Origin of the sequence: Kitasatospora sp. NPDC058190, assembly GCF_042883685.1 — a bacterium.
GTDB lineage: Bacteria > Actinomycetota > Actinomycetes > Streptomycetales > Streptomycetaceae > Kitasatospora.
Genome location: NZ_JBHVVI010000004.1, coordinates 1 through 54375, shown reverse-complemented (window position 1 = coordinate 54375; position 54375 = coordinate 1). Strand labels below are relative to the sequence as shown.

Below are 54375 nucleotides of genomic sequence, written 5' to 3'. Positions count from 1 at the left end.
TCATGCCACACGGCCCCGCTCCTCCCACCGCGACTGTCCGGAACGGGGCCGACGCTACGCCACGCGCCCGCGCCGGGCGCCGCTGCGGCCTTACGAGCGCCGCTTCGGCTTGCCGCGCCGGGCCGCCGCCGCACCGCCCCGGGCCCCGGGCTTCTGGCCGCCCGCCTTCTGCCCGCCGGCCCGCTGCTGCCCGCCCGCCTTCTGCTGCTGCGGCTTCCGCGGCGCCACCGCCTTCTTCGGCTGAGCGGCCGGGGCGGCCGAGGCCTGCCCGGCGCCCCGCCCGCGCGAGCTGTTGACCGTCCGCCCCCGGACGATCCCGATGAACTCCTCCACCAGGTCCGTCGTCCGCTCCTGCGGCCAGGACAGCGCGACCTGCGACTGCGGCGCCTCCACCACCGGCCGGTAGGTGAGGTCCCGCCGGTGGTGCAGCCGGGCCAGCGACTGCGGCACCAGCAGCACGCCGACGTTGGCCGCCACCAGCTCGATGGCGTCCGCCGTGGTCGCCGGGCGCTCGATGGCCGGGCGGCCGGGCAGGGCGTCGGCGGCCCAGCCGAGGGTGTCGTCGAGCGGGTGGAAGACCACGTCCTCGGCGAGGTCGTCGAGGGTGACCTCCTCGGCGGCGGCGAGCCAGTGGTCCTTGGGGAAGACCACGACGGTGGTCTCGGTGTACAGCGGGATCGCGCTGAGCACGTCCTTGTCGACCGGCAGACGGATCAGCCCGGCGTCCGCCGAGCCCTCCCGCACGGTCCGCTCACCCTCCTCGGAGGGGACCGCGACGAGGTCGAGCGGGACGTCCGGGAGCCGCTCGACCCAGACCCGGGCCCATTTGCCGGGGGTCACGCCCGGGACGTACGCGAGCCGGAAGGACGGGTTCACCTGCATGTCTGTCACAGGGCAAGGCTACCGACCGTGACCGGAAGCGCCCGCGCACTCCCTTACCCTTGTCCTCATGACATCGCTCAAGCAGAAGACCAGCCAGACCATGAAGCCGGAGACGGCGGCCAAGAAGCTGGGGATCTACCTCGCCGCGGCGCCGACCGACTTCCAGGAGGGCGTGGTCTCCCGCGAGGAGCTGAACGCGCTGCAGGCCCAGCCGCCGCAGTGGCTCCAGGAGCTGCGCAAGAACGGCCCGCACCCGCGCCCGGTGATCGCCGCCAAGCTCGGCATCTCGATCTCCGGCCTGGCCCGCGGCGGCGTGACCGAGGCGCTCACCACCGAGCAGATCGAGGCGGTCAAGGCCGAGAACCCGCTCTGGCTCCAGCACGAGCGCGCCAACCAGGTGGACGTCCGCAAGGAGAACGCCCGGATCAAGGCGAAGCACGAGAAGGAGGCCGCCGAGGCCGCCGCGAAGGCCGCCAAGGAGTCCCAGGCCCGCTGATCCGCTGACGCGCGCCCCGGCGCCGTTTGTCAGACCCCCGCGCTTGGATGGTGCCGGCGTTCGTCCACGGACGAGCGTCGGCACGGCCATGAGTTCATCCACTCGGGAGGGCAGGCAGATGGCGGCGACACTGGACGGTCGGATCGCCCTGGTCGCGGGAGCGACGCGGGGCGCCGGGCGGGGCATCGCGGTGGAGCTCGGCGCGGCGGGCGCGACGGTGTACGTGACCGGGCGCACCACCCGGGAGCAGCGCTCGGAGTACGACCGGCCCGAGACGATCGAGGACACCGCCGAGCTGGTCACCGCGGCGGGCGGCCGGGGCATCGCGGTTCCGACGGACCACCTGGTCCCGGCCGAGGTGGCCGCCCTGGTGGAGCGGATCGAGGCCGAGCAGGGCCGGCTGGACGTCCTGGTGAACGACATCTGGGGCGGCGAGAAGCTGTTCGGCTGGAACACCCCGGTCTGGGAGCACAGCCTGGACGACGGCCTGCGGCTGCTGCGCCTGGCGGTGGAGACCCACGCGATCACCAGCCACCACGCCCTGCCGCTGCTGCTGAAGAGCCCGGGCGGCCTGCTGGTGGAGATGACGGACGGCACGGAGGAGTACAACCGCGCCACCTACCGCAACTCCTTCTTCTACGACCTGGCCAAGGCCTCCGTCCTGCGGATGGCCTTCTCCCTGGGTCACGAGCTCGGCTCGCGCGGCGCCACCGCCGTGGCCCTGACCCCGGGGTGGATGCGCTCCGAGATCATGCTGGAGCACTTCGGCGTGACCGAGGAGAACTGGCGCGAGGCCGTGGCCCGGGAGCCGCACTTCGGCATCTCGGAGACCCCGTACTACGTCGGCCGGGCGGTCGCCGCGCTGGCCGCCGACCCGGAGGTCGCCCGCTGGAACGGCCGGTCCCTCTCCAGCGGACAGCTGGCCCGGGAGTACGGCTTCACCGACCGGGACGGCAGCCGCCCGGACTGCTGGCGCTACCTGGTCGAGGTGCAGGACGCGGGCCGGCCGGCCGCGCCGGAGTCCTACCGCTGAGTGTCCGTAACCCTGACTGAATCCTGAATTCCGCTTCGGCGGCGGCGCGTTCACCACGCGCGGACGGAACTCCTCTCCCTCCGCCGCGTATTGACCGCGCCGTCGCCGACTCCGAATAATCGCCCAATGACCGACCAGTCGAGCGCCCAGCCGAGCAGCCCGTCCCACCCGGCCGAACTCGCCGCCCTCGCGGAGGACTTCTCCGCGGCCGAGAACGCCCACGACCCCTTCGAGGCCACCCTCAGCGGCGTCGAGGGCTACGCCCACGAGGTGCCCGACCCGTCCCGGGCCGCCGCGCTGCACCACCGCGAGGTGCTCCAGGGCCTCGGCGCCCGACTGGCCGCGATCCCGCTGGACACGCTCACCGGCGAGGACCGGACCACCCACCGGCTGCTCGCCCGGCTGATCGACAACGGCATCGGCCGGATCACTCACGGGCTGGCCGACTTCAGCGTCTCGGCGACCATCGCCGCGCCGCACAACACGGTCTTCACCACCCTGGCCATGACCGCCGTCGACCAGGAGGGCGCCGACGCCTACCTGGAGCGGCTGGCCGGCCTGCCCGGCTACTTCGACGCCGCCCTGCAGCTCGCCGTGGACGCCGCCGCCGAGGGCCGCCACCCGCTGCGCAGCGGGGTGGACGCCGCCGTCGCCCAGCTGGACGCCTACCTGGCCGCCGACCCGACCGCGGACCAGCTGCTGCGCCCGCTCCAGGGCCGCCGGGAGTACGAGCGGGCCCGGGTGATCGCGCGCGACGACGTGCGTCCGGCGGTGGCCCGCTACCGGGCCGGACTGGCCCAGCGCCTCGCCCCCGACGCCCGCCCGGACGACCGGGCCGGCGTCTGCCACGTGCCCGGCGGCGCCGAGGGCTACGCCGACGCCGTCTCCCGCTACACCCGGCCCGGGCTGGCCCCGGAGGAGGTGCACCGGATCGGCCTGGAGGCCGTGGCGGCGCTGCGCGAGGAGTTCGCCGAGCTGGGTGCCAAGGTGCTCGGCGTCCACGGCACCGACGCCGTGCTGACCGCGCTGCGCGAGGACCGGTCGCTGCGCTTCGGCAGCGCGGCCGAGATCACGGCCCTGGTGGACGACGCCCTGGAGCGCGCCCGCCGTGCCTCCGCCGACTGGTTCCGCCCGTACCCGATCGCCGACTGTGTGACCAAGGAGATCGACCCGATCGAGGCGGAGACGGCACCGCTGGCCTACTACCAGCCGCCGGGCCCGAACGGGCTGCCCGGCACCCACTGGATCAACACCCTGCACCCGGAGAGCCGGTTCAGTTACGAGTACGAGGCCATCGCCTTCCACGAGAGCGTGCCCGGTCACCACCTGCAGATCGCGGTCGCCCAGACCCTGCACCACCTGCCGCGGTTCCGGCAGCGGCCGAGCGGCCAGCTGACCGCCCACGTCGAGGGCTGGGGCCTGTACACCGAGCGGCTGGCGGACGAGATGGGCCTCTACAGCTCGGACCTGTCCCGCTTCGGCATGCTCTCGATGGACGCGCTGCGCGCGGTGCGGCTGGTGGTGGACACCGGGATGCACCACTACGGCTGGTCCCGGCAGCGGGCGATGGACTTCATGCGGGACAACACCGCCACCCAGGAGGCCAACGTCCGCAACGAGATCGACCGCTACCTCGCCTGGCCGGGCCAGGCCACCGCGTACCTGATCGGCCGTCGGGAGATCGTCCGGCACCGCGAGCGGGCCCGGGCCGCGCTCGGCGGGCGCTTCGACATCCGCGAGTTCCACCACCAGCTGATCGGGCACGGCAGCCTGCCGCTCGGGGTGTTGGAGGACCTGATCACCGAGTGGATCGCCGCGCACTAGCCGTGGACTGGCCACGCACCAGCCGCGGACTGGCCACGCACCAGCCGCGCACTGGCCGCGCACTGGCCGCGACGGTGTCGCGTCAGGAATGCGGAAACGATTCCGCGCGCCCGCGACACTCCTCCCGCGCCCGGACGTGGCGTCACCCGTTCGGCCCCCTCCACACGGTAGTGTCCGCTGGCGCGGCCATCGGCACATCGCCGACCGGCCGCACGCGCACCCGCAACGACCTGGAGGAACTCCGTGCCGGCTCCCGCCCGAGGCGCCCTCGCCATAGCCGCGGCCGTCCTGCTCGCAGCAGCCGCAGGCTGCTCGTCCAGCGGCGGCCACACCGCCAAGGACACCGGTCACGGCAAGGCGAGCGCCCACAGCTCCGCCCCGGCGGCCGGCGGCGACGCCGCCCAGCCCGCCCCGGCCGCGATCGTGACCGGGCCCGGCCCGAAGCCCTCGTACGACGTCCAGCCGCAGCCCGCGGCGGGCAGCTGCCACTTCCGCTACACCGCGGACAAGCAGCCGCTGCCCGACCCGAACTGCACCCCGGGCGCGATCAGCCCGGCGGTCAACCAGGGCAACATCAACGACACCATCTGCAAGCCGGGCGGCTACACCTCGACCATCCGCCCGCCGGCGAACATCACCGGCAAGGAGAAGGCCGAGAACGCCAAGTCCTACGGCTACACCGGCCCGATGGGCGACGCCGAGTACGACCACCTGATCAGCCTGCAGCTCGGCGGCGACCCCAACGACCCGCGCAACCTGTGGATCCAGCCGCCCTCCCCCGGCCACGTCCCGGGCAAGGGCCCGAACAACCCCAAGGACTCGGTGGAGACCCACCTGCACACCGCGATCTGCAAGGGGCAGGTCACCCTGGCCGCGGCCCAGAGCGCGATCGCCACCGACTGGACCACGGCCGAGGCCAAGGTCGGCCTCAAGCCCGCCGCCGCGCCCACCCCGGAGGCGGACGCGGACGGCGACTGACGGATCGTTTCCCCGGCGACGTTCGGGGCCGCAGCGCCTCTCAAGGCCACGGCGCCTCTCGGGGCCGCAGAGCCGCTCGGGGCCACAGCTCCGCTCGGGGCTACAGCGACTCCACCAGCCCGGCGATGGTGTCGAACGGCCGGTACTCCGCGAACTCCGCGCCCAGCGCGCGCGCCCGCTCGCGGAACCGGCCCTCGCCGAGCAGCCGGTCCACCGCCCGGCCGACCGCCTCCGGTGCCGGGCGGCCGGTCCGCAGGTCGAGCCCCACGCCCGCCCACTCCACCCGGGCCGCCACCTCCGGCTTGTCCTCGCTCGCCCCGGCCACCACCAGCGGCACCCCGTACCGCAGCGCCGTCTGCACCCCGCCGTAGCCGGCGTTGCTCACCAGCACGTCGGTGTGCGGCAGCAACCGGTCGAACGGGACGTACCCGGCGGCGCGGACATTGCCCGGCAGGCTGCCGCCGAGCAGCTCGGCCAGCCGCTGCGGCCCGTCCGGGCGGCCGGTGGCGGCCACCACCAGCAGGTCGTCCCGGTCCGCCAGGGCGCGGACGGTCGGGGCGACCAGCTCGCCGAGGTCGGTGTTGGCCAGCGTGCCCTGGGTGACCACCACGACCGACCGCTCGCCGGTCACCTCGTCCCACCATCCGGGCAGCGGCTGCTCGTTGCCGACGATGCCCGGCAGCGCGCCGATCAGCCGGTACGAGGCCGGCGCGTCGCTGCGCGGGTACTCGAAGCCCGGCACGGTCAGCTGCAGGAACTCGTCCGGCACCGTCACCTGCGCCTGTCCGCGCGGGCCCTGCGGCAACCGGGCGCCCACCCCCGCGAACACCTTCTCCGCGTAGCGCTGCAGCGGCTCGCCGCGCCGGTCCGTCTCCTCCTGCAAGGCCCGGTTGCGGGCCCGGCCCTCCTCCCCCGGCAGCGGCGGCAGCGCCAGCCCGAACGGCGCGGTGTCCACGCTCGGCAGCATCGACGGGGTGAGGCCGATGCCGATCACCGCCGGACGCTCCGCCCTCGGCCGGCTCAGCGCCAGAGGCAGCGCGCCCTGGAAGAAGGCGTCCGCGATCACGGCCCGGGCCGGGAACTCCTCCAGCAGCGCGAGCAGCGCCCGGTACTGGTGCGGGATCGGGTCGAGGAACACGTTCTGGACGTCGAAGGCGATCCGCTCCAAGCCGGGCGGCAGGCTCGCCCGGCCCGGGAAGGACGCGTCCAGGTCCCGGTCGTCGAAGTCGGCCTCGGTGGGCAGCGCGACGAACCGCGCGCCCGCCCGCTCGGCCGCCCCGGCGAACCGCGCGCCGCCGAGGAACACCACCTCGTGCCCGCGGGCGGCGAGGTCGGCGGAGATCGCCAGCAGCGGGCTGACGTGCCCGTGGGCGGGGATGGCGGTGGTGATGATCCTGGACAGCGGAAACTCCTGTGGTCGGGCCCGGCGCGTTCTGCTCGTTCTGCGACTCACCGTAGGCAGGGCCGGTAGACGACCGATGAACAGCTCATCTGCCCAGTACCGCACCGCCGTTCAGACCGATCACCTGCCCGGTGAGGTAGCCGGCCGCCGGGGAGGCGATGTAGGCGACCGCCTCGGCCACGTCCTCGGGGGTGCCGGCCCGGCCGACCAGGGTGTCGGCGATCTTCCGGGCGTGGAACTCCTCGTCCCGGTCGGCTCCGAAGATCTCGGTGTCCTCGACGTAGCCGGGCGCCAGCACGTTCACCGTGATCCCGTCCGACCCCAACTGCCGCGCCAGGCCGAAGGCCCAGCCGTGCAGGGCGGCCTTCGCGGCGGCGTACGAACCGGCCGAGTGCGGGCCCGCACCGCCGCGTTGGGCGGCCGCCGAGCTGATCACCACCAGCCGGCCGCCGGGGCGGCGCAGCGCGCCCTGGAGGGCGGTGGTCAGCAGCACGGCGGTGAGCAGGTTGGTGTCCAGGTCCCGCCGCCAGGACGCGGCCAGGGCGGCCAGGCTGTCGTCCTCGGGCGGGGTGATGATCGCGCCCGCGTTGTTCACCAGCACGTCCACCGGCCCGAGTCCGGCGATCCGGGCGGCCACCGCCCCGACCGCGGCCGGGTCGGTCAGGTCGCCCGCCAGCGGCACGACCGTGCCCGCTCCGGCGCCCCGCTCGATCTCCTCCCGGGCCTGCTCCAGCACGGCCGCCCGGCGGCCGAGGATCACCACCCGGTTCCCGTCCCCGGCCAGCCGGGCGGCGATCGCCCGCCCGATCCCGGTCCCGCCGCCGGACACCACCGCGAGTCGCTCCTGGGCCACCGGTCAGGCCTCGCCGTCGTAGTAGGCGCGCATCAGCTCCGTCGACCACGCGGGCTGACGGACCTCCCCGCGTGGGCCGAACTCGCCCATGTACGGCTTGATGTCGAGCACCGGCGTACCGGCCACCGCGTCCAAGCCGGTGACGTGCAGCTCCAGTCCGTCCACCCGGACCAGCGCGCAGCGGGAGACCCCGAGCCGGTTGGGACGGTTCTTGCCGCGCTGGGCGAAGATGCCGACCAGCGGCCAGTCGGTGTTGCCGCGCGGGTGGCGGGCGCCGGTCTCGACCTTCCCGGCCGGGACGCGGTCGAAGTGGTACACCACCTCCAGGTGCGAGAAGTCCGCCAGCCCGTACAGCGCCTCCTCCCCGAACTGCCCGCCGTCCAGCCGGATCACCGCCCCGACGCTCCCCCAGCCGCCGTCCCGGACGTCCTCCCGTCCGCCGACCACCCGCCCCACCGGACGCACCGTCACTTCGTCCACGCCGATTCCCCCTTCGAGCTGACGATCGTTCACCCGGTACCGTAACCGGGCTCACGCCCCGACGATCAAGGGGGTCACCGGCCCGCCGGCCGCCGCACCGGGTCCGGCGGTTCGGGCGCCCGCGGCACCCGGCCGGACCGAACCCACGGGGGCGCCGGGGGCCTCGTCCGCCGCCGCTCCGAGGACGGCCCCGGCCGCGCGGGCCGCGCGGTCGGTCAGGCCTGGCCCGGGGTGATCGGCAGGCCGCGCTTGTGCTCGGTGCGGCGGTAGTGGCCGAGGACGGTGTCGAACACCTCCTCGCTGACCGGCAGGCCCTCCAGGAAGTCGTCCAGGGCGTCGTACTCGACGCCGAGGGCCTCCTCGTCGGGGCGGCCGGGGGCGAGGTTCTCCAGGTCCGCGGTGGGGATCTTGCCGACCAGTTCGGCGGGCGCGCCCAGCACCGCGGCGATCGAGCGCACCTGGCGCTTGGTCAGCCCGGAGAGCGGCATGACGTCGGCCGCGCCGTCGCCGTACTTGGTGAAGAAGCCGACGGCGGCCTCGGCCGCGTGGTCGGTACCGACGACCAGGCCGCCGGAGGCGCCGGCGGCCGCGTACTGGACCACCATCCGCTGACGGGCCTTGACGTTGCCGCGCACGAAGTCCTCGTGGGCGTGGTCGGTGAAGGTCAGCCCGGCCGCCAGCAGCGCGTCCAGGGCGGCGTCGGTCGCGGGCTTGATGTCGACGGTCAGCACCTCGTCGGCACGGATGAAGTCGAGCGCGCGCTGGGCGTCCGCCTCGTCCGCCTGGACGCCGTAGGGCAGCCGCATCGCGGTGAAGCCGACCCGGTGCCCCTCGGCCCGCAGCCGCTCGACGGCGAGCTGGCAGAGCCGCCCGGTGGTGGTGGAGTCGACGCCGCCGCTGATGCCCAGCACCAGGGTGCGCGCACCCGAGGCCCGCAGCTGCTCGGCCAGGAAGGCCACCCGCCGCTCGGCCTCCTTCGCGGGGTCGGGGACGGGCGCCACTCCGAGGGCGAGGGCGATCTGCCGCTGGAGGTCCGCGGGCGGGGTCTCGGTCATGCCGACTCCTTGGGGAAGGTCACACGGTGGGTGCCCGTCATCGTCGTCACCAGCGAGTACAGCGAGGTGGTGGCGGTGATGAACAGGCGGTTGTTCTTCGGGCCGCCGAAGGTGATGTTGGAGACGGGCTCGGGGACGAGGATACGGCCGATGAGGGTGCCGTCGGGCGCGTAGCAGTGGACGCCGTCCTCGAAGGCGGCCGCCCAGAGCCGGCCGTCGAGGTCGAAGCGGATGTTGTCGAACCGGCGGCCGTCGCCGCTGACGAAGATCCGGTCGCCGCCGAGGGTGCCGTCCGCGCCGATGTCGAAGACCCGGATGTGCCCGGCCCGGCTGTCGTTGACGTAGAGCCGCCGTTCGTCGTGGGAGAGGACCAGTCCGTTCGGCCCCTCGAAGCCGTCGGCGGCGAGCCGGACCTCGCCGCTGCGCGGGTCGATCCGGTAGACGTTGCGGGCGCCGATCTCGGGCTCGGCGCGGTGGCCCTCGTAGTCGCTGGTGATGCCGAAGTCCGGGTCGGAGAACCAGATCGCGCCGTCGGAGCCGACGACGGCGTCGTTGGGCGAGTTGAGCCGCTTGCCCCGGTAGCGATCGGCGAGGACGGTGACCCTGCCGTCGTGTTCGGTGCGGGTGACCCGGCGGTTGCCCTGTTCGCAGCTGATCAGACGGCCCTCGCGGTCGAGGGTGTTGCCGTTGGGGTGGCCGGCCGGGGAGCGGAAGACGCCGACGGTGCCGGTGGCCTCGTCCCAGCGCAGCAGGCGGTCGTTGGGGATGTCGCTCCAGATCACCTGCCGCCAGGCCGGCAGGTAGAGCGGCCCCTCGGCCCAGCGGCAGTCGCCGTAGAGCTTCTCCAGCCGGGTGTCGCCGTTGGCGCACCGCCGGAACCGTTCGTCCAGAATCTCGTACAGTCCGAAGCTGATCTGACCAGACACAATCCACTCCCTGATGCCATCTGCCGAATGAGGTTCTGACACTCGGGAGTATGGCAGAACGGGATATGGTTCCACCGTGGTGATCGAAAACCTGGACGAGACCGACCGCGCCCTGCTCGCCCTGCTCCAGCAGGACGCCGGCCAGCCGTACGCGGCCCTCGGGCGGGCCGTGGGGCTCTCCGCCGCGGCCGCGCACGAGCGGGTGCGCAAGCTGCGCGAGCGCGGGGTGCTCCGCCGCACCACGGTGGAGGTGGACCCGCGGAGCCTGGGGCTCGGGGTGCTCTCCTTCGTGCTGGTGGACTCCTCCGCCTGGATGGGCGATTCGGCCGCCGCCTTCGCCGCCGTACCGGAGATCGAGGAGGCGCACATCATCGCGGGCAGCGCCTCGGTGCTGGTCAAGGTACGCACGGCCACCACCGAGCAGCTCCAGGACGTGCTGCGCCGCCTCTACGCGATCGAGGGCGTGAACGGCACCCAGGCCACGGTGGTGCTGGAGACCTTCTTCGAGCGCCCGCCCAAGCCTTAGACCTCGGCCTCGGCCTCGCTCGCGGCCTCGGCCTCGCTCGCGGTCTCGGCCCCAGCCCCAGCCCCGGGCGCGGGGTGCCGAAGGATGTCCAGCACCACGCGGCCGTCCACGGTCTCCTGGGCGACCAGCAGCTCCGCCAACTCGTCCAGGTGGTGCCGGTGTGCGCGCAGCAGCTCGACGGCCCGGCGCTCGGCACCGCGCAGCAGCGCGGCCACCGCCTCGTCCACCGCGCGCTGGGTCTGCTCGGAGTACGGGCGGCGCAGCAGGTCCTCGGGGTGCTCGCCGAGGTACTGCGGGGAGCCGCTGGAGTAGCCGACCGGGCCGAGGTCCGGGGAGAGGCCGAACTCGCGAACCATCCGGGTGGCCACCGAGGTGGCATTGGCGAGGTCGTTGGCGGCACCTGTCGAGCCCTCGCCGAAGACCACCAACTCAGCGGCCCGCCCGCCGAGTTGGACGGTGAGCAGATCGTTCAGATAGCTCTCGCTGTACAGGTGCCGCTCGGCCTCGGGGAGTTGCTCGGTGGCGCCGAGCGCGACGCCCGCCGGGAGGATGGTCACCTTGGCGACCGGGTCGGCGTGCTCGCACAGCGCGGCCATCAGCGCGTGCCCGGACTCGTGCACGGCGACGGATTGCCGCTCCTCGGGCAGCAGCGCGTTGGAGGACTCCCGGCGCCCGAGCAGCACCCGGTCGCGGGCGTCGTCGAGGTCGGCCGCGGTGATGGTGGCGCGTTCGGCGCGGACCGCGTTGATCGCGGCCTCGTTGACCAGGTTGGCGAGGTCGGCGCCGGAGAAGCCGGGGGTGCCGCGGGCGATCCGGTCCAGGTCCGCGTCCGGGGCGAGGGTCTTCCCCAGGGTGTGCACGGCGAGGATGGCCGCCCGCTCGGCCTGGTTGGGCAGCGGCACGGTGACCTGCCGGTCGAACCGGCCGGGGCGCAGCAGGGCCGGGTCGAGGGCGTCCGGCCGGTTGGTGGCGGCGATGACGACGATCCCGGTGCTCTGATCGAAGCCGTCCATCTCGGACAGGAGCTGGTTGAGGGTCTGCTCGCGCTCGTCGTTGCCGCCGATCCGGGAGCCGCCCGCGCGGCGGCCGCCGACCGCGTCGATCTCGTCGATGAAGATGATGGACGGCGCGCGCTTGCGGGCCTCCTCGAACAGGTCGCGGACCCGGGAGGCGCCGACACCGACGAACATCTCCACGAAACCGGAGCCGGTCACCGAGAGGAACGGCACCGAGGCCTCCCCGGCGACCGCCCGGGCGAGCAGTGTCTTGCCGGTGCCCGGCGGGCCGACCATGATCACCCCGCGTGGCCCCTTGGCTCCGGCGGCGGCGTACCGCTCCGGGCTGCGCAGGAAGTCGACCACCTCGCTGACCTCCTGCTTCACCCCCTCGTACCCGGCCACATCGGCGAAGCCGGTGGCGGGCCGCTCGGCCTCGATGATCTTCGCCCGGGAGCGGCCGATCGCGCTCAGCCCGCCGCCGAGCGTTCGTGCGGCCATCCGGCCCGACCACAGGAACAGCCCGCCGAAGATCAGCAGCGGCAGGAACAGCAGCAGGGTGGACCAGAGCGAGCTGCCGTTGCCGGAGTGGCTGGCGGTGATGTTCACGTGCTGGTCGGAGAGCGCGTGGCTGAGTTGGGAGGTGTCCAGGGCGGTGGGGATCTGGCTGGTGAAGTGGGTGCCGTCCTTGAGCGTGCCGCTCACCCCGCCGGTGTCGCTGACGTCCACGGTCTGCACCTGGCCGGCGTCGACCCGGTTCAGGAAGTCGGTGTAGCCGTAGCGGGCGCCGGTCGGGGCGGACTTGGAGAACAGGGCGAGCAGGAGCAGGGTGGCGAGGACGGCGACGGGCAGCAGCCAGCGGCGCCACGAGGGCGCGGGGGGCTTGGGCGGGGTGCCACCGGGGCCGGGGCCCGGCCGCTGCCATGGACCCGGGCCCTTGCCGGGGCCGCCGGGGCCGGAGCCGGGTCCCGTGCCGGGCGGGGTCGCCGGGTGACGGGCAGCGCGCAGCCGCGTTCGTACGATCATCCACGCTCACCGCCTCTTGGCGCCGCTCCCCGGATTCCCTCTCAGGGGGCCTTCCTCTCCATGGTCGGACGCTCCGGGCCCGGACGGGAGGCCGAACAGGTACCGGCCGAACGCGAGCTGCCCGTCCGGCACGAACGGCCACTGCCGTACGGCCCGCGCCAGCTCGGGCAGGGTCAGCCAGCCTCGCCGGATCGCCTCGGCGCGGTCGACCACACCGAGCACCCGGTCCTGCTCGTCGACCCGCTCGACGGGCTCGCTCATCGCGCCACCGTCGCACGTACCGCGACCAGGGTCGCCGCGCCCGCGAGCACCGCGCACCCGGCCATCAGCCCCAACAGCCTGACCGCCGAGTCCACCGCACCCGGCAACCCGACCAGCGACCACAGCGCATCCCGCAACCCGCCGCTCACCGGCACCGCCGCCGCAGCGGCGAAGGCGGCGGCCCGCCCCGCACCGGGCCTGCGCGGCATCGCGGCGATCCGCAGGAGGGCGTCGCAGAGCAGGCAGAAGGCGAAGAACCCGCTGAAGAAGACGGTGAGTTCGGCCAGGGCCAGCTGCCAACCGGGCCAGCCTTCGCCGCCCGCCTGTCCGGTGACCACCAGCGCGCCGGCCAGCAGGCTCAGCCCGGCCGCGGCGGCCACGATGTGGCGACGCAGGAAGCGGGTGGCGACCCCGAGGTCGGCCAGTGGCGCGGCGAGCAGGACGAGATCGTCCAGCCAGTCGCCGCCCGGGCGCCGCCGCTCCTCGGGCGGCACCTCCCGCCCGGCGCGCCGCAGCAGGACCAGGCACCATCCGGCGCCCGCCGCCAGCGGCAGCAGCGCGGCGATCAGCCAGGCCGTCCGCGCGTCCCACAGCTCGCGCTCCGCCCGCAGGGCCGCCGCGGTCGCATCGGTGGCGACGGTCGCCGCGACCAGCGCGACACCGAGCCGGGCCGCCCGCAGCAGTTGGTCCACCCGGTAGCCGGGCTGCGGCCCGCCGCCCCGGCAGAGCGAGGCCCGTACGGCCGTCAGGGCGGTGAGCGCGGGGACCAGGAAGAGCGTGAAGGACACCACCGTGTCGTACGGATCCGCCTGCCAGGGGCTCGCCGCCCGCAGCGTCCTGGCCTGGGTGGTGACGTACGCGAAGCCGGTGAAACCGACGGCCAGTGCCAGGGCGCCCCACAGTGCGCGCCGTTGGGTCCGGCTCATCGCCGCCCACCACCGTCGCCCCCGCGCGCCAGCAGGTCCGGCAGCCAGGGCAACCCCGGCGCCACGTGCCGCGCGAGCTCGTGCTCCGCCGGGAGGATCCGGCCGAACGTGCCCATCACCCCGGTCGGCATCCGTACGGCCACCAGCGCGACCACGGCCAGTGCCGCCGCGACCGGCAGCCACCCCCATCCCCGCGGCGATCCCCATCTGCGCGTCAACTCCCCCACCTCCACGGCATGTTCGGTCGCCGGCGGCTGCGCCTCGACCATGCCGGAATAGTACACGCCGCGTAGTACTTGTCACGTAGTATCGTGACCCGGAGAGCCGCATCCGAGGGAGTGAGCGCCCATGCAGGCGTACGACGCACAGACGCTGGTGCTCTGCGCACTGGCCGAGGGACCGCTGCACGGCTACGCCGTCAACGCCGCCATCGAGCGGCTGGTCGGGCAGAAGCTCGGCCCCGGCAGCCTCTACGGGGCGCTGACCCGCCTGGAGGCCAAGCAGCTGATCGAACCCGCCGACGACGCCGGGTCGCAGCCGCGCCAGCGTCCGGTACGGCTGACCCCGCAGGGCCGGCGGCTGCTGGAGCAGGAGCTGCGGTCGATGGCGAAGGTGGCCGCCGCCGGGCTGGCCAGCCTCGAGGTGGACCCCGCGTGAGCGGCGGGCATCCGCGGCGGCCCGTCGACCTGTCCCGGCTCTACCCCGCGCCGATGCGCGAACGCTGGGGCGAGGAACTGGCGGAGGAGGTGCGGTCGGCCGACTGGCGCGCCTGGCCCGGGCTGCTGGCCGCGATCGCGGACCTGTGGCTGCACCCGGCGGTCTGGCCCGCCGACCACCGCACCCAACGACGCGACCGAACCGCCGTCCTGGCCCTCGCCGTCGCGCTGGCGACCGGGTTCGTCGGCGCCCTGGCCGCCGAACAGGGCGCCCGCCAGGCCGCCGCACCCGGCGGAGCCTGGGCAGCGCCGCTCGGTCAGGCGCTGCTGCTGGTCGGGCTGGCGCTGGTCACCCCGCTCCCCCACCGCGACCCCGCCGCGCTGCGCGCCCTGCTCGCCACCGCCGCCCGCCGCCTCACCGTCCCGGCCCTGGCGGGCGCGGGCCTGGTGGCGCTCGCGCACTCCGCGCTCGGCCCGGCCCTCGCGGCCAGTGACTACCGCTTCGCCGCCGTCGCCTCCTGGTGGACGGTGCTGGCCGTCGGTGCCCTGCAGACCTGCCGCACGGTGGCGGGCCCGGAGGGCCGGGCCGCGCTGGCCACGCCGTCCCCGTTCCGGCTGAGGCTGGGCCTCGGCGCCCTCGCCACCACCGGAGTGCTGGCCGGCTCCACCCTGCTGGCCACCTGGACGGCCGGCCACGCGACCACCGCGCTGACCGCCGGGATCCTGCTGGTCCTGCTCGCCTGGCCGCTCGCCGCGGCCCTCAGGGATCTGCGCCAGACCGGAAGCTGACCCTCCGTCCGCCGGCCGCGGCACCGGTGATCTACAGTCCTCCCATGAGCGACCCGGACCAGCTGCCGATACGAACGACCCCGGAGACCCAGGTGGAGCCCCGCGCCGGGGACGCCGACCGGGAGGCGGTGGCCGAGCGGCTGCGCATCGCGGCGGGCGAGGGCCGCATCGACCTCGGGGAGCTGACGGAGCGGCTCGACCGCGCCTACGCGGCCCGGACCTACCGCGAACTCGACGCCCTGGTGGCGGATCTGGGCGGCCACCCGTCCGCCGCCGGATCCGGGGCCGACGTGCTGGTCCTCAAGCCCACGTTGGGCAACATCCGGCAGAGCGGCCGCTGGACGGTGCCCTCGCGGATCGTCGCCGAGTGCCGGATGATGCACATCGAGATCGACTTCACCGAGGCCGTCTGCCCGCACCGCGAGGTCACCGTCGAGGCGGCGTGCGGTGCGGGCCGCATCCGACTGGTCGTCCCGGCCGGCTGGGGCGTGCGGGTGGACGGGTCGAGCACCAACACCGGCCACATCGTCAACAAGGCCACCGAGGTGGCGGAGCGGGGAGCCCCGACCGTGACCGTCGTCGGCCATCCCCGGTCGGGGCTGATCAAGATCAAGCAGCGCCGCCGCTGAAGGGACGCCGCCGAAGGGACGCCCCCTGCCGCGACCTCCCGCCGGTCAGGAGAAGTCCAGCGACCCCGTCCGAGTCCGCTTGAGCTCGAAGAACTTCGGGTACCCGGCCAGCAGCCGGACGCCGTCGAAGACCCGTACGGCGTCCTCCCCGCGCGGGATCGCGCTCAGCACCGGGCCGAAGAAGGCGACGCCGTCCACGTGGATGGTCGGGGTGCCGACCTCCTCGCCGACCGGGTCCATGCCCTCGTGGTGGCTCTTGCGCAGCGCGATGTCGTACGCGGTGCTGTCGGCCGCCTCGGCGAGCTCCTCGGGCAGGCCGGCCGCGACCAGGGCCTCGCGGATGAGGGTGTCGTCGGCGGCGCGGTCCTGGTCGTGCAGACGGGTGCCGAGCTCGGTGTAGAGGTCGCGCAGGACGTGCTCGCCGTGCTTCTCGGCGGCGGCGATGCAGACCCGGACGGGGCCCCAGCCCGTGGTCATCAGGCGCTGGTAGCGCTCGGGCAGGTCGGTGCGGCCCTCGTTGAGGACGGACAGGCTCATCACCCGGAAGCCGAGGTCCAGCTCGCGCTGCTTCTCGACCTCCAGGATCCACCGGGAGGTGATCCAGGCGAAGGGGCAGACGGGATCGAAGTAGAAGTCGACTTTGGTGGCGTTCTTGTTCGCGTCCTTGTTCACGTCGACGATCCTAGGGCCCGATTGGACCACTCCCCAGGGCCAATCGCCACCCATCACCATGGGCCACTTCTCAGCTGCAGGTGGTCCCGTCCGCCGGCACCGTGCCGTCCAGCAGGTAGGCGTCCACGGTCCGCGTCAGACAGGGATTGCCGGTGTTGTACCCGCCGTGGCCCTCGCCCTTCAGCGTCACCGTGACGCCGACGCCCGCTCCCAGCTGCCGCGCCATCGTGCGGGCGCCCTCGACCGGGGTGGCCGGGTCGCCGGTGGTGCCGACCACCAGGATCGGGGCGGCCCCCTCGGCCGCGACCTCCGGGTGGTCGGCCTTGCCGGGGACGGGCCAGCCGGTGCAGCCGGTCAGGCCCCAGGCGGTGAAGGGGCCGAACACCGGGGAGGCGGTGCGGAACTGCGGCAGCTGCTGCTCGACGTCCTGGTCGGAGTAGCGCTGTCGGGCGTCCACACAGGAGATCGCCCGGTTGGCCGCGTTCAGGTTGTTGTAGTGCCCCTGCGCGTCGCGCCCGAGCAGCGAGTCGGCCAGCAAGAGCAGCGTGTTGCCGGTGCCCCGCTGCATCGCCTCGGTGAGCCCGGAGGCCAGCGCGGGCCAGGTCTGCTGGCTGTACAGCGCGGACGCGATGCCGGTGATGGCCAGGCTCTCGGTGAGCTTGCGCCCGCTGTCGGTGGGCAGCGGCGACTGCGCGAGCTTCTGCAGCAGGCCGGTGATCTTCGCCGTGCCCTCGGCGCCGCCGCTGCCGGTCGGGCAGGCGACCGCGGCCTGGGTGGCGCAGGCCTTCATGAAGTCGTCGAGGGCGAGCTGGAAGCCCTGGGCCTGGCCGAGCGCGCTCTGCTGCGGGTCCTGGGTCGGGTCGACCACCGAGTCCAGGACGATCCGGCCGACCTCCTTCGGGAACAGGTGCGCGTAGACGCCGCCGAGCTGGGTGCCGTAGCTGATGCCGAAGTAGAAGATCTTCTGGTCGCCGAGCACCTGCCGCATCAGGTCGAGGTCGCGGGCCGCGCTCTCGGTGTCCACGTAGGGCAGCACCGGGCCGGAGTTGCGCTCGCAGGAGGCGGCGAACTGCGCGTTGGTGTCGTCCAGGGCCTTGACCCCCGCCGGGGTGTCGGGGGTGCTGTCGACGGCCACGTTGACGTCCATCGCCCGGTCGTCCAGGCACTTCACCCCGGCACTGTCGCCGACCCCGCGCGGGTCGAAACTGACCAGGTCGTAGCGGGTGTTGAGGGAGGCGTAGGCGCCGGACAGGGCGGGCAGGGTGGCCACGCCGGAGGCGCCGGGGCCACCGAAGTTGAAGAACAGCGAGCCGATCCGGTGCTGTTCGTCCTTGGCCTTGCTGCGGATCAGCGCGAGGTCGACGGTCCCGCCGTTCGGCTTGGCGTAGTCCAGCGGGGCCTTGAGGGTGGCGCACTGCCAGTCGTTCGCGGGCGCGCTGCCGCCGCCCTGGGCGGCGCTCGGGGCCGGGCAGGGGCGCCAGGCCAGCTGCTGGGCGGCCAGGCCGGTGGCGGTGGCGCCGGTGGCCGGGGCGATCGGCGCGGGCTCGGCGGCGGAGCTGCTCTCGCTCCGGCAGCCGGCGGCGGGGGCCAGCAGCAGTGCGGCCAGGCCGAGCGCGCCGGCGCCGCGGACGACGGTGTGCATGGAGCGGTCCACCTCTCGGGGTCTGCCGCGCGGCGCGGTCTCGGGCCCGCCGCGCACCGGCGCGCGGCGGGCGGCGTACGCCCCGGCGCGCGGCACCGTCGGCGCACCACAGACCCTAGGGGCCACGGCGCGGCAATGCTCGCCGGAAGCCCCGGACGGGGGGCGTGCGCCGTCCGGGCTGCCACCGGCCGACCGAGTGAGGGTTCAACCGGCCCACCGGGTGACAGCCCCACCACCGGCCCCCGCGCCGGGGGCCGCAGCCGCGGGCACGGAGGCGGGCACATCGAGCGGCGACACCGCTGTCCCGGCAGTGGACGCGGCGGGAGAAGCGGGTGGCGGCCCAGCTGCGCACGGCGGCCGTCGCCGCCCGAGGGCGGGCTACGCGGGTTACGCGCGTCAGGCGCGTCAGGCCGACGGCCGGAGGGCGGCCATGGCCTCGTCGATCCGTCCGAGCTTCAGCAGCAGCGACGCGAGCAGCAGGCGGTCCGCCGCAACGGCGGGAACCGCGACAGCCTCCTCCAGGCGGCCGGCGTCAGCGAGCAGCGACGCCAACTCCCCCGCCGCGTACGGGGCATCGAGATCGGCCCGCAGCTCCTCGATCGCCTGCTCCAGGCGGCCGCAGGCGGCGAGCAGTCGGGGCCGGAGCCGGACGTACTCCCACTCCGGCGCACCGAACCGGGCGAGCACACCGTCCAGGTACGCCAGCCCCTCCTCGGCGCGCCGCTGGTCGACGTACAGCTCGCACAGGGTGGAGACGATCCAGTCCTCATCGCCGCCCTTCGCCCACGGCAGGGCGCGCAGTACCTCGATCGCCTCGTCTCCGCGCCCGTGCCGGGCCAGGAGTCGGGCGAGCAGCGCGGCCTCGTGCGGCGACTCCGCCGCGCGCGCCCGGTAGACCTCGACCGCGCCCTCGATGTCGCCGCGCAGCTCCAGCAGTTCGGCCAGGGCGGTGGCGGCGTCCCCGAGGGACTCCTGCGCCGCGTAGGCCCGCAGCTCCTCGATGCGGTCGTGCCGCGCCAGCAGGTCGGCCAGCTGGTCACGGCCGTTGACGGAGGTGATCTCCCGGGTGCGCAGCAGGGCGATCGCCTCGTCCACCCGGCCCTGCCGCTCGCGGACGGCGGCCAGCAGGCCGACGGCGTTGTCGGGCTCGGGGAAGCCGAACTCCGCGTTCGGCCAGCGCTCGGCCGGCGCCTCGGTCCGGGCCGCGAGCAGCTCCGCGACCTCCTCGTCCCGGCCGAGCCCCTCGGTCACGTCGACCAGGGCCGCCGCGAACGCCGCCTCCTTGCTGTGCGGCCGGAGCAGCTCGAACGCCTCCTGCCCCCGCCCGTGCCGCGCGAGCAGCCGGGTGAGGTGCTCGAACGCCGCACCCTTGCCGACGCCCGCCTCGGAGAGCACCTGGACGAAGGCGATCGCCTCCTCCTCGTAGCCCCACCGTTCCAGCAACTCGGCGTGCGCGCGGGCCGCGTCCCAGGAGCCCGCCTCGATGTACGGGGCGAGCACGGCCAGGGCGTCGTCCTGCCGGTCCTCGGCGGCCAACTGTTCCACCCACGCCCGGGCGCAGTGCCAGTCGCCGGACGACGCCTCCTGTCGTACCCGGTCGAGATGGCCGTGCTCGATGAGCCGGGCGACCAGGTCGGAGGGTATCCAGTCCAGGTGCGTACCGCGGGCTCGACGGTCGAATTCAGCGGCATCCATGATCGCGAACCTTACCGTCCGAAGGCGACATCCTCGGCAACTTGGCCGGATCCGTGCGCGACCGACATCACAGCGGCACCCGCAGTCGCGCTCTCGCTCGCGGTGGCCGGCTTCACCGTGGCGCCCGCCCAGGCGCAGCCCGACGACACCGCCGCTCCGGCGGCGTCCGCCGTCGGAGCGGCGTTTCCCGTTCGCGGTGAGGACCCGCTCCGGAACCTCACCGCGGCCCCAGCCCCGGCGTGCCGCGCACCACGTAGGCCGGCAGCCGCAGCTCGCCCAGCACCGCCCGGGGCAGGCGCAGCCCGAACCGCCGCCCGACCACACCGAGGGCCCGGTGCCGGACGGCCCCGTCGCGCTCGCCCCCGGGAGCGCAGGGGGTGATGCCGTCGGCCTCCAGGACCCGCGCGGCGACCAGCTCGGGCAGCAGCAGATCGGGCTCCTTCCCCCAGCGCCAGCGCTCCTCGCCCAGGCCGAAGCCGCACAACACGGCGCCGTCCCGGGCGTAGTCGAGCAGGGCCGGCGGCTGCTCCGGCATCGGGCGGAAGTGCACCACCTCGGCGCCGTGTCGGGCTATCTCGGTGAGCAACTCGCCACCGGTCGAGTCGCCGTACTCGATCGCGAAGGACCAGCCGCCCGCCTCGCCGACCCGGATCACGCCGTCGCCGTCGCCACCGGGGCGGTAGCCCTCGATGTCCAGGTCCCAGATCTCCGTCCCGCTGATCGGCCCGGTCGCAGCCGCCGGGTCGGCCCCCATCCGGCGGGCGAGCTCCTCGGGCGGGATGCCCCGGGCGAACACCACCCCGTCGACCTCGGCGCCGGCGTCCGCCAGCCACTGGATGCCGTCCCGCCGGGTGCCGTTCGTCAGGGTGCCGTCCCGCCGGGTGCCGTCACCGCCCCACCCCTCGCCCCCGCCTGCACCGTCGCCCATGACGTCCCTCCCCTTCACGCCGGCCCGCGATGGACAGGCGCAGCCGGACGCACCCTAGCCGACACCACCGACATGCAGCCCCGACAGGCGGGCAGAGGATGATGCGGACGGTGAACTCACGTGCGGCGCACCGCCGTTCAGCTGCAGTCGCCGCCCGACGGAGGGCCGTCCGCGGCGCTCCGCCCCGACCGACGCCTCCGGGGCAGACCCGAACCGAGGCGCACCGCGGAGCCTCCCTCACCGCCTGATCGAGCACCCCGGCGAACCCGTGTGGCTAGAACTCCCCGGCCACCCCCAGGTCCTGCCGCATCGCATGCCGCATGATCTTGATCAGCGCCCACAGCTCGTCCTGCGCCTCGGCGGCGGATCGCAGGCTCTCACCGGGCCGCGCATCGCCTTGTTCCAGGCGCTTGACCATCCCGTAGACGCGGGTGAGCGCCTGGTTCGCCGTGTCGCCCGGGGCGATCACGGCATCGGGAGCGATCATCAGCGTCTCGGACCAGTGGTTGCGGTGCGCGTCCTTGGCCTCCTCCAGCGCCCGGATGTCGCCCTCCTCGGGCGTCCGGTCGCGCAGGAGGTGCAGGTGCCGGTTGAGCGCGGTCGCGAACTGCCGTGCGTCACGGTACAGCCGGGTGTAGCAGCCGCGCCGCAGGGCGAGGTTCTCGCGGGTGTCCTGGAAGGCCTGGCCGAGCTCCAGCTCGCGCCGCTTGGCCCGTTCGGCGCCCCGCTGGGTGAGCAGCGCGGCCCCGAGGGTCCCCGCCACACCGGTCACTGCGATCGCCACCGCTGCTATGTCCACCCGGTCACCCTAGCCAGCGCCCCCAAATCGCCCGCCGGGGAAGTCGGACCCGCCGACTTCCCGAGCGGCCGGCCCCGGCCGTCAGGCGCTGCGCCGCCCTGCGGCTCGGCGCATCAGGGGGGCGTAGAGAAGTCGGCGCTGGTGGTGTACGAGAGCGGGCCGGAGGCGATCAGGGTGATGCCGGCCAGGAGCGCCGCCCACTGCCCGCCGCCGGTGAGCGGTTCGGGCTGGGTCCAGCCGAATGCTCGGCGACGGCGGCTCCGCCCACCGGGAGATCGTCGACATCCTCCTGGCTCACGGCGCCGACCCGCTCCTCCCGGACGCCGACGGCACCACGGCCCGCACCCACGCCGAGCGGCGGGGCTTCCCGGAGATCGCGGCCGCCCTGCTCGCCGCGGGGGGCCGGACGCCCAGCCCCTGACCCCTCACCCCCAGCCGGGCACCGGCGGCAGCGGCCACGGCGGCAGCACCGGCGGCGGACCGTCCGAGCACAGGTCCGCAGCCGGACCACGCCCGGCGAACCAGGCGAGCAGCGCGTACCCCGGGCCGCGCACCACCGGGCCCTGCTCGCCGAGGGTCCAGGTACGGCCGAGGTCCTCGGCCTCGATCCGGGCGACCGCGACCCGCCGCGCGGCCAGCGCCGCCACACTCTCCTCCAGCGCCCGCCGGACGAAGACCTCCGGCCAACTCCGCGCCGAGTAGCCGAGATCCAGGTCCACATGGTGCACCTCAAGCTCGCGCCAGGCCCGCCACAGGAGGTACCAGGCCGGGTGGCGCCACCCCGCCAGCGCGGCGACCAGCACCGCCCTGCGCTCCGCGGGCAGCGCCGCCGCGTCCGCGAGCAGCCCGTCCAGACTGCTCCGCAGGTCCGTGACCAGCGCGCCGGCGCCCCGCCCCGCGCCCTCGCGCAACCGTCGGTCCAACTCGGCGGAGTCGGCGCGCGGCCCGGGCGGTGTGCCGGTACGGGCCACGGCGAGCATCCACCGGTACGCGTCGGCGCTGCGGGCGAGGTGGGTGAGGACGTGCCCCCGACTCCAACCGGGCAGCGGCGACGGTTCCCGGACCTCCCGGTCGGTCAGTGTCCCGACACTCGCGCCGAGCCGCTCCGCCGAGGCCCGGACCGCCTCCAGCAGGCCCGCGAACTCCGTCTCCATGTCGACCTAACGCCCCGCCTCGGCCAGCGACTTGACTCCCTCCAGGGTCGCCGTCATCCCGCCGCGCAACTCGTCCAACCGGAAGGCGACGATCTTCTCCTCCAGCTCCGGCCCGGCCTCGATGGCCAGGGTGACGCCACTGCGGCCGGGGCCGATGACCACCGACTGGCGCACCCGGGTGCCACCGTCCTCGGGAGTCAGGTCGAAGCGCCACCGGGCCAGCGCACCGGGCACCTCCGACACCGGGTCGCCGTACCGGCCGTCCACGTCCATGACGGCCCAGGCGAAGGCGCGGCACTCCGTCAGTTCGATCACCTCGGAGACCGTCCGCCAGTCGCGCATGTTCACCCGGCGGTTGTGCCCCTCGAAGCGCGCGCCCACCGCGGGGCCGTCCGCGCCGTCCAGCCAGGCGACCTGCTGGAGCTCCGGGCTGAGCCGGGCGGGCAGGGCGATGTCGGTCACCAACCCCCAGACCCGCTCCACCTCGGCCCGGACGATCACCTCGCACTGCGTGCCCGGACCATCGGCGTACCGCATGCCGCTCCCCCTCCGTACCTGATGTCGCCCCACGTACCTGATGCAGCCGATCCAGCGAACTCCTACGGGTCGACACCCGCCGTACCCCCGCCTCGGCGTCCGGAACACCGCGAAGGCAGCGGGCGGGTTGCCGCCCTTCTCGCGGGCCCTGCGATCGATGATCGATCCTGCCGGACATCCAAGTCAATCCACCGGTTTGCTGGGGCATTTCCAAGCATTACCTTGGATCCCCGTGACCCTTGACGACCTCCGTGTCTTCGCCGCCGTCTGCCGGGCCGGCTCGCTCAGCGCCGTGGCCCGCGACCTGGCGTGCAGCCAGTCCGCCGTCAGCCAGCACGTGAAGCGGCTGGAGCGCGAGCTCGGCCTCACCCTGATCGAGCGCCACCCGCGCGGCGTCGTCCCCACCAAGGCCGGACGCCATCTGCAGACGGCCGTGGCCACCGGCCTGGGCGGGATCGACCACGCGCTGCGCACCATCGCCGAACTCGCGCGCGGGGAAGGCGGATCGGTACGGATCACCACCGGCGCCACCAGTATCCGGCACTTCATGTCCGCGGCCGTGGTGGACTTCCGACAGCGCTTCCCGCAGGTCAGCCTGGAGTTCCAGACCGGGGTCTCCAGCCGCAACTGCCTGGAGGCGCTCACCGCCGGGCACGTCGACCTGGCCTGGATCACCCTCGGCACCCCCGTCCGCGGCGTCGACCAGCGGCCCGTGGTGGACCTGCCCTGGGTCCTCGCCGTCGCGGCCAACGACCCGCTCGCCGCCCGGGACCGGGTCGAACCCGCCGACCTCCAGGACGCCCGGCTCATCGGGCTGCCGCAGAACTCGGTGTCTCGCTCCCAACTCGACGACTGGCTGGGCAAGTCGGGCATCCGGCCGGTCTTCGACACCAGCGTCACGGACTGGGACACCGCCATCCTGCTGGCCGAACTCGGCCTCGGCCAGGCCGTCGTACCCGCACTCCCCGAGTGGCAGGGCCCCGGCCACCCGGGCCTGCGGCTGCTGCCGCTGCCCGACCTGCCCGGCCTCACCGTCGGCTGGGCGCTGCGCGACTGGGACACCCTGGGTCCGCTGGCCCGCGCCTTCGCCGACACCGTCGCGGCCCACTGCGGGCGGGGCGCGACACCCGCTAGCCCTCCGGAGTCCGCCACTGCCTGACCGACGGTGCGCCGCCGTCCAGGGCCCGCCGCAGGCCCTCCTCCCCCGGGACGGCGCCCGGCAGCTCGGCGAAGTCCTCCGGCAGGACGTCCAGCAGGCTCCGCAGGTACTCCCCGGTGCGCACGGCCAGCAGTACCGCGCAGCGCAACTGGCCCGGCAGCTCCGGGCGGTGGGAGAGGGCATGCCACAGGGCCGGGCGCAGGTAGTGCCGTCCGCCGGGTGCCGCGTGGGCGCGCACCCACGCCGGGTCCAGCCGCTGACTGAGGCCGAGGTCGAGCGCCCGCTCCTCCAGCCGGAGCAGCGCGGGCGTGTCGAGGGCCTTCACCGCACGGGGAAGTCCACGTTCCGTGGTCACGTCTCCGCCCTGACCGGCCGGGGCCGGCCGCCGGCCACCGCCCCTTCCACCGCTCAGCGCGAGTGGAAGGAGTGGATGCGGCCGATCTCGGTGAAGCCCCGCCGTCCGTACCACTGCCGCGGCCAGTCGGCGGCGTCCGCGGCGAGGAAGAGCCGGGGGATGCCGGCGGCGGCCGCCAGCGCCAGACCGGTGGCGAGCAGGGTGTCGCCGTGGCCCGCGCCGCGATGCCGGGTATCGGTCACCAGGTCCTCCAACTGGGCCAGCCCGGCGGCCCGGTCGAGGTAGAGGTCGCTCCAGCCCGCGATCCGCCCGTCCGGCGTCCGGGCGGCCAGGAAGTGCACCTGCTCGGCGCCGCGCAGCCGGGCGGCCCGGCGGTCGGTGAGCTGACGGGCGAGTTCCTCGTCCCCGTACCACTCCGACTGCTGGCGCAGGACCGGCGCCCGCAGCTCGGCCAACTCGGCCGGGAGCGCGGCCGGTTCGGGCAGTTCACAGCCCTCCGTCTCGCGGGTCAGGAGCACGATGGCGCCCGACTCGTACCCGGCCTCGGCCAGCGCCGGAGCGGCCCGCTCGCCCAACTCGTCGTCCAGCACGGTGATCGCGTACTGGTCACGCCGCCCGAGCCACCGCGCCGCCAGCTCGGGCAGCATCGCCGGGTCGGTGCCCGGCCCCGTGACGACCAGGTGGTTGTGCTCGTGGGAGCGGACGAACTCCTCGTCCCGGACCGCGAACACCCCCGGGAACTCGGGGGCTTCGACGATCTCGGCCGCCTGGCGGCGGGCGAAGGCGACATGGAAGGCGGTCACACGCTCAAGCAGATCGGACATCCCGCCATGATCGCCCCGCCGCGGCTCCGGGCCAAGCGAAATTTCAGCGGACCTGCGAGCGGTCGAGGAACCGCCGCAGCCCGTCCCGGACGCCGTCCGTCGGCACGGTGGCGGCGAAGGCCGCCGCCTCGACCGCGAGGCCCTCGTCGATCGGCAGGTTGATCCCCCGGGTGACGGCCCGCAGGCAGGCCGCCACGGCGGTCGGCGCGTACCGGATGATGCGGTCCGCCAAGTCCCTGGCCGAGTCGAGGAGTTCGTCCGCCGGAACGACCGAGTTGACCAGGCCGATCTCGGCGGCCCGGGCCGCCGGGATCGGGTCGCCGGTGAGGATCATCTCCAGCCCGCGCTTGCGGCCGACGTGGCGCGGCAGCCGCTGTGACCCGCCGAAGGGCGGCGGGAAGCCGAGCGAGATCTCCGGCTTGGCGAAGGTCGCGTGCTCGGCCGCGACCGCCAGTGGCGCGGCCTCGGTGACCTCGCAACCACCGCCGTACGCGAGCCCGTTGACGGCGACGATGACCGGCTTCGGGAACTCCTCGATCCGCCGGGTCAGCGTGTGGCCGCGCCGGACGAACTCGCGCAGCGCCCGCTCGGGCCCGCCCGCGATGCTGGCGGCCAGGGACGGGATGTCCGCGCCCGCGCTGAACGCGCGCTGCCCGGCACCGGTGAGGATGACGGCGCGGACGGTGTCGTCGGCGTCGATCCGGTCGAGTTCGGCGAGCAGCGCGTCGATCGTCGGATAGTCGAGGGCGTTGAGCTTCTTCTCCCGGTCGATGGTGAGGGTGACGACGTGCTGGTCCCGCTCGCTGCGGACGGTCATGGCCGGATGCTCCCTTTCGCCTTGGTCCTGCTCGTCGCAGGCTAGGAACACCGGCCCAGGACAATCCAGTTATTGTCCTGGATACACTCCTGACGCGCTCCGCCCCACCCCCCGCCCAGCCTGGACCACGGAACGGCAGGCCACCCATGCGACCGCCCTCCTACAAGACCATCGTCGACGAGTACGCGGCCGCGATCCGCTCCGGCGCCCTCCCGGCCGGCACCCGGCTGCCGACCCACCGCGCGCTCGCCCGGGAACGCCGGATCGCCCTCGCCACGGCCACCCGGGTGTACGCCGAACTGGGCGCCGCCGGGCTGGTGGTCGGCGAACAGGGCCGGGGCACCTTCGTCCGGGTCCGCTCCGGCTACGACGGCATCGAGCCCTCGCGCGCGCTCCCGGTGCCCCGGACGGCCGACCTGTCCTTCAACCAGCCGCTCGCCCCCGGCCAGGGCGACCTGCTGCGCCAGGCCCTGCGCGCGCTCGCCACCTCCGGCGACGCCGAGGCCCTGCTGCGCCAGCACCCGCCGGGCGGCCACCGGCACGACCGGGCCGTCGTGGCCACCTACCTGCTGGACCGCGGGGTCGACACGGCGCCGGAGAACGTCCTGCTCACCAGCGGGGCGCAGCAGGCCCTGGACTGCGTCCTGCGCACGCTCACCCGCCCCGGGGACGTACTCGCCGTCGACGCGCTCAGCTACCCGGGCATCAAGCTGCTCGCCGCCGCCCACGGCCTCGACCCGGCCCCGGTCCCGGTCACCCCGGCCGGCCCGGACCTCGACGCGCTCGACCGCCTCTGCCGCGCCCGGCCGGTCCGCGCGGTGTACACCATCCCGACGGTCCACAACCCGCTCGGCTGGGTGCTGGACCGCACCCAGCGCGAGCACCTCGCCGCGATCGCCGCCGAACACGACTGCACGCTGATCGAGGACGGCACCTACGCCTTCCTGGAGGCCGCACCGCCCCCGCCGCTGCACGCCCTCGCCCCCGACCGCACCTGCTACGTCGCCGGCCTGTCCAAGAACGTCGCCCCGGGCCTGCGGTTCGGCTTCGCCGTCCTGCCCGACCGCCACCTGCGCGCCGCCGCCACCCAGCTACGCGCGGCCGCCTGGGGTGCGCCCGGCCTGACGACGGCCCTCGCCACCGGCTGGCTCGCGGACGGCACGGTCGCCCGCCTCGAACACCAACGCCGCACCGACGCCGCCGCCCGCCAGACCCTCGCCCGAGCCGCCCTGGCCGGCCTCGACGTCACGGCCCACGCCACCTCCTACATCCAGTGGCTCACCCTGGAACCCCACCAACGCCCCGACCACGTCGCCGCCCTCCTCGCCGCCGAGGGCATCCTCATCTCCACCGCCGACGCCTTCGCCACCACCCCCCACCACCCCAACGCCATCCGCCTCGCCCTCGCCACACCCCCACTCGACCGACTCCCCGAGGCCCTCCACCGCCTACGCGCCACCATCGAGTCCATCGCCCCGTGAGCCCCCGCCGCAGGAGAAGTCGACCGGGCCGACTTCCCGTGCACATCCGAACTCCCCGGTCCGCGAGGGCCTGAACCGATCAGCCCAATCCCCCCACCACCGGGCCGCACGAGAAGTCGACCGGGCCGACTTCCTACTCCGTCCCCGCTCCCGCCGCTCGCCCGAAACGGGCCGCCCACTCGCCGAGCAGCTCCCGCAGTTCGGGCGGACGCACGACCTGGAACTCGGCGCCGAGTGAGCCCAGGGCCATCGCGGGCCAGTCCAGCGAGTCCGCCGTCATCACGAGCCGGCAGCGCTCGGCCCCGGCCTCCTCGACCTCGCCCCAGCGCCCCACGTGCGCGCGCACGCGCTCGGCGGGAGCCTCCACCAGGGCCTCCACCCGGTGCGGCCGGGGCATGCCGCTGCGGCCGGCACGGACGAACTCGGCGGCGTCGGCTGCGGGGAGGGGCCGCTGGGCGAAGCGGGCACCGCTGCCCTGCGGGGTGGTGAGGCGGTCCAGGCGGAAGCTCCGCCAGTCGGCGCGGTCGAGGTCGTAGGCGACCAGGTACCAGCGCCGGTCCAGGCTGACCAGCCGGTGCGGTTCCACGTGGCGTTCGGTGCGGGGCGCGGAGGCGGCGGTGTAGGAGAAACGGAGCCGTTCGCCGTCGCGGCAGGCCAGGGCGACCACCGTGAGGACGTCCGGGTCGACGCCGGAGCCCGTGGAGGTGCCCCAGTCGACCGGAACGGTCATCGCGCGCAGCGCCTCGACCTGGCGGCGCAACCGGGCCGGCATCACCTGTACGACCTTGGCCAGCACCCGTACGGAGGCTTCGCCGACGCCCTCGACCGGGCTCTCGGCCGTCGCCTGCAGGCCCACCGCGAGTGCGACCGCCTCCTCGTCGTCGATGACCAGCGGTGGCAGCGCCGCGCCCGCCGCCAGTTGGTAGCCGCCGTCGACCCCGCGCTGGGCCTCGACGGGGTAGCCGAGTTCGCGCAGCCGGTCGATGTCGCGGCGCAGGGTGCGGACGGAGACGCCGAGTCGGTCGGCGAGTTCCTCGCCGGGCCAGTACCGGTGGGTCTGGAGCAGGGAGAGCAGTTGCAGCGTCCGGGTGCTGGTGTTCGCCATGCCCTGATTCTCTCCGGGATTCAGGACAGGAAATGACCGCAATGGTCCGTACCGTGGTTCTTGTCCGAGAGAGCAGGAACCGAACGGAAGGCCAGAGCCATGACCAAGACCACCACCTCCGCCGCCGCCAACGCCAACGCCGAGACCACCGTCACCGGCGAGCGCGCCGACCTCTTGGTGGCGCTGGAGAAGCAGCGGCACTTCCTGCGGTTCACCACCCGCGACCTCACCGACGAGCAGGCCGGTATGCGGAGCACCGTGAGCGAGCTGTGCCTGGGCGGGCTGATCAAGCACGTCACCTCGGTCGAGCGCCTCTGGGCGAACTTCATCGTGGAGGGCCCGTCCGCGATGCCCGACTTCACCGCCTTCACCGAGGCCGACTTCGCCCGCCGCGCCGACGAGTTCCGCATGCTGCCCGGTGAGACGCTGGCCGGCGTGCTCGCCGAGTACACCGAAGTCGCCCGCCGCACCGACGAGTTGGTGGCCACTCTGGCCGACCTGAGCACCACTCGGCCGCTGCCGAAGGCCCCGTGGTTCGAGGCCGACGCCGAGTGGTCGGCCCGCCGGGTGCTGATGCACATCGTCGCCGAGACCGCCCAGCACGCGGGCCACGCCGACATCATCCGCGAGGCCCTGGACGGCGCGAAGAGCATGGGCTGAGGCGGACGGGGTCTGCCGCCGGGGCTCGGGCGGCAGACCCCACCGCACTGGAGTCAGACCTGGCCGACGAAGGTGAACCCGGCCCCGTCCACCGCGCTGCGGAGCGCCGTCTCCTCCAGCGGCTGGGCCGAGGCCACGGTGACCCGGCCGCTCGGCGCGTCCGCCACGACGCCGGTGACGCCGGGGATGGCGGCCAGCCCGGCGCTCACGGACTTCTCGCAGTGGCCGCAGCTCATGCCGTCGACGGTGAGGACGGTGGTGATGGACATGACGGTGCCTCCGATGGGGCAGCTGGTGGGTTTGGAGCGGTCGAACCGGTCGACCCGCACCACAACACCCCAATCCGACGCCGTTCCCCAGGAACACGCCACACGGGTGGCACCTTCGAGTGGTTCCGGGAACCGACCGGACCCCGCGTCCGACAGGAGCCGCCGGCACCGCCGCTGAACCGCCACCGCCCGCCTGCCCGTCCCTCCTGATGCACCCCTTGTTGACCCAGCTCAGGAGTTGCTCCGCATGGCCGAGACCTCGCTGAACCACTGGAAGCACTGGAAGCCCTGGCACGGCGCGCTCGCCCTGGCGCTGGTCTCGGCGGTGACGGCCGGCCTGCTGTGGTGGCAGCCCTGGCACACCGGACCGGCGTCGCTGGCCTTCACCACCGCGCCCGGCGGCTCCGCCCGCTTCGGCACCGGGGAGCACCTCTACCGCTACAAGGTGCGGGTGGAGAAGGGGATAGCCGAGCGACCCGAGCAGTTCGCCGACGAGGTGGACGCCGTCCTCGGCGACACCCGTCGCGGCTGGGCCGCCGGGAACACGGCTTCCTTCCAGCGGATGCCCGCCGACCCGGTGGACTTCACGGTCTACCTGGCCACCCCGCAGTCCACCGACCGGATCTGCGGCCAGTACGGCCTGGACACCGGCGGCTCGGTGAACTGCGGGGTCGGGCACCAGGTCGTGATCAACCTCGAACGCTGGACCGAGCTGTCCGAGTTCTACCGGGGCCAGCCCGAGCTGTACCACGCGCTCGCCGTCAACCACGAGGTCGGCCACATCCTGGGGAACGGCCACGTCGACTGCCCGGGCCCGGGTGCCCCCGCACCGGTGATGATGCAGCAGATCAAGGGCCTGCACGGCTGCGTACCCAACGGCTGGCCCTACTCGGACGCCGGCACACTGCTCACCGGCCCGCCCGATACTCGCCCGCTCGCCTCCGGGGCGCTCTGACCCGGTGATGGCCTTCGGCTCCACCCACCCTGCACGACCCACCGCACGACCCACCGCGCGGACCACGCCGCAGCACCGACGCAGCACGGACGGACCACTGCGCGGACCACGGACGCGGCAAGCCCCCGGACCACGGATAATCACTGGTCGGAGCGGGTGTCACCGAAAGGTCGACACCCGGTCCGAACCATGATCGTCAAGCGTGTGCACGTGGAGGAACAGCCGTGAACGACGGGGAGAGCCTGGACTGGCCGGTGCTGCTGGAGGCCGCCGAGGCGGCCGCTCGGGCGACCACCGGCCGCGGCCGGGTCGCCGACTACATCCCGGCCCTCGCTTCGGCGGACCCGGAGGCCTTCGGCATGGCCGTGGCCACCGTGGACGGCGAGCTGTACGGCGTCGGCGACTGGGAGCAGCCGTTCTCCATCCAGAGCGTCTCCAAACTGTTCTCCCTGGCGCTCGCCCTGGCCCACAGCGGCGACGGCGGTGACGCCCTCTGGCGGGGCGTCGGCCGTGAGCCCTCCGGCAACCCCTTCAACTCCCTGGTGCAGCTGGAGACCGAGCACGGCATCCCGCGCAACCCCTTCATCAACGCCGGCGCCCTGGTGGTCACCGACCGCCTGCAGTCGCTGACCGGCGACGCCTCCGGCGCCGTACGGGAGTTCCTGCGCCACGAGTCCGGCAACCCGCTGCTGGACACCGACCCGGTGATCGCCGCCTCCGAGGCCGAGCACGGCCACCGCAACGCCGCGCTCGCCCATTTCATCGCCAGCCACGGCAACCTGGAGAACCCGGTCGAGACCGTCCTCGACCACTACTACGCCCACTGCGCCGTCGCCGCGAGCTGCCGCGACCTCGTGCTGGCCGGCTCCTTCCTCGCCCGCTACGGCGTGCGCACCGACGGCACCCGGCTGATGTCCCGCAGCGAGACCAAGCGCGTCAACGCCGTTCTCCTCACCTGCGGCACCTACGACGCCGCCGGCGAGTTCGCCTTCCGCGTCGGCCTGCCCGGCAAGAGCGGCGTCGGGGGCGGCATCCTCGCCATACTCCCCGGCCGCGCCGCCGTCTGCGCCTGGGGCCCCCGGCTCGACCAGGCCGGCAACTCCGTCGCCGCCGTCACCGCCCTCGACACCCTCACCACCCTCTCCGGCTGCTCGGTGTTCTAACCGGACGCCGTTCGCGCCCGCTCGACCGAGCGCGGCGCCACCGTCGTCACCCCCTCCAGCCGCAGCATCGGTGACCTGACTCAGGCTCACGCCCGCTCAGCCGGGCACGTGGGTGGGGACTCGGGGAACGGCCGGTGGAGCACGGTGCACTCGTGGTGGGGGTCGAGGGCGAGGCGGGCGATCCGGCCGACGAGGGGCCTCGCGACAGGACGGCCCGACCGTCCTTCTCCTGCTGTCCCGCAGCGAGGCCGAGCGCATCACCGCCGTCCTCCTCACTCGCGCCACCGACGCCGACAGAACAGGCCGCTCAAAGTGTTATCGCCGCCGCCGCGAACGGTCTCCTCTGGTGTCGGCGCAAGAGGCGTCGACCGGCAGGGCAACGGATGCGGCGGGAACGACCGCGGCGCTGCTCCGAGCCGCCGGGCGAGACCAGGAAAGTCCATCTCCTCTCATGCAATCCATACGTCGCAAGCACGGGCTGGCATCTGCCGTGGCCATCGGGGTGATCGCGGCCGCGCTGAGCGCGTGCGGTCCGGAGAACAGCGGGACGGCCGCAGGCACGGCCGGTGCCATGACGGCGACGGCGACGGCGACGGGAGCCGGCAACTCGCCGTCCGTGTCCGTGTCCTCGCCGGCCGCGTCGCCTTCGGCATCCGCGGGGAACGGCGCCGCGGCCTCGACCACCACGCCACCGGCCACGAGCACGCCGACGGTGAGCACGCCGACCGCGTCGGCGCCCAAGGCCCCTTCGACTCCTACCGCGACGACGGCGCCGGGCAAGGCGCCGACCGGCACCGCACCGAGCTCCGCCTCCAGGCCACCGAGCAACACTGCGGCGCGGCCTGCCCCCGCCACGTCGGTCGCCGCCCCACCGAGCCCCGACACCACGGCTCGGGACTATCCGGTCGGCAGCGCCGAGGCGCTGTCGCTGCGGCTGATCAACGAGGAGCGGGCCCGCAACGGTGTCCCGGCCCTGGTCGTCAAGGCCGACCTGACGGACTTCGCCCAGAAATGGGCCCAGCACATGCGCGATACCGGCTTCGCCCACTCGGAGAACGCCTCCGGTGCCGGTCCCAGCCTCACCGGAAGCCGGGTGCTGACCGGCGAGTGCATCGTGATGTGGAGCGATGCGTCCCTGACCGGGGAACAGGCCGCCGAGCAGTTCCAGAAGATGTGGACCGAGTCCCCCGGGCACCACGCCGCGCAGATCAACCCCCGTTACCAGGAGATCGGCGTCGCCCTCTACCACGACTCCACCGGCTGGTGGGGCGTGCACGAGTTCGCCGGCTGACGCCATGACCTCCAGGGGCCGAAGCCGATGGCGCGGCTCCTGGTGGTCATGGTCCGGGGGTGTGCGCGCCGCCCCTTTCCCGGGGCTTTCCGTTATCGCGCTCCTCTCCACCGGTCTCCTCTGTGTGGAGCCGAACCCCTCGGCCCAGGACGGCCCCCTTCCGGCGCGGCCGCTACGGGAAGGACCGCCTATGACCGCCTCTCCTCGTTCGTTCTCCCGAGGCTGGCTGTTCGCGGCCTGCGTGCCGGTGCTGCTCGTCCTGGGGATGGCGGCTTCCGTACCGCCTGCACCGCCCGGCTCCCCGCACGCCGGGATGCCGGGCATGGCGGGGATGGCCGACCCGGCGAGCACCTCCCAGGGCCCCGCCCGCGGCCTCGCGGCCGAACAGGACGGCTACCGCCTGGACACCGCGACCGCCGAGCTGCCCGCCGGGCGGCCGACGGCCTTCCGGTTCACCGTCACCGGCCCGGGCGGCGCGCCGGTCACCGACTTCGCCGTCCACCAGACCAAGAAGCTGCACTTCTACGCGATCCGCACCGATCTCACCGGCTTCCAGCACCTGCACCCGGACCTCGCCTCCGACGGCACCTGGACCGCCGACCTCGCCGCCCTGACCCCCGGCACCTGGCGGCTGTACGCCGACTTCGTCCCGAACACCGGCCCGCACGCCGCCGAGCTCGTCCTCAGCCGCACCGTCACCGTGCCCGGCGAGGCCACCCCGGTGCCCCTGCCCGCCCCGGCCGACACCACCACCGTCGACGGCTACACCGTCACCCTGCGCTCCCAACCGATGGCCGGTGCACACCAGTTGACCGCGGGCATCAGCAAGGACGGCCGGCCGGTCACCGACCTCCAGCCCTACCTGGACGCCTACGCCCACCTCAGTGCCTTCCACGCGGGAGACCAGGCGCTGGCCCACCTCCACCCGGCGGACACCGTCCACGGCGACCACGGCGGGCCCACCCTGACCTTCCAGGCCCTGCTCCCCGAACCGGGCGACTGGCGGGTCTTCCTGCAGTTCCAGACCGCCGGGCAGCTGCACACCGCCGAGCTCACCTTGCCTGTCGGCTGAGGGAATCCGCCGCGATGCTGGACCCCGGGCTGCCGGCCCCCGAAGCCGCCCCGGCCCCGGCCGACGAGGACCGCGCGGTCAGCGGCGGCTTCCGCCGTGGTGGGAAACCGGACAGGAGCGTCGCGGTCCGCGGCGGCCCGGGTGCCCAAGAGCGATCGCACCGACGGTCGCCAAGGCGTGGCGCTCGCGGGTGGTGAGCCCGTCGTCGAGCGGGGGCGGCCCGGCTCCGGCGGCAGCTGCTCCCGCATGCGGTCCCGGAGCCGGCGCGCGGGCCCACCGTCAACCGGCGACGGAGCGGGCCCCGTCCATGAGAGTCGTGCGGGCCTCGTTCAGGGCCTCGGTCTGCTTGATGAGCGCGTCGACGGCGCCGGTCACCAGGGCCGCCTCGGCCGGCGTCGTCCAGCCCGGCCGGTGGATGATCTTGAGCAGCTCCTCGTGGGGGTCGTTGCTCACGGCTTTGGTCACCGTGATCAGGTGGTGAATCCGCTGTTCCAGGTGAGCCAGCTGGTTCTGTTCCATCGCACGCCCAACTCCTTCGGTCGTCGTGGTGTGGGAGTTGGTCATGCGTACCCACCCCGGCACGCATCACAACGGCGCCGAACGGGTTCACGGCGGCCCCGACCCGGCCCCCTGAGACGGATGAGCGGCCACGGGATTCCCGCGGCCGCCCTCCGGTCGGGATCCGTCAGTGCGAGTACACCGGCGTGATGATCGCGCGGGCGAGCGTGTGGAAGGCGAGGTTGAAACTGACGACGGCGGGCGAGGAGTCCGGCGTGACGTCCAGCTTCTCGACGTCCACCGCGTGCACCACGAAGTAGTAGCGGTGCACCTGGTCACCCTGCGGCGGGGCCGCGCCGCCGTAGCCGGCGGTGCCGAAATCGGTACGGGTGTGGAAGGCCCCGGCCGGCAGCGAGTCGTCGCCGGCGCCCGCACCGGCGGGAAGCTCGGTGGTCGTGACCGGGATGTTGACGGCCAGCCAGTGCCAGAACCCGGAGGGCGTGGGGGCGTCGGGGTCGAAACAGGTGACCACGAAGCTCTTCGTCTCTTCGGGGAACCCCGTCCAGCTCAGCTGCGGCGAGATGTTGTCGCCGTGGACGCCCATGGCGTTGAACACCTGGGCGTTGGGCATCTGCACGCCGTCCACGACGTCCGTGGACGTCACATCGAACGATCCGACCGCCGGCAGCAGCTCATAGGGGTCGGGGGCGACGGGACGATCGAGGCTCATCTTGTTCCTCCCAGTTGGTACGGCGCCGTTCATGCTTCAGCCAACCGACGCTCGACTCACATCGTAATCCATGACCTCATCATGTGAGTTGATATAGTTGCCGTCAGACGGCCCGACTAGCGAAGCCGGAAGCTTTCGGAAGGCGCAGGGAGGCTCCAAGTGGCGACTGACCGCGGCACGGGCACTCCCCCTCTGCTGGTACTCGGGAAGATCACGAAGATCCTGGACTGCTTCTCGGTCACGGAGCCCGAGCCCACGCTGCGGGAGATCACCCAGCGCAGCGGACTGCACCCGAGCACCTGCCAGCGGCTGGTGCACAACCTCGTGCGCGAGGGCTTCCTCGACCGCAGCGGCGACCGCTACCGCATCGGGCTCGCCCTCGTGCAGTGGGCCGCGCCGGGCACCTTCGGCCTCGACATCGTCCAGCGGACCAAGCCGGTCCTGCAGAAGCTGTGCGACGAGACCGGCGAGACGGCGTGCCTGTACGTCCGGGACGGCGCGTCCCGCACCGTCATCGCCGTCGCCGAAACGCGTCACGTCGTGATGCGGCTGTTCAAAGTCGGCATGGTGATGCCCCTGCACGCGGGGGCACCGGGGAAGGTCTTCCTGGCCTACGACCCCGCGGCCCGCGCCGACCTCATCAGGGACGGCCTGCCGAGGTTCACCGAGCACACCCCGGTCGACATCGACGCCCTGGACGAGCAGGCCGAGCAGGCCCGGTCCCAGGGGTACGCCGCGGCCTTCGACGAGCGGCACGAAGGCGTCGGCTCGATCAGCGCGCCGGTCTTCGACCACGCCGGCGACCTCGCGGCCGTACTCGGCATCGGCGCGCCGACCCAGCGCCTGACCGTGGACGACGTCGGCCGGCTCGCCCCCCTCGTGGTGGCGGCCGCGAAGGAGGCCAGCTCCGCACTCGGGTACCGCCCCAGCAAGGTGCTCGGCCCTCGCCTGGACGCTCCCGACCCGGCCTGACACCCGCGGTCCTCGTGGAGGCCGGTCCTCGTGGAGAGTGCGGTCCCGTCCGGCCACCGGGCGGACGGCTCGTGACGACAGCGACCGCCGAACGCTCCTCGGCCCTGGGTTCCAGGTGGGCGACGGTCGGTCAGGGACAGTCGCCCCGACCTCCCGTCACCGTGCTTTCACTGAGCGCCTCTTCGGTCAGCGAGTGAAGACCTGGGTCCAGTAGTTCCCGGGCTGGGCACCGGCGATGCCGGTCTTGGTCCAGCTGCAGTTCAGGATGGCGGCCTTGTGGGGCGCACTGTTCCACCAGCCGTCGAAGACACCCTGCGAACTCGTCGCACCCTGGGAGATGTTCTCCTCACCCCCGTCGGTCAGGGGGAAGCCCGAGGCCGTGATCCGGCTCTGGGTGGTGGACCCGTCGGAGCCCGTGTGCGAGAAGAAGTTGCTCTTGGCCATGTCGTTGCTGTGCGTCTGAGCGGCCTGGGTGAGTTGGGCGTTCTCAGTGAGCGCCGGACAGCCGGCCTGGGCTCTGGCGGTGTTCTCCAGGGCCAGGATCCCACCGGCTGAGGCCTGTTGCACGAAGCCGGGCGCGGCGGGGGCGGCATTCGCACCGGCGAGCACGAGCAGTGGAGCGGCGCACGCGGCGGCGCACACGCGGCGTATTCGGGGAGTTATGGCGCGCATGACAGTTCCATCGCTCGTCCAGCGTGGCCGGGACCCGGAGGCGCGGTCAGTCAGCACCCATGACATGTCCGAGGCGACGTGTATGACGGCGACATGTATGACACGGGCACCGGCCCCGGACGGAATTCCTCACCGTGCCCTGCGCTTCCGCACTGTGTCGAAAAGGCCGGGGACGGGCGGCGGCCCACTGCGGAACTCTCCGGCGCGAGGCCCTCGACCACGTCCTCGTCGTGAACGAGACCCACGCCCGGCACGCCCTGGCCGCCTACCGGCAGCACCAGGGTCACGGGCCACCCCCGCGCGCGAACCTGGCCCCGGTCGTCCGCACGGCGACCGGGGCCCAGGGCCTGGCGGGCGGCGGACTACTCCACCGTCACGCTCTTCGCCAGGTTGCGCGGCTTGTCCACGTCCCGCTCAAGGGCGACGGCGGCGTGGTAGGCCAGCAGCTGCAGCGGGATGTTGAGGAGCAGCGGGTCCAACTCCGGCTCGCTCTTGGGGACCAGGATGCAGTGGTCGGCGAGCTTCTCCTCGGGGCGGCGGTGGGCGACGGCGATGACCCGGCCGTGGCGGGCCTTGATCTCGCCGAGGGTGGTGAGGTTCTTGTCGAGCAGCTCGTCGTCCGGGACGAGGGCCACGGTGGGCAGTTCGGGGCTGATCAGGGCCAGCGGGCCGTGCTTGAGCTCGCTCGCCGGGTAGGCCTCGGCGTGGACGTAGGAGATCTCCTTGAGCTTCTGCGCGCCCTCGCGGGCGACCGGGTAGCCGCGGACCCGGCCGATGAACATCATGCCGGTGGAGTCGGCGTACTCGGCGGCGAGCCGGGCGATCGCGTCGCTCTGGTCGAGGACCTCGCGGATCTGGTCCGGCAGGGCCTGCAGGGCCGAGACGATCCGGCGGCCGTCGGCGGGCGAGAGGTCGTGGATGCGGCCGAAGTGCAGGGCGAGCAGGGCGAAGGCGACCACGGTGGAGGTGAACGCCTTGGTGGAGGCGACCGAGACCTCGGGGCCGGCGTGCAGGTAGATGCCGCCGTCGCACTCGCGGGCGATCGCGCTGCCCACGGTGTTGACGACGCCGAGCACCCGGCCGCCCTTGCGCTTGATCTCCTGGACGGCGGCCAGCGTGTCGTAGGTCTCGCCGGACTGGCTGACCGCGACGTACAGGGTGTCCGCCTCGATCACCGGGTTGCGGTAGCGGAACTCGGAGGCCGGCTCGCTGTGGGCGGGGATCCGGGCCAGCTCCTCGATCAGCTGCGCGCCCATCTCGCCCGCGTAGTAGGCGGATCCGCAGCCGAGGATCTTCACCCGGCGGATCTCGCGCAGCTCCCGGGCGTCCAGGTTGAGGCCGCCGAGGTGGGCGGTGCTGAAGCGCTCGTCCAGCCGGCCGCTGAGGGTGCGCTCGACCGAGGTGGGCTGCTCGTGGATCTCCTTGAGCAGGAAGTGCTCGTAGCCGGCGGTGTCGTAGGAGTCGATCTCCCAGTCCACGGTGGACGGCTGGCGGTGGGTGGTGCGGGCGTCCGCGGTGAAGGTGCGGAAGCCGTCGGCGCGGACGGTGGCCAGCTCGCCGTCCTCCAGGTGCACGACCTGGCGGGTGTAGCGGACCAGGGCGGAGACGTCGGAGGCGACGAACATCTCCTTCTCGCCGAGGCCGAGCACGATCGGGCTGCCGTTGCGGGCGACCACGATGCGGTCCGGCTGCTCGGCATCCAGCACCGCGATGCCGTAGGTGCCGACGACGCGGCCGAGCGCGGCGCGGACGGCGTCCTCCAGCTCGACGCCCTCGGTGGCGTGCGCGGCGATCAGGTGGGAGAGCACCTCGGTGTCGGTCTCGGAGCGGAACACGGCGCCGTCGGCGGTCAGCTTGGCGCGCAGCTCGTCGGCGTTCTCGATGATGCCGTTGTGGACGACGGCGATCCGCTCGGCGGTGTCCAGGTGCGGGTGGGCGTTGGCGTCGCTGGGGACGCCGTGGGTGGCCCAGCGGGTGTGGCCGATGCCGGTGGTGCCCTTGAACCGGGCCGGCACGGCCGCCGCGAGGTCGGCGACCCGGCCCTTGACCTTGCGGAGCTTGATCCCGCCGGTGCGCCCGGCGACGGCGACGCCGGCCGAGTCGTAGCCGCGGTACTCCAGCCGGGCCAGCCCCTCCAGCAGGAAAGGGGTCGCGTCCTTGGGGCCGATGTAGGCCACGATTCCGCACATGCGTGGACTCCTTCAGAGAAGTTGGAGGGACGAAGCTCAGCCGTAGACGATCCGGCGCAACTGGCGGGCCGAGAGCTCCGGCGCCGCGACGCGGCGGGCGGAGAGCTCCTCGGCGAGCCGGGCGAAGATCCGCTCGTTGGTCAGGCCGCGCGCCTGGAGCTCGCCGTGGCGGCGACGCACGTACTCCTCGGTGCTCTCGGAGAAGTACGCCAGCACCTCCGCCACGACCCGCGCCGCCTCCCGGGGCCCGAGCGAGCTGGTCCGGGTGAGGTGGGCGAGGAGGTCTTCGTGAGGGTGGGGTGAGCTCGGCACGAGTGAGGACTCTAGGTCTCGCCGCCCGCCCAAGCCAAAGATCTTGCCCGAATTCGGGCAGACTTTACGACTTTCGGCTCAGGCAACCAACCGGACCCCCGCCCGTCACCTTCCCGACGGGCCCTTGAAGTGGCGCCGATTCCACACGTAGCGTGATCCAGGGAACACGCAGCGGAAGACCGGAGGCTTGCTGATGTGCGGGATCACCGGATGGGTCGCCTTCGAACACGACCTCACCGCCGAACGGGACGTCCTCGACGCGATGACGGCCACCCAGCTCTGCCGCGGCCCGGACGCCGGGGGCGTCCACCTGCAGCCGCACGCCGCACTCGGCCACCGCCGACTCGCGGTGATCGACGTCGAGGGCGGTGTCCAGCCGATGACGGTCGAGCACGACGGCCGAGTGCTGGCCGCGCTCACCTACAGCGGCGAGGTCTACAACCACCGGGAGCTGCGCGCGGAACTGGAGGCGGCCGGGCACCGCTTCCGCACCCGCAGCGACACCGAGGTCGTGCTGCACGCCTACCTGGAGTGGGGCGAGCGCCTGGCCGAGCGGCTCAACGGCATGTTCGCCTTCGCGATCTGGGACGCCCGGCGCGAGGAGCTGCTGCTGGTCCGCGACCGGATGGGCGTCAAGCCGCTGCACTACCGCCCCACCCCGGACGGCGTGCTCTTCGGCTCCGAGGTCAAGGCGATCCTGGCCCACCCCTCGGTACGCCCGGTGGTCGACCTGGACGGGCTGCGCGAACTGCTCGCCCACACCCGCACCCCCGGCCTCACCCCGTACCAGGGCATCCACGAGGTCCGGCCGGGACACGTGGTGCGGGTGCGCCGCGAGGGCATCTCGGTGCGCCGGTACTGGGCGCTGGAGGCGCGCGAGCACACCGACTCGCTGGAGGCCACCGTCGCCACCGTCCGGGCCCTGCTGGACGACATCGTCCACCGCCAGCTGGACTCGGACGTGCCGCTGTGCTCGCTGCTCTCCGGCGGCCTGGACTCCAGCGCCGTCACCGCCCTCGCCGCGATGACGCTGCGCCGGGCCGGGGCCGGCCCGGTGCGCTCCTTCTCCGTCGACTTCACCGGTCAGAACCGGAACTTCCACACCGACGAGGTGCGGCAGACCCAGGACAGCCCGTACGCCGAGCTGCTCGCCGAGCACGTCGGCGCCCACCACACGGTGATCGAGCTGGACGCCGCCGAGCTCACCGACCTGTCCCGGCGCGCCACCGTGCTGCGCGCCCGCGACCTGCCGAACGGCGTCGGCGACATGGACATCTCGCTGCTGCTGCTCTTCCGGGGCGTGCGCCGGGAGTCCACCGTGGCGCTGTCCGGCGAGTCCGCCGACGAGCTGTTCGGCGGCTACCGCTGGTTCCACGACCCGACGACCGTCGCCACCCAGGACTTCCCCTGGCTCGCCGGCATGGCCACCATCGCCGGCCCCGGCTCCGTCCCGCGCGAACACCTGCTGGACGCCGGCCTGCTCACCAAGCTCGACCTGGACGGCTACCGCGGGGCCCGCTACCGCGAGGCGATCGCCGAGGTCCCGCACCTGGACCACGCCGACCCGCTGGAGCGGCGGATGCGCGAGATCTCCTACCTCAACCTGACCCGCTTCGTCTGCATCCTGCTCGACCGCAAGGACCGGATGAGCATGGCCAACGGGCTGGAGGTGCGGGTGCCGTTCTGCGACCACCGGCTGGTCCAGTACGTCTTCAACACCCCGTGGGCGATGAAGAGCTTCGACGGACGGGAGAAGAGCCTGCTGCGCGCCGCCGTCCGGGACGTGCTGCCGGCCGCGATCGCCGACCGGGTGAAGAGTCCGTACCCGGTCACCGCCGACCCGCACTACCCGACGCTGCTGCGCGCCGAACTCGCCCAGCTCGCCGCCGGGCACGAGTCCCCCGCCCTCGGCCTGCTCGACCGGGGCCGGCTCGCCGCCGCACTCGCCCCGGACACCGACCCGCGGTCGGTCCTGCTCGGCGTCGACTTCGCGCTGGACCTGGACGCCTGGCTGACGGAGTACCAGGTGACGCTCGAGCTCTGACCCTTGTGACCGGACGGTGCGGCGGCCCGCGCCCGGACCGCCGCACCCGTCCGGGTGATCATCGGGAACCGGCCCGCCCCGCCCGGTCGTCGCACGATGCGGTAGCGTCGCCGACACCTCCCGAATGGCGGGCGAAAACGCGGCTTCCCGCCCCCACGCCGTCAGGATGGGAGCGAACCGTTCACCTCGATCCGCCGGGGGATCCCGTCATGCAGCCGCGAGTGTTCGCGATTCTCACCGCCGTGCTCCTGGGCGTCCTGGGCCTCGGCTCGGTGGCCGTCACCGACTGGTCGCCCGCGGCGGCCGGCGAGACCCCGGCCGTCGCCGGCACCGCCCCCGGCGCCCAGCCGGCCGTGGCGGGCACCGCGAGCGCCACCCCGACCGGCGACCCGGCGGTGTGGACCCGCTCGACGCTGCGCAACAAGCTGATGGCCGAGATGGACGCCACCGACCCCGGCGTCGCCCTCGCCGACCTCGACCGGATCACCAAGGAGAAGCCGTACACCGTGCGCTTCTGCCACCCGGTCGCGCACGAGCTCGGCCACGCGGCGGTCAAGCGCTACCACGAGGACTTCCAGAAGGTCATCTCCTTCCCGCACGAGACCTGCGCGGCCGGCTACCTGCACGGCGCGGTCGAGGAGATGCTCAACGCCTCCACCCAGCCCGAGGTGGACCTGCTCAAGCTGTGCGCCCCCAAGAACACCGGCCCCTGCATCCACGGCGTCGGCCACGGCACCATGTTCGTCGCCAAGCAGGACGTCGCCAAGGCGCGCGGTCTGTGCAGCGAGTTCACCACCGAGCAGAACCGGATCCGCTGCTCCGAGGGCCTGTTCATGCAGCTCTTCGGCCCGGACGAGGAGGACGAGCAGGCCAAGGCGAACCTGCCCGCCGACAAGCTCGCCCAGGACCCGCTGTACCCGTGCAAGGACCAGCCGGCGCTGTTCCAGTCCGCCTGCTACTTCTACGCCCCGACCTTCTTCCTCTCCTCGCACGACTACCCGAACCACCCCGAGGTCTACGCCGAGGCCCTCAAGTGGTGCCTCAACGGCAAGGCCAACGGCGGGGCCGTGGACTGCAGCCGGGGCGTCGGCTCCCGCACCATGAAGTACAACCTGGACCGCGAGGACTGGGCCGCCCAGCAGTGCGCCACCGCCGCCGACGGCTGGCAGCGCAAGGCCTGCACGGAGGGGCTGGTCAGCTACTACACGGTCAACTACACCGACGGCGGCGCGGCCGGACGACTCTGCGCGAAGATCAGCAACAAGGAGATGCAGGGCTACTGCCGCTCCGCGAGCGGACTGTCCGGCTCGCTGGACTGACCCACCCGGTCCCAGCACGAGGGCCCGCGCCACACGGCGCGGGCCCTCTGCGTAGGATCACCCGACCATCGCCTGATCAGGGTGCGCCGAGGAAGCCGCGCCTCGCCCAGTCCGACCCCGGCCCTCCTGGAGCACGCCATGACCACCGAGGACTTCCGCGGCGCCGCCCACGCCACCGCCGAGCTCGTCTCCGACTACCTCGCCGAACTGCCCGCCCGCCCGGTCTGGCAGCCGATGGACCCGGCCGCCCGGCAGGCGCTGCTCGACGCCCCGCTGCCCGACCGGGGCCGGCCGCTCGCCGAGCTGCTGGACGCCATCGGTCGGGACGTCCTCCCCCACCCCATGGGCAACGGCAACCCGCGCTTCTTCGGCTGGGTCAACTCCGCCCCCGCCCCCGCCGGGGTGCTCGCCACCCTCGCCGCCGCCGCGATGAACCCCAGCTCGGCCGGCGGCGACCACGCCGACGTCCACCTGGAGCGCGCCGTGGTCCGCTGGATCGCCGAACTCGTCGGCTTCCCGCACCCGGCCGGCGGCGGCCTGCTCACCTCCGGCACCTCGATGGCGACCATCGTCTGCCTCGCCGCCGCCCGCAACCGCGCCGCCCGGCAGGCCGGCCGGGACGTCCGCGAGGACGGCCTGGCCGGGATGCCGCCGCTGGTCGGCTACGTCACCGGCGAGACCCACTCCTGCGTCCGCAAGGCCGCCGAGCTCCTCGGCCTCGGCAGCAGGCAGCTGCGCACCGTCGCCACCGGGCCCGACGGCCGCCTGGACACCGCGGACCTGCGGGCGGCGATCGAGCGCGACCGCGCCGCCGGACTGCTGCCCTTCCTGGTGGTCGCCTCGGCCGGCACCGTCGGCACCGGCGCGGTGGACGCCTTCGGCCCGATCGCCGACCTGTGCCGGGAGCAGCGGCTCTGGCTGCACGTGGACGGCGCGTACGGCGCCTTCGGCCGGCTCGACCCCGCCATCGCCCACCGCTACGCCGGTCTGGAGCGCGCCGACTCGCTCGCCCTCGACCCGCACAAGTGGCTCGGCGTCCCGGTCGACTGCGGCTGCGCGCTGGTGCGCGACACCGACGAGCTGCGCGGCACCTTCAGCCTCGTCCCGTCCTACCTGCGCGACGAGGCGGCCGGCTCGCTCGGCTGGTTCTCCGAGTACGGCACCGAGCAGACCCGCCCGTTCCGCGCCCTCAAGGTCTGGGCGACCATCGCCCACCGCGGCCGCGCCGGCCTCGCCCAGGACATCGCCCACTGCACCGCGCTCGCCCGGCACCTGGGCGAACTCGTCGATGCCGACGAGGAGTTGGAGCTGCTCGCCGAGGTGCAGACCTCCATCGTCGCGTTCCGCCACCGCGCCCCCGGCCGGGACGCCGCCGCCCGCGACGCCCTCAACCGCGACCTCCCGCTCGCCGTCCAGCAGCGCGGACGGGTCTTCGTCACCGGCGCCCGGCTCGGCGAGCACGAGATGCTCCGCGCCTGCCTGCTCAACGCCGCGACCACCGAGGAGGACCTGCACCTGCTCCTCGCCGAGGTGAAGGCCGCGGCCCGCGAGCTGCTCCCGTAACACCGCCGGGCGGACCTTAACGGCCGGGTCACGGCGGGTTCGTGATCGGGAAACACCGGTCGGGCACGGTGGAGGCCATGGAGCACTCGAAGCCTTCCTTCCACCGTGCCCGCCGCTGGCGCCGTGACACCGTCGAACTCGCCGCCGCCTTCCTCTCCGTCACCGCCGCCGACCTGATCGCGAAGGTCGTCCTCCACGGCTCCGACGGCCCGGTCGTCCTCGCCACCTCCGCCCTCGCGCTGCTCGCCGCCGCCCTGCTGCACGCCTGGTGGTCACCGCACGCCCCTCCCCCGACCGTCCTGTGGCGGGTGCGCACCACCGCTCTGGCCCACACCCACACCACCCTCGCCGACCACCAGATCACCCTGCTCTCGCTCCACCCCCACCCCACCACCGACGAACTGTTCCTCCGCACTCCCCGATCCCTGGGCCCTGCCGCCCTCACCACCCTGCTCACCGCCACCGGCCACACCGTCGAGGACACCCCGACCCGGATCGCCTGAAACCGCCGGGACCGACGGCGGCGGGGCCCGAGGACGCACCCGCCGCCGGTTCGACGAGGACCGGGGCTCAGCCGTTGCTCGGCGGCTGGACGACGCACACGGCGTTGCCCAGCATGCTGCCGAAGCCCCCGAGCAGGGCGCCGGTCACGGCCTTGCAGGTGGCGGCCTCCTCCGGGGTCTTGGGGCCGTTGTTGCCGGTACTGCTGATGCTGTCGGCGGCGGCCGACTGGGCGAGGGCGAGCGGTACGGCCAGCAGCAGGGCGCAACAGGCGGTGGCCAGTGTGGAGTTCCTGGTGAACATGGCAGAGCCCCTTCGGGTCGAGGTGGGTTCGGCGAAAAGCCGAGCCATCCCTATCCGAAGGGGCTCCCGCGATCACGGATCCTGAGCCGTCCGTGAGCGTGTCCGGTCCGTGCGCGGTCAGTGCGCGGTCGCTCCGTCCCGACCGCATGAGGCGCCGGTCCGGACCTCCGACGGGGTCGTCCCGGCCCGGGCCGCCTGCGCCCTGGGCATCAGTGCGTTCACGATCACGTAACCGGCCGGAAGCGCGCTGTCGGTAGCGTCGCCTCCATGACGGCATCACGCACTGGCTCCGAACGGCTCTGGCACCGGCCTTTCCGCAGGTCCGACCGCAGGTGCGCGGCGCCCGACGGCCAGGCCGCCCGGCTGCCCGCGCTCACCGGCGGCCCGTACCGGCAGGCCCGCCCGCACCCGGCGCCGACCCGTCCGGACGCCCAGGCCCGCCTCAGCGCCCAGGCCGTGGATGAGGTGTCCCGGCTGCCCCTGCCGGACGGGACCGAGCTGCTGCTGCGCCCCGCCGGGCCGGATGACAAGGCGGCGGCCCTCGCGATGCACGACCGCTGCTCCCCCACCGCACTGCGGCTGCGCTACCACGGGCCGGTCCGCGACGCCGGCCGCTACCTGGACCACCTGCTGGACGCCCGGCACGGCCGCAGCCTCGCCGTGACCGCCCCCGACGGGCGGCTGCTCGCCCTCGGGCACCTGATGTGGGACGACGGCGAGGCGGAGCTCGCCGTGCTGGTCGAGGACGCCTGGCAGCGGCACGGACTGGGCCTGGCCCTGCTGCGGCGGCTGACCGCGGCGGCCCGGGCGGCCGGGATCGGGACGGTGTACGCGGTGACCCAGGCCGCGAACGCCGCGCTGATCGCCGCGATGCGCCGGCTGGCCGCGCCGCTGGACTTCCGCGCCGAGGACGGCACCCTGGTGATCACCGCCACCCTGGCCGGCGGAACCGCCCTCGCACCGGCCCCCACACCGGGCCGCTGATCATTTCTTCACTACATCCTTACCAAGCATCCCGGGAACCCGGCGACGGCCGCGGAGCGTCCCCCCGGGAACGAAGGGTCCCTCCGTACACCGCCCTCCTTGACGGACCGTCAGCGGTCCCCGCGCCCATGTCTCAGCAGGCGGCGCGGGGTCCGGGTCCTCCGGTCGGGCGACGGAGTCGGTAGGCTGACCCCGTCCCCGCCGCCCGACGGCCTGTTATCCGGCCACGGGTGGTGCCGCAGCAAGGAGGAACCACTGAGCATGGCAGGCACCGAATCGGAGCCCACAGGCGCACGCGACGCCTCGCTGCCGGCCCGCGCCAAGATCGCGGTCACGGCCGGTCGGGTCGCCGCAGCCGTGTCGCGCAAGGCCGGACGCGGAAGCGGCTCGGTGATCGGCGGCAAGGTCGCCCTCAGGCTCGACCCCGATCTGCTCGCCACCCTCGCCGACCACCTGGACGTCGTCCTGGTCAGCGCGACCAACGGCAAGACCACCACCACCCGCCTGATCGCCGAGGCGCTGCGCGCCGCCGGCCCGGTGGTCTCCAACGCCCTGGGCGCCAACATGCCCGCCGGCATCACCTCCGCCCTGGCCGGCGGCAGCGAGGCCCGCTTCGGCGTGATCGAGGTCGACGAGAAGTACCTGGCGACCGTCGCCCGCGACACCCGCCCCAAGGCGATCGCCCTGCTCAACCTCTCCCGCGACCAGCTCGACCGCGCCGCCGAGACCCGCATGATGGCCGAGAAGTGGCGCGAGGGCCTGCAGGACACCGAGGCCGTGGTCATCGCCAACGCCGACGACCCGCTGGTGACCTGGGCCGCCTCCTCCTGCAAGAAGGTGGTCTGGGTGGCCGCCGGACAGGCCTGGAAGGAGGACGCCTGGTCCTGCCCCGCGTGCGGCGGTGTGATGCAGCGCCCCGGCGACGACTGGTTCTGCCAGGACTGCGGCTTCCGGCGCCCCAACCCGCACTGGGCGCTCCAGGGCACCCACGTGATCGACCCGCAGCGCGGCGCCTGGCCGATCCAGCTGCAGCTGCCCGGCCGGGCCAACCTGGCCAACGCCACCAGCTCGGCCGCCGTCGCCGCCGTGTTCGGTGTCTCCCCGCAGGTCGCGCTGGAGCGGATGCGCTCGGTGACCGCCGTGGCCGGCCGCTACGACGTGGTCCAGTACCAGGGCCGGGACATCAGGCTGCTGCTGGCCAAGAACCCGGCCGGCTGGCTGGAGACCTTCTCGCTGATCGACGGCCCGCCGGCCCCGGTGCTCCTCTCCGTCAACGCCCTCGACGCCGACGGCACCGACACCTCCTGGCTGTGGGACGTCGACTACGAGCGCCTGGCCGGCCACCCCATCTTCGTGATGGGCCAGCGCAAGCTGGACCTGGCCGTCCGCCTGGAGGTCGCCGGGCTGCAGTTCCACGTGGTGGACACCCTGGAGCAGGCCGTCCGGATGGCCCCGCCCGGCCGGATCGAGGCCATCGCCAACTACACCGCCTTCCAGCAGCTGCGGAAGGTCGTGGCCGGCTGATGCCGCGCCCGCACACCAGTCTTTTCGTGACGGAAGGCCTTCGAGGATGAGTGAGAGCAGCCTGCGCGTGGTCTGGGTCTACCCGGACCTGCTCAGCACCTACGGCGACCGGGGCAACGCCCTGGTCGTGGAGCGCCGGGCCCGCCAGCGCCATCTCAACGTGACCCGGATCGACGTCCGCTCCGACCAGGCGGTCCCCACCAGCGGGGACATCTACCTGATCGGCGGCGGCGAGGACCGCCCCCAGCGGCTGGCCGCCGAGCGGCTGCGCGCCGACAGCGGCCTGGTCCGGGCCGCGGAGAACGGCGCGATCATCTTCGGCGTCTGCGCCGGCTTCCAGATCATGGGCCACGAGTTCATCAACGACCTCGGCGAGCGCGAGCCGGGCCTGGGCCTGCTCGACGTCTGGACCACCCGCAACGACGGCCCCCGCTGCGTCGGCGACGTGCTGGCCGACGTGGACCCGCGGCTCGGCCTGCCGCAGCTGACCGGCTTCGAGAACCACCAGGGCCTCACCCACCTCGGCCAGGGCGTCCAGCCGTTCGCGACCGTCACCGTCGGCCGGGGCAACGGCACCGGCGACGGCACCGAGGGCGCCTGGCGGGACACCGTCTTCGGCACCTACATGCACGGCCCGGTGCTGGCCCGCAATCCCGCCATCGCCGACATGCTGATCCGGCTGGCACTGGACGTCAACGCCCTGCCGCCGGCCGACACCACCTGGTACGACGCGCTGCGCGCCGAGCGCATCGCCGCCGCAACGCGCCCCTCGTAGTACCCCGGTACGCCCCGCCGGGTGCCCGCCATGCGGTCACCCGGCCCACGGGCGGCCCCGGACGTACGACAATGGGGCTGCCGGCTGCACACCCTCCTCGGCAGCAGGCTTTAATTCCGCGCGGGGGCGCCGACGGCGCCGCTCCCGCGTCGGCTCCTGCCCGGCCGGACCAGGGGCCGTATGCTCGACTTCACGGCCGTTTTCGGACGTTCCGTCCGGATCGGCCGGTCCTTCACCCCGCGGCCACCTCCCCGCCATCCCGGTGTGGGAGCGCCTCGTTACGGTGTCGGCTCGTCGTCCCAGCCTGTAGTCCGGCCGTTCCTCGGTTCTGCTCAGGAGTTGCAAAGCTAATGCGTATCGGAGTGCTGACCAGCGGCGGTGACTGCCCCGGCCTGAACGCGGTGATCCGTTCTGTGGTGCACCGGGGGGTGGTCGACCACGGCGACGAGATCATCGGGTTCGAGGACGGTTGGCGCGGTTTCCTGGAGGGCCACCACCGCCCCCTGACCCTGGACTCGGTGAGCGGCATCCTCGCCCAGGGCGGCACCATCCTCGGGTCCTCCCGGGTGCAGCCGAGCCACCTGCGGGACGGCGTGGAGCGGGCCAAGAAGTACTGCTCCGACCTCGGCCTGGACGCGGTGATCCCGATCGGCGGCGAGGGCACCCTGAAGGCCGCCAAGCTGATGAGCGACGCGGGCCTGCCGATCGTCGGCGTGCCGAAGACCATCGACAACGACATCGCCGCCACCGACGTGACCTTCGGCTTCGACACCGCCGTCTCGGTCGCCACCGAGGCGCTGGACCGGCTGAAGACCACCGCCGAGTCCCACCAGCGGGTCATGGTCGTCGAGGTCATGGGCCGGCACACCGGCTGGATCGCGCTGAACGCGGGCATGGCGGCCGGCGCCCACGCCATCGTCGTCCCGGAACGCCCGTTCCACATCGAGAAGCTCACCGCCGTCGTCCGCGAGCGCTTCGACCGCCAGAAGAAGTTCGCCATCGTGGTCTGCGCCGAGGGCGCCAAGCCCGAGCCCGGCACCATGCACTGGGAGGAGGGCAGCAAGGACATCTACGGCCACGAGCGCTTCACCGGCATCGCCACCCAGCTCTCCCGCGAGCTGGAGCACCGCCTCGGCAAGGAGGCCCGTCCGGTGATCCTCGGCCACACCCAGCGCGGCGGCACCCCGACCGCCTACGACCGGGTGCTCGCCACCCGCTTCGGCTGGCACGCCGTCGAGGCCGTCCACAAGGGTGCCTTCGGGCACATCACCGCGCTGCAGGGCACCAACATCAACCTGGTGCCGCTGGCCGAGGCGGTCGCCGAGCTGAAGACCGTCCCCCAGGAGCGCTACCTGGAGGCCGAGACGGTCATCTGACCGTCCGCCCGCCGCACTTCGGGCCCCCGGACCGCTCCTGACGGTCCGGGGGCCCGCGTGCGTCCTCGCCCGGTCTCGCGCGTCCCGACTTCCAACACCAATCAACAACCCGGGATCATCGATCCACACATCATCGCGGCGACCCAACACGCCTGGGTGCCGTGACCATTGACGCTGCCCCGGCTTTCCCCGAAGCTGTCATGAGCACCCACCTACCTATCGACCGGTAGGTGGATGCCGTCGAGCGCTCCCCCGTTGACCGCTCCTGACCAGGACGACCGCCAGGTGCCCGATGGAGTGCGCAGCGCGCCCGCGAGGACCGGCGGGCATAACGAGACGGTTTCGAAACCGCCCCAGAGGCAAACCTGAGCTTGACTCAGGCCTGAGCCGGGCGTTTCCTTTTGCTCCATCGCGTTTGATTGCGATGCTTTCTGATTGATTCTGTTGCTACTGGCTGATCGACCCCCACCCTCAGGAGCCCCACCATGCACCTCTCCCCCCGTGGCCGCCTGGCCTCGCTCGCCGCGCTGAGCCTGGTCACCGCCTTCGGTCTGACGGCCTGTTCCACCGGGCAGACCTCCTCCTCCGGGGCCGGCGCCCCGGTGGCCCCGGTGTCCGGCAAGGTCTCGATCACCTACCTGCAGAAGCAGGGCGACCAGCAGTACTTCGTGGACGAGGCCGCGGGCGCCAAGGCCAAGGCGGCCGAACTGGGCGCCGACCTGAAGGTCGTGAACCTCGGCGACGACGCCAACAAGACGGTCAGCGAGGTGCAGGCCGCGATCGCGCAGAAGAGCAACGGCCTGATCATCGTGGTCCCGGACCCGGCGGTCGGCCCGCAGGTCGTCCAGACGGCCCGGGACGCCAAGGCCGCACTGCTCACCTCCGACGACCAGGTCTGCGCGAGCGGCCCCTCCCCGGCGCAGTGCGCCGCGGGCGACCTGGTGCCCCGGATCGGCTTCTCCGGCCAGCAGATGGGTCAGCAGGTCGGCCAGCGCGCCGCGGAGGAGTTCAAGAAGGCCGGCTGGAACCCGGCCGACACCCGGATCCTCTCCGCCTGGAAGCAGGACGTGACCGTCTGCGGCGACCGGGTCAAGGCCGCCAAGGCCGCCTTCGACCAGGCCGTGCCGGGCGTGCAGAGCATCGACGTGGCCACCGACAACACCCCGACCGGCGCGCAGGACAAGGTGGCCGCCACCATCACCGCCAACCCCGGCGTCAAGCACTGGGTGGCGTGGGGCTGCAACGACGAGAACGTCCAGGGCGCCGTCACCGCCCTGCAGAACGCCGGGATAAGCCCCGACGACATCGACGGCGTCGGCCTGGGCGCCTACCTGGCGTGCAAGGACTGGGCCTCCGGCAAGCCCTCCGGCATGAAGGCCGCCCTGTTCATCAACGGCAAGGACGTCGGCGCCCTGTCGGTGCAGACGATGTACGACAAGCTCAAGAACGGCAAGGACTTCCCCAAGGAGGCCTTCGCCCCGACCAAGATGGTCGACGCCGCGACCTGGCAGTCCGCGGGCGTGTCCTGCAGCTGACGCCGCACCCGGCGTCGCGCCGAGCCGGCGGCGCGGCAGGCCGCCGCCGGCCCCGCCGCACCCCCGCCGCTCCCGAAGACCGTCCGTACCGCTCGTACCGCACTGCCAACGAGGCCCCCATGACCCCACCCGAACCCTCGCCCCTCCCGCCACCGGACGGCTCCGCCGGCCTGAGCGCCGAGGGGGTGTCCAAGCGCTTCGGCACCGTCCAGGCGCTGACGGACGTCACCCTCACCTTCCCGCCCGGCCAGGTCACCGCCCTGATGGGCGAGAACGGCGCCGGCAAGTCGACCCTGCTGCGCGTCCTCACCGGCGACCACCGCCCCACCGAGGGACGCGTCCTGCTGGACGGCCGGGCCCTGGACCTGCACTCCCCGCAGGACGCCCGCCGCGCCGGGATCCGGATCATCCCGCAGGAACCCGAGATCATCCCGCACGTCCCGGTCGCCGAGAACGTCTACGCCGGCTCGCTGCCCCGCACCCGGCTGCGCCGCCTGGACCGCGCCGGGCTGCGCCGCCGGATCGTCGCCGACCTGCGGCGCCTGGGCTTCGACAAGGTCCTGGACCCCGATCTCCTCGGCTCCGAACTCACGGCCGCCCAACGCCAGTTGGTCGAGATCATGCGGGCCCTGACCGGCGCGGTCCCGCCGCGCGCGATCGCCTTCGACGAGCCCACCTCCTCGCTCTCCGAGCACGAGGTCGAGGCCCTGTTCGCCCTGATCGGACGCCTGCGCGACGAGGGCATCGCGGTCATCTACGTCTCCCACCGGATGAAGGAGATCTTCCAGCTCGCCGACCGCATCGCCGTGCTGCGCGACGGTCGGGTGGCCGGCGTGGTCCAGGCCGCCGCCACCGACGAGAGCGAGCTCGTCCGGCTCATGGTCGGCCGCGACCTGTCCTCGCTGTTCGTCCGCCAGCAGGTCGCCACCGACCGCGTCGTCCTGGACGTCGACGACGTCACCACCGACGACGTGCGCGGCATCAGCCTGCAGGTCCGGGCCGGCGAGGTCGTCGCGCTGGCCGGCCTGATCGGCGCCGGACGCTCCGAACTCGCCCTCGCCCTGGCCGGCGACGTCCCCGTTCGCTCCGGCACGGTGTCCCTCAACGGCGAAGTCCTGCGACTGGGGAACCCCCGCGCCGCCATCGCCGCCGGCATCGGCCTGGCCCCCGAGGAGCGCAAGGCCCAGGCGCTGTTCCTGCACCGCACGATCCGGGACAACACCTCGCTGGTCAGCCTGCGCCGACTCAGCCGGTGGCGGTTCGTCAAGCGCCGCCAGGAGAAGGACCTCGCCCAGGAGTACGCCGACCGGCTGCGGGTCCGCGCGCCCTCCGTCGAGGCGGAGGTCCGCACCCTGTCCGGCGGCAACCAGCAGAAGGTCGTCCTGGCCCGCTGGCTCGCCCGCAGGCCCGACCTGCTGATCCTCGACGAACCCACCCGCGGCGTCGACATCGGCGCCAAGGCCGAGATCTACCAGATCATCGCCGACCTCGCCCGCGAGGGCACCGCCGTCCTGGTCATCTCCTCCGAACTGCCCGAAGTGCTCGGCCTCGCCGACCGCATCGTGGTGATGCAGAACGGCCGCACCACCGGCGAGCTCACCCGCGAGCAGGCGACGGAAGAGGCCGTCCTCGCCCTCGCCATGGCCGACGACCTCGCCACCACCGCCCCCGCCCAGACCGGAGAGATTCGATGACCGCCGTCACGCCCCCGACCGCCCCGGTGCCGGACGCCGGAGCCCTGCCCGCCCGGTCCGGTGGCCCGCGTGCCCTGCTCGCCGCGGTCGGCGGCCAGAACCTCAGCCTGATCGGCGCCCTCGTCGCCGTCGTCGCCCTGTTCGGCTGGCTCAACCCGAACTTCGTCGGCTGGGACAACATCCAGGTCATCGCCGAGGCCGCCACCATCTCCGGCCTGCTGGCCGTCGTCCAGACCGTCGTGATCATCTGCGGCGGCCTCGACATCTCGGTCGGCTCCCAGGCCGGCCTGGCCTCCGTCACCAGCGCCATGGTCTTCACCTCCACCGGCGCCAACCCCTACCTCGGCATCGGCGCCGCCCTCGCCATCGGCGCCGGCATCGGCCTGTTCAACGGCGTGGTCATCGTCTACGGCCGGGTCAACCCCACCATCGCCACCCTCGCCGGACTGGCCGCCTACAAGGGCGTCGCCCAGCTCGTCTCGGACGGCCGGGCCCAGGGCTACGTGCTCAACGACCCGGTCTTCGTCTTCCTCAGCCGAGGGAAGATCGCCGGCCTGCCCACCATGGTCTGGCTGCTGATCCTCACCGCCGTCGCCGTGCACGCCCTGCTCACGTACACCGACATCGGCCGCAACATCTACGCCATCGGCGGCAACGACACCGCCGCCCGCCTGGCCGGCATCAACCTCAACAAGTACCTGATCGCCGCCTACGCCCTCTCCGGCACCGTCGCCGCCCTCGCGGGCGTGCTGCTCACCGCCCGCACCGGCAGCGGCCAGCCCGTCTCCGGCAGCGAGGGCCTGGAGCTGCAGTCGATCACCGCGGCCGCCCTCGGCGGCTGCGCCCTCAAGGGCGGCAAGGGCGGCATCGGCGGCACCCTGCTCGCCGTCGCGCTGCTCGGCGCACTGCAGAACGGCCTCACCGTCCAGGGCATCAACGCCTTCTGGCAGAACGTCGCCCAGGGCACCCTGCTGGTCGCCGCCGTCGTCATCCAGCAGCGCCGCAACCGCGAACGCGCGGTCGGCCTGCCCGCCTGACGCCCGCCGGCTGCCGCGGTCGGGCCCGGGCC

Annotated in this window: 58 protein-coding genes (1 of these 58 only partly in view); 28 read left to right on the top strand and 30 right to left on the bottom strand. The window is 73.6% G+C overall.

The genetic code is table 11. The features are described from left to right. Together ACFVWU_RS03030 and ACFVWU_RS03025 are read right to left on the bottom strand one after the other, a co-directional pair. A protein-coding gene (locus tag ACFVWU_RS03030; RefSeq protein WP_387614701.1) for a DUF421 domain-containing protein crosses the window boundary here: on the bottom strand, nt 1-11 show its start. Its footprint begins 571 nt before the window's first position; only the first 11 of its 582 coding nucleotides appear in the window; its start codon is at nt 9-11; its stop codon lies beyond the left edge, outside the window. Between the two features lie 79 nt (nt 12-90). Beyond that, a complete protein-coding gene (locus ACFVWU_RS03025; protein ID WP_387614698.1) occupies nt 91-891 on the bottom strand; it encodes a LysR family substrate-binding domain-containing protein in 801 nt (266 codons plus the stop codon). Nucleotides 892-949: 58 nt separating this feature from the next. Here ACFVWU_RS03025 and ACFVWU_RS03020 point away from each other — a divergent pair, with 58 nt between their 5' ends. The 4 genes from ACFVWU_RS03020 to ACFVWU_RS03005 all read left to right on the top strand — a co-directional run bounded on the left by ACFVWU_RS03020 (nt 950) and on the right by ACFVWU_RS03005 (nt 5213). Further along, complete coding sequence (locus ACFVWU_RS03020) at nt 950-1378, top strand: DUF5997 family protein (RefSeq protein WP_387614695.1); 429 nt, start codon at nt 950-952, stop codon at nt 1376-1378. Nucleotides 1379-1496: 118 nt separating this feature from the next. After that, entirely contained in the window at nt 1497-2411 is a 915-nt protein-coding gene (locus tag ACFVWU_RS03015) for an SDR family oxidoreductase (RefSeq protein WP_387614692.1), read from the top strand. Between the two features lie 126 nt (nt 2412-2537). After that, a complete protein-coding gene (locus ACFVWU_RS03010; protein WP_387614689.1) occupies nt 2538-4235 on the top strand; it encodes a DUF885 domain-containing protein in 1698 nt (565 codons plus the stop codon). A gap of 243 nt (nt 4236-4478) precedes the next feature. Further along, the gene (locus ACFVWU_RS03005; RefSeq protein ID WP_387614687.1) at nt 4479-5213 is read left to right on the top strand and encodes a hypothetical protein; all 735 of its coding nucleotides are present in this window, start codon (nt 4479-4481) and stop codon (nt 5211-5213) included. A 100-nt stretch (nt 5214-5313) separates the two neighbouring features. Here the strand turns inward: ACFVWU_RS03005 and ACFVWU_RS03000 are convergent, their stop codons facing one another. The 5 genes from ACFVWU_RS03000 to ACFVWU_RS02980 all read right to left on the bottom strand — a co-directional run bounded on the left by ACFVWU_RS03000 (nt 5314) and on the right by ACFVWU_RS02980 (nt 9929). Continuing rightward, nucleotides 5314-6666 (bottom strand): nucleotide disphospho-sugar-binding domain-containing protein, encoded by a 1353-nt coding sequence (locus ACFVWU_RS03000; protein WP_387614684.1) that lies wholly within the window; start codon nt 6664-6666, stop codon nt 5314-5316. Nucleotides 6667-6700: 34 nt separating this feature from the next. Next, the gene (locus tag ACFVWU_RS02995; protein ID WP_387614681.1) at nt 6701-7468 is read right to left on the bottom strand and encodes an SDR family NAD(P)-dependent oxidoreductase; all 768 of its coding nucleotides are present in this window, start codon (nt 7466-7468) and stop codon (nt 6701-6703) included. A 3-nt stretch (nt 7469-7471) separates the two neighbouring features. Next, nucleotides 7472-7939: an SAM-dependent methyltransferase gene (locus ACFVWU_RS02990; RefSeq protein WP_387614835.1), complete on the bottom strand. Its 468-nt coding sequence runs from the start codon at nt 7937-7939 to the stop codon at nt 7472-7474. A gap of 224 nt (nt 7940-8163) precedes the next feature. Continuing rightward, nucleotides 8164-9003, bottom strand: a complete 840-nt coding sequence (gene nadE / locus ACFVWU_RS02985) for an ammonia-dependent NAD(+) synthetase (RefSeq protein ID WP_387614678.1) — start codon at nt 9001-9003, stop codon at nt 8164-8166. After that, nucleotides 9000-9929 (bottom strand): SMP-30/gluconolactonase/LRE family protein, encoded by a 930-nt coding sequence (locus ACFVWU_RS02980; protein WP_387614675.1) that lies wholly within the window; start codon nt 9927-9929, stop codon nt 9000-9002. Before ACFVWU_RS02980 ends, nadE begins: the two co-directional genes overlap by 4 nt. 91 nt (nt 9930-10020) lie before the next feature. Between ACFVWU_RS02980 and ACFVWU_RS02975 the strand changes: the two genes are divergently transcribed. Then, a complete protein-coding gene (locus tag ACFVWU_RS02975) occupies nt 10021-10455 on the top strand; it encodes an Lrp/AsnC family transcriptional regulator (RefSeq protein ID WP_387614832.1) in 435 nt (144 codons plus the stop codon). On the opposite strand, the gene ftsH is transcribed toward ACFVWU_RS02975, so the two are convergent. From ftsH to ACFVWU_RS02955, 4 genes are read right to left on the bottom strand one after another with little or no spacing between them, the layout of a single operon-like run. After that, nucleotides 10452-12476: an ATP-dependent zinc metalloprotease FtsH gene (gene ftsH, locus ACFVWU_RS02970; protein ID WP_387614672.1), complete on the bottom strand. Its 2025-nt coding sequence runs from the start codon at nt 12474-12476 to the stop codon at nt 10452-10454. The two genes, ACFVWU_RS02975 and ftsH, sit on opposite strands and share 4 nt — an antisense overlap. 6 nt (nt 12477-12482) lie before the next feature. Continuing rightward, a complete protein-coding gene (locus ACFVWU_RS02965) occupies nt 12483-12737 on the bottom strand; it encodes a hypothetical protein (protein ID WP_387614669.1) in 255 nt (84 codons plus the stop codon). Then, nucleotides 12734-13663 (bottom strand): hypothetical protein, encoded by a 930-nt coding sequence (locus ACFVWU_RS02960; protein WP_387614666.1) that lies wholly within the window; start codon nt 13661-13663, stop codon nt 12734-12736. The genes ACFVWU_RS02965 and ACFVWU_RS02960 overlap by 4 nt, the downstream gene beginning before the upstream one ends. Next, nucleotides 13660-13932 (bottom strand): hypothetical protein, encoded by a 273-nt coding sequence (locus ACFVWU_RS02955; protein ID WP_387614663.1) that lies wholly within the window; start codon nt 13930-13932, stop codon nt 13660-13662. The genes ACFVWU_RS02960 and ACFVWU_RS02955 overlap by 4 nt, the downstream gene beginning before the upstream one ends. A 79-nt stretch (nt 13933-14011) precedes the next feature. On the opposite strand from ACFVWU_RS02955, the gene ACFVWU_RS02950 reads away from it, so the two are divergent. The 3 genes from ACFVWU_RS02950 to ACFVWU_RS02940 are packed head-to-tail and all read left to right on the top strand — an operon-like array spanning nt 14012 to nt 15737. Then, complete coding sequence (locus ACFVWU_RS02950; protein ID WP_387614660.1) at nt 14012-14320, top strand: PadR family transcriptional regulator; 309 nt, start codon at nt 14012-14014, stop codon at nt 14318-14320. After that, nucleotides 14317-15108 (top strand): hypothetical protein, encoded by a 792-nt coding sequence (locus ACFVWU_RS02945; protein WP_387614657.1) that lies wholly within the window; start codon nt 14317-14319, stop codon nt 15106-15108. Before ACFVWU_RS02950 ends, ACFVWU_RS02945 begins: the two co-directional genes overlap by 4 nt. Nucleotides 15109-15152: 44 nt before the next feature. Then, nucleotides 15153-15737 carry a DUF1707 domain-containing protein gene (locus tag ACFVWU_RS02940; RefSeq protein ID WP_387614654.1) on the top strand — a complete coding sequence of 195 codons (585 nt, stop codon included), beginning with the start codon at nt 15153-15155 and terminating at the stop codon, nt 15735-15737. A 45-nt stretch (nt 15738-15782) separates the two neighbouring features. Here the strand turns inward: ACFVWU_RS02940 and ACFVWU_RS02935 are convergent, their stop codons facing one another. From ACFVWU_RS02935 to ACFVWU_RS02915, 5 genes are all read right to left on the bottom strand, one after another. Next, nucleotides 15783-16409 carry a disulfide bond formation protein DsbA gene (locus ACFVWU_RS02935; RefSeq protein WP_387614651.1) on the bottom strand — a complete coding sequence of 209 codons (627 nt, stop codon included), beginning with the start codon at nt 16407-16409 and terminating at the stop codon, nt 15783-15785. Between the two features lie 70 nt (nt 16410-16479). Further along, nucleotides 16480-18051: an alpha/beta hydrolase gene (locus tag ACFVWU_RS02930; RefSeq protein WP_387614648.1), complete on the bottom strand. Its 1572-nt coding sequence runs from the start codon at nt 18049-18051 to the stop codon at nt 16480-16482. 405 nt (nt 18052-18456) lie between these two features. Then, nucleotides 18457-19746, bottom strand: a complete 1290-nt coding sequence (locus ACFVWU_RS02925; protein ID WP_387614645.1) for a hypothetical protein — start codon at nt 19744-19746, stop codon at nt 18457-18459. Between the two features lie 217 nt (nt 19747-19963). Continuing rightward, a complete protein-coding gene (locus ACFVWU_RS02920; protein ID WP_387614642.1) occupies nt 19964-20674 on the bottom strand; it encodes a DUF6461 domain-containing protein in 711 nt (236 codons plus the stop codon). Between the two features lie 274 nt (nt 20675-20948). Beyond that, nucleotides 20949-21473: a hypothetical protein gene (locus tag ACFVWU_RS02915; protein WP_387614639.1), complete on the bottom strand. Its 525-nt coding sequence runs from the start codon at nt 21471-21473 to the stop codon at nt 20949-20951. Between the two features lie 241 nt (nt 21474-21714). Here ACFVWU_RS02915 and ACFVWU_RS02910 point away from each other — a divergent pair, with 241 nt between their 5' ends. After that, entirely contained in the window at nt 21715-21894 is a 180-nt protein-coding gene (locus ACFVWU_RS02910; protein ID WP_387614636.1) for a hypothetical protein, read from the top strand. A gap of 4 nt (nt 21895-21898) precedes the next feature. Here the strand turns inward: ACFVWU_RS02910 and ACFVWU_RS02905 are convergent, their stop codons facing one another. Further along, nucleotides 21899-22627: a maleylpyruvate isomerase family mycothiol-dependent enzyme gene (locus tag ACFVWU_RS02905; protein WP_387614633.1), complete on the bottom strand. Its 729-nt coding sequence runs from the start codon at nt 22625-22627 to the stop codon at nt 21899-21901. Nucleotides 22628-22633: 6 nt separating this feature from the next. Continuing rightward, nucleotides 22634-23164: an SRPBCC family protein gene (locus ACFVWU_RS02900; protein WP_387614630.1), complete on the bottom strand. Its 531-nt coding sequence runs from the start codon at nt 23162-23164 to the stop codon at nt 22634-22636. Between the two features lie 232 nt (nt 23165-23396). Between ACFVWU_RS02900 and ACFVWU_RS02895 the strand changes: the two genes are divergently transcribed. Further along, nucleotides 23397-24323: a LysR family transcriptional regulator gene (locus ACFVWU_RS02895; RefSeq protein ID WP_387614627.1), complete on the top strand. Its 927-nt coding sequence runs from the start codon at nt 23397-23399 to the stop codon at nt 24321-24323. Here ACFVWU_RS02895 and ACFVWU_RS02890 read toward each other — a convergent pair. The 3 genes from ACFVWU_RS02890 to ACFVWU_RS02880 are packed head-to-tail and all read right to left on the bottom strand — an operon-like array spanning nt 24295 to nt 26319. Continuing rightward, complete coding sequence (locus tag ACFVWU_RS02890) at nt 24295-24678, bottom strand: hypothetical protein (RefSeq protein ID WP_387614624.1); 384 nt, start codon at nt 24676-24678, stop codon at nt 24295-24297. The two genes, ACFVWU_RS02895 and ACFVWU_RS02890, sit on opposite strands and share 29 nt — an antisense overlap. A gap of 53 nt (nt 24679-24731) precedes the next feature. Then, nucleotides 24732-25502, bottom strand: coding sequence for a GNAT family N-acetyltransferase (locus tag ACFVWU_RS02885; RefSeq protein ID WP_387614621.1), 771 nt, complete (start codon nt 25500-25502; stop codon nt 24732-24734). Between the two features lie 43 nt (nt 25503-25545). After that, nucleotides 25546-26319, bottom strand: coding sequence for a crotonase/enoyl-CoA hydratase family protein (locus ACFVWU_RS02880; protein WP_387614618.1), 774 nt, complete (start codon nt 26317-26319; stop codon nt 25546-25548). A 146-nt stretch (nt 26320-26465) separates the two neighbouring features. Between ACFVWU_RS02880 and ACFVWU_RS02875 the strand changes: the two genes are divergently transcribed. After that, nucleotides 26466-27800, top strand: a complete 1335-nt coding sequence (locus ACFVWU_RS02875) for a PLP-dependent aminotransferase family protein (protein WP_387614615.1) — start codon at nt 26466-26468, stop codon at nt 27798-27800. A gap of 133 nt (nt 27801-27933) precedes the next feature. On the opposite strand, the gene ACFVWU_RS02870 is transcribed toward ACFVWU_RS02875, so the two are convergent. Continuing rightward, a complete protein-coding gene (locus ACFVWU_RS02870) occupies nt 27934-28905 on the bottom strand; it encodes a helix-turn-helix transcriptional regulator (RefSeq protein ID WP_387614612.1) in 972 nt (323 codons plus the stop codon). Between the two features lie 99 nt (nt 28906-29004). On the opposite strand from ACFVWU_RS02870, the gene ACFVWU_RS02865 reads away from it, so the two are divergent. Then, nucleotides 29005-29565, top strand: coding sequence for a DinB family protein (locus ACFVWU_RS02865; protein ID WP_387614609.1), 561 nt, complete (start codon nt 29005-29007; stop codon nt 29563-29565). 53 nt (nt 29566-29618) lie between these two features. On the opposite strand, the gene ACFVWU_RS02860 is transcribed toward ACFVWU_RS02865, so the two are convergent. Beyond that, complete coding sequence (locus ACFVWU_RS02860) at nt 29619-29834, bottom strand: heavy-metal-associated domain-containing protein (RefSeq protein ID WP_387614606.1); 216 nt, start codon at nt 29832-29834, stop codon at nt 29619-29621. 247 nt (nt 29835-30081) lie between these two features. Between ACFVWU_RS02860 and ACFVWU_RS02855 the strand changes: the two genes are divergently transcribed. Further along, nucleotides 30082-30789: a DUF3152 domain-containing protein gene (locus ACFVWU_RS02855; protein WP_387614604.1), complete on the top strand. Its 708-nt coding sequence runs from the start codon at nt 30082-30084 to the stop codon at nt 30787-30789. Nucleotides 30790-31031: 242 nt separating this feature from the next. After that, complete coding sequence (locus ACFVWU_RS02850; RefSeq protein WP_387614829.1) at nt 31032-31952, top strand: glutaminase; 921 nt, start codon at nt 31032-31034, stop codon at nt 31950-31952. 315 nt (nt 31953-32267) lie between these two features. On the opposite strand, the gene ACFVWU_RS02845 is transcribed toward ACFVWU_RS02850, so the two are convergent. Continuing rightward, nucleotides 32268-32693 (bottom strand): hypothetical protein, encoded by a 426-nt coding sequence (locus ACFVWU_RS02845; protein WP_387614601.1) that lies wholly within the window; start codon nt 32691-32693, stop codon nt 32268-32270. Here ACFVWU_RS02845 and ACFVWU_RS02840 point away from each other — a divergent pair. Together ACFVWU_RS02840 and ACFVWU_RS02835 are read left to right on the top strand one after the other, a co-directional pair. Further along, on the top strand, nt 32665-33243 hold the full coding sequence (locus tag ACFVWU_RS02840) for a CAP domain-containing protein (protein ID WP_387614598.1): 579 nt from the start codon (nt 32665-32667) through the stop codon (nt 33241-33243). The genes ACFVWU_RS02845 and ACFVWU_RS02840 overlap by 29 nt on opposite strands. Before the next feature lie 190 nt (nt 33244-33433). Then, nucleotides 33434-34315 carry a hypothetical protein gene (locus tag ACFVWU_RS02835; RefSeq protein ID WP_387614595.1) on the top strand — a complete coding sequence of 294 codons (882 nt, stop codon included), beginning with the start codon at nt 33434-33436 and terminating at the stop codon, nt 34313-34315. A 279-nt stretch (nt 34316-34594) separates the two neighbouring features. Here ACFVWU_RS02835 and ACFVWU_RS02830 read toward each other — a convergent pair whose 3' ends face one another. Together ACFVWU_RS02830 and ACFVWU_RS02825 are read right to left on the bottom strand one after the other, a co-directional pair. After that, a complete protein-coding gene (locus ACFVWU_RS02830) occupies nt 34595-34834 on the bottom strand; it encodes a hypothetical protein (protein WP_387614592.1) in 240 nt (79 codons plus the stop codon). Between the two features lie 166 nt (nt 34835-35000). Further along, nucleotides 35001-35543, bottom strand: coding sequence for a kinase inhibitor (locus tag ACFVWU_RS02825; RefSeq protein ID WP_387614589.1), 543 nt, complete (start codon nt 35541-35543; stop codon nt 35001-35003). Between the two features lie 159 nt (nt 35544-35702). On the opposite strand from ACFVWU_RS02825, the gene ACFVWU_RS02820 reads away from it, so the two are divergent. Beyond that, nucleotides 35703-36515 carry an IclR family transcriptional regulator gene (locus tag ACFVWU_RS02820; RefSeq protein WP_387614586.1) on the top strand — a complete coding sequence of 271 codons (813 nt, stop codon included), beginning with the start codon at nt 35703-35705 and terminating at the stop codon, nt 36513-36515. Between the two features lie 186 nt (nt 36516-36701). On the opposite strand, the gene ACFVWU_RS02815 is transcribed toward ACFVWU_RS02820, so the two are convergent. The 3 genes from ACFVWU_RS02815 to ACFVWU_RS02805 form a co-directional block, all read right to left on the bottom strand. Continuing rightward, nucleotides 36702-37157: a CAP domain-containing protein gene (locus tag ACFVWU_RS02815; protein ID WP_387614583.1), complete on the bottom strand. Its 456-nt coding sequence runs from the start codon at nt 37155-37157 to the stop codon at nt 36702-36704. A 392-nt stretch (nt 37158-37549) separates the two neighbouring features. Further along, complete coding sequence (glmS, locus tag ACFVWU_RS02810) at nt 37550-39376, bottom strand: glutamine--fructose-6-phosphate transaminase (isomerizing) (protein WP_387614580.1); 1827 nt, start codon at nt 39374-39376, stop codon at nt 37550-37552. A 36-nt stretch (nt 39377-39412) separates the two neighbouring features. Continuing rightward, nucleotides 39413-39688 carry a hypothetical protein gene (locus tag ACFVWU_RS02805; RefSeq protein ID WP_387614577.1) on the bottom strand — a complete coding sequence of 92 codons (276 nt, stop codon included), beginning with the start codon at nt 39686-39688 and terminating at the stop codon, nt 39413-39415. Between the two features lie 193 nt (nt 39689-39881). On the opposite strand from ACFVWU_RS02805, the gene asnB reads away from it, so the two are divergent. The 4 genes from asnB to ACFVWU_RS02785 all read left to right on the top strand — a co-directional run bounded on the left by asnB (nt 39882) and on the right by ACFVWU_RS02785 (nt 45117). Beyond that, nucleotides 39882-41732 carry an asparagine synthase (glutamine-hydrolyzing) gene (gene asnB, locus ACFVWU_RS02800; RefSeq protein ID WP_387614574.1) on the top strand — a complete coding sequence of 617 codons (1851 nt, stop codon included), beginning with the start codon at nt 39882-39884 and terminating at the stop codon, nt 41730-41732. 209 nt (nt 41733-41941) lie between these two features. Further along, nucleotides 41942-43051: a hypothetical protein gene (locus tag ACFVWU_RS02795; RefSeq protein ID WP_387614571.1), complete on the top strand. Its 1110-nt coding sequence runs from the start codon at nt 41942-41944 to the stop codon at nt 43049-43051. Between the two features lie 138 nt (nt 43052-43189). Continuing rightward, nucleotides 43190-44614, top strand: a complete 1425-nt coding sequence (locus ACFVWU_RS02790; RefSeq protein ID WP_387614568.1) for a pyridoxal phosphate-dependent decarboxylase family protein — start codon at nt 43190-43192, stop codon at nt 44612-44614. Between the two features lie 77 nt (nt 44615-44691). Beyond that, the gene (locus tag ACFVWU_RS02785; protein ID WP_387614565.1) at nt 44692-45117 is read left to right on the top strand and encodes a hypothetical protein; all 426 of its coding nucleotides are present in this window, start codon (nt 44692-44694) and stop codon (nt 45115-45117) included. A gap of 67 nt (nt 45118-45184) precedes the next feature. Here ACFVWU_RS02785 and ACFVWU_RS02780 read toward each other — a convergent pair whose 3' ends face one another. Continuing rightward, the gene (locus tag ACFVWU_RS02780; protein ID WP_387614562.1) at nt 45185-45418 is read right to left on the bottom strand and encodes a hypothetical protein; all 234 of its coding nucleotides are present in this window, start codon (nt 45416-45418) and stop codon (nt 45185-45187) included. Between the two features lie 267 nt (nt 45419-45685). Here ACFVWU_RS02780 and ACFVWU_RS02775 point away from each other — a divergent pair, with 267 nt between their 5' ends. The 7 genes from ACFVWU_RS02775 to ACFVWU_RS02745 all read left to right on the top strand — a co-directional run bounded on the left by ACFVWU_RS02775 (nt 45686) and on the right by ACFVWU_RS02745 (nt 54343). Next, complete coding sequence (locus ACFVWU_RS02775) at nt 45686-46402, top strand: GNAT family N-acetyltransferase (RefSeq protein ID WP_387614559.1); 717 nt, start codon at nt 45686-45688, stop codon at nt 46400-46402. A 261-nt stretch (nt 46403-46663) separates the two neighbouring features. Next, entirely contained in the window at nt 46664-47926 is a 1263-nt protein-coding gene (locus ACFVWU_RS02770) for a MurT ligase domain-containing protein (protein WP_387614556.1), read from the top strand. A 46-nt stretch (nt 47927-47972) separates the two neighbouring features. Then, nucleotides 47973-48701 carry a type 1 glutamine amidotransferase gene (locus ACFVWU_RS02765; RefSeq protein WP_387614554.1) on the top strand — a complete coding sequence of 243 codons (729 nt, stop codon included), beginning with the start codon at nt 47973-47975 and terminating at the stop codon, nt 48699-48701. Nucleotides 48702-49051: 350 nt separating this feature from the next. Then, a complete protein-coding gene (locus ACFVWU_RS02760; RefSeq protein WP_380610380.1) occupies nt 49052-50077 on the top strand; it encodes a 6-phosphofructokinase in 1026 nt (341 codons plus the stop codon). 485 nt (nt 50078-50562) lie between these two features. Then, nucleotides 50563-51612, top strand: a complete 1050-nt coding sequence (locus tag ACFVWU_RS02755) for a substrate-binding domain-containing protein (RefSeq protein ID WP_387614552.1) — start codon at nt 50563-50565, stop codon at nt 51610-51612. A gap of 119 nt (nt 51613-51731) precedes the next feature. After that, nucleotides 51732-53306, top strand: coding sequence for a sugar ABC transporter ATP-binding protein (locus ACFVWU_RS02750; RefSeq protein ID WP_387614549.1), 1575 nt, complete (start codon nt 51732-51734; stop codon nt 53304-53306). After that, nucleotides 53303-54343, top strand: coding sequence for an ABC transporter permease (locus ACFVWU_RS02745; RefSeq protein WP_387614547.1), 1041 nt, complete (start codon nt 53303-53305; stop codon nt 54341-54343). The genes ACFVWU_RS02750 and ACFVWU_RS02745 overlap by 4 nt, the downstream gene beginning before the upstream one ends. The last annotated feature ends 32 nt before the right edge of the window (nt 54344-54375 follow it).

What these genes read in the sequence shown, in the direction of transcription:
- ACFVWU_RS03020 (WP_387614695.1), top strand. Translation starts at nt 950, where the DNA reads ATGACATCGCTCAAGCAGAAGACCAGCCAGACCATGAAGCCGGAGACG.
- ACFVWU_RS03015 (WP_387614692.1), top strand. Translation starts at nt 1,497, where the DNA reads ATGGCGGCGACACTGGACGGTCGGATCGCCCTGGTCGCGGGAGCGACG.
- ACFVWU_RS03010 (WP_387614689.1), top strand. Translation starts at nt 2,538, where the DNA reads ATGACCGACCAGTCGAGCGCCCAGCCGAGCAGCCCGTCCCACCCGGCC.
- nadE (WP_387614678.1), bottom strand. Translation starts at nt 9,003, where the DNA reads ATGACCGAGACCCCGCCCGCGGACCTCCAGCGGCAGATCGCCCTCGCC.
- ftsH (WP_387614672.1), bottom strand. Translation starts at nt 12,476, where the DNA reads ATGATCGTACGAACGCGGCTGCGCGCTGCCCGTCACCCGGCGACCCCG.
- ACFVWU_RS02965 (WP_387614669.1), bottom strand. Translation starts at nt 12,737, where the DNA reads ATGAGCGAGCCCGTCGAGCGGGTCGACGAGCAGGACCGGGTGCTCGGT.
- ACFVWU_RS02960 (WP_387614666.1), bottom strand. Translation starts at nt 13,663, where the DNA reads ATGAGCCGGACCCAACGGCGCGCACTGTGGGGCGCCCTGGCACTGGCC.
- ACFVWU_RS02955 (WP_387614663.1), bottom strand. Translation starts at nt 13,932, where the DNA reads ATGGTCGAGGCGCAGCCGCCGGCGACCGAACATGCCGTGGAGGTGGGG.
- ACFVWU_RS02950 (WP_387614660.1), top strand. Translation starts at nt 14,012, where the DNA reads ATGCAGGCGTACGACGCACAGACGCTGGTGCTCTGCGCACTGGCCGAG.
- ACFVWU_RS02940 (WP_387614654.1), top strand. Translation starts at nt 15,153, where the DNA reads ATGAGCGACCCGGACCAGCTGCCGATACGAACGACCCCGGAGACCCAG.
- ACFVWU_RS02930 (WP_387614648.1), bottom strand. Translation starts at nt 18,051, where the DNA reads ATGCACACCGTCGTCCGCGGCGCCGGCGCGCTCGGCCTGGCCGCACTG.
- ACFVWU_RS02925 (WP_387614645.1), bottom strand. Translation starts at nt 19,746, where the DNA reads ATGGATGCCGCTGAATTCGACCGTCGAGCCCGCGGTACGCACCTGGAC.
- ACFVWU_RS02920 (WP_387614642.1), bottom strand. Translation starts at nt 20,674, where the DNA reads ATGGGCGACGGTGCAGGCGGGGGCGAGGGGTGGGGCGGTGACGGCACC.
- ACFVWU_RS02910 (WP_387614636.1), top strand. Translation starts at nt 21,715, where the DNA reads ATGCTCGGCGACGGCGGCTCCGCCCACCGGGAGATCGTCGACATCCTC.
- ACFVWU_RS02905 (WP_387614633.1), bottom strand. Translation starts at nt 22,627, where the DNA reads ATGGAGACGGAGTTCGCGGGCCTGCTGGAGGCGGTCCGGGCCTCGGCG.
- ACFVWU_RS02900 (WP_387614630.1), bottom strand. Translation starts at nt 23,164, where the DNA reads ATGCGGTACGCCGATGGTCCGGGCACGCAGTGCGAGGTGATCGTCCGG.
- ACFVWU_RS02885 (WP_387614621.1), bottom strand. Translation starts at nt 25,502, where the DNA reads ATGTCCGATCTGCTTGAGCGTGTGACCGCCTTCCATGTCGCCTTCGCC.
- ACFVWU_RS02880 (WP_387614618.1), bottom strand. Translation starts at nt 26,319, where the DNA reads ATGACCGTCCGCAGCGAGCGGGACCAGCACGTCGTCACCCTCACCATC.
- ACFVWU_RS02875 (WP_387614615.1), top strand. Translation starts at nt 26,466, where the DNA reads ATGCGACCGCCCTCCTACAAGACCATCGTCGACGAGTACGCGGCCGCG.
- ACFVWU_RS02870 (WP_387614612.1), bottom strand. Translation starts at nt 28,905, where the DNA reads ATGGCGAACACCAGCACCCGGACGCTGCAACTGCTCTCCCTGCTCCAG.
- ACFVWU_RS02865 (WP_387614609.1), top strand. Translation starts at nt 29,005, where the DNA reads ATGACCAAGACCACCACCTCCGCCGCCGCCAACGCCAACGCCGAGACC.
- ACFVWU_RS02860 (WP_387614606.1), bottom strand. Translation starts at nt 29,834, where the DNA reads ATGTCCATCACCACCGTCCTCACCGTCGACGGCATGAGCTGCGGCCAC.
- ACFVWU_RS02855 (WP_387614604.1), top strand. Translation starts at nt 30,082, where the DNA reads ATGGCCGAGACCTCGCTGAACCACTGGAAGCACTGGAAGCCCTGGCAC.
- ACFVWU_RS02835 (WP_387614595.1), top strand. Translation starts at nt 33,434, where the DNA reads ATGACCGCCTCTCCTCGTTCGTTCTCCCGAGGCTGGCTGTTCGCGGCC.
- ACFVWU_RS02830 (WP_387614592.1), bottom strand. Translation starts at nt 34,834, where the DNA reads ATGGAACAGAACCAGCTGGCTCACCTGGAACAGCGGATTCACCACCTG.
- ACFVWU_RS02825 (WP_387614589.1), bottom strand. Translation starts at nt 35,543, where the DNA reads ATGAGCCTCGATCGTCCCGTCGCCCCCGACCCCTATGAGCTGCTGCCG.
- glmS (WP_387614580.1), bottom strand. Translation starts at nt 39,376, where the DNA reads ATGTGCGGAATCGTGGCCTACATCGGCCCCAAGGACGCGACCCCTTTC.
- asnB (WP_387614574.1), top strand. Translation starts at nt 39,882, where the DNA reads ATGTGCGGGATCACCGGATGGGTCGCCTTCGAACACGACCTCACCGCC.
- ACFVWU_RS02795 (WP_387614571.1), top strand. Translation starts at nt 41,942, where the DNA reads ATGCAGCCGCGAGTGTTCGCGATTCTCACCGCCGTGCTCCTGGGCGTC.
- ACFVWU_RS02790 (WP_387614568.1), top strand. Translation starts at nt 43,190, where the DNA reads ATGACCACCGAGGACTTCCGCGGCGCCGCCCACGCCACCGCCGAGCTC.
- ACFVWU_RS02785 (WP_387614565.1), top strand. Translation starts at nt 44,692, where the DNA reads ATGGAGCACTCGAAGCCTTCCTTCCACCGTGCCCGCCGCTGGCGCCGT.
- ACFVWU_RS02780 (WP_387614562.1), bottom strand. Translation starts at nt 45,418, where the DNA reads ATGTTCACCAGGAACTCCACACTGGCCACCGCCTGTTGCGCCCTGCTG.
- ACFVWU_RS02775 (WP_387614559.1), top strand. Translation starts at nt 45,686, where the DNA reads ATGACGGCATCACGCACTGGCTCCGAACGGCTCTGGCACCGGCCTTTC.
- ACFVWU_RS02770 (WP_387614556.1), top strand. Translation starts at nt 46,664, where the DNA reads ATGGCAGGCACCGAATCGGAGCCCACAGGCGCACGCGACGCCTCGCTG.
- ACFVWU_RS02765 (WP_387614554.1), top strand. Translation starts at nt 47,973, where the DNA reads ATGAGTGAGAGCAGCCTGCGCGTGGTCTGGGTCTACCCGGACCTGCTC.
- ACFVWU_RS02760 (WP_380610380.1), top strand. Translation starts at nt 49,052, where the DNA reads ATGCGTATCGGAGTGCTGACCAGCGGCGGTGACTGCCCCGGCCTGAAC.
- ACFVWU_RS02755 (WP_387614552.1), top strand. Translation starts at nt 50,563, where the DNA reads ATGCACCTCTCCCCCCGTGGCCGCCTGGCCTCGCTCGCCGCGCTGAGC.
- ACFVWU_RS02750 (WP_387614549.1), top strand. Translation starts at nt 51,732, where the DNA reads ATGACCCCACCCGAACCCTCGCCCCTCCCGCCACCGGACGGCTCCGCC.
- ACFVWU_RS02745 (WP_387614547.1), top strand. Translation starts at nt 53,303, where the DNA reads ATGACCGCCGTCACGCCCCCGACCGCCCCGGTGCCGGACGCCGGAGCC.